The 42,978-nt window shown below is 66.2% G+C and carries 44 protein-coding genes; 26 read left to right on the plus strand and 18 right to left on the minus strand.

Going from position 1 to position 42,978, the window contains the following annotated elements; genetic code table 11:
• Positions 1-87 precede the first annotated feature (87 nt).
• The 3 genes from MJ956_RS15465 to MJ956_RS15475 are packed head-to-tail and all read right to left on the minus strand — an operon-like array spanning position 88 to position 2,617.
• Positions 88-735: a hypothetical protein gene (locus MJ956_RS15465; RefSeq protein WP_253965339.1), complete on the minus strand. Its 648-nt coding sequence runs from the start codon at positions 733-735 to the stop codon at positions 88-90.
• A complete protein-coding gene (locus MJ956_RS15470; protein ID WP_253965340.1) occupies positions 732-1,133 on the minus strand; it encodes a RusA family crossover junction endodeoxyribonuclease in 402 nt (133 codons plus the stop codon). Before MJ956_RS15470 ends, MJ956_RS15465 begins: the two co-directional genes overlap by 4 nt.
• Positions 1,133-2,617, minus strand: coding sequence for a cobyric acid synthase (locus tag MJ956_RS15475; RefSeq protein WP_253965341.1), 1,485 nt, complete (start codon positions 2,615-2,617; stop codon positions 1,133-1,135). Before MJ956_RS15475 ends, MJ956_RS15470 begins: the two co-directional genes overlap by 1 nt.
• Before the next feature lie 107 nt (positions 2,618-2,724).
• Between MJ956_RS15475 and MJ956_RS15480 the strand changes: the two genes are divergently transcribed.
• From MJ956_RS15480 to cobM, 10 genes are all read left to right on the plus strand, one after another.
• Complete coding sequence (locus MJ956_RS15480; protein ID WP_253965342.1) at positions 2,725-2,976, plus strand: type II toxin-antitoxin system Phd/YefM family antitoxin; 252 nt, start codon at positions 2,725-2,727, stop codon at positions 2,974-2,976.
• Positions 2,976-3,434: a type II toxin-antitoxin system VapC family toxin gene (locus tag MJ956_RS15485; protein WP_253965343.1), complete on the plus strand. Its 459-nt coding sequence runs from the start codon at positions 2,976-2,978 to the stop codon at positions 3,432-3,434. Before MJ956_RS15480 ends, MJ956_RS15485 begins: the two co-directional genes overlap by 1 nt.
• Before the next feature lie 255 nt (positions 3,435-3,689).
• Positions 3,690-4,847: a sirohydrochlorin chelatase gene (locus tag MJ956_RS15490; RefSeq protein ID WP_253965344.1), complete on the plus strand. Its 1,158-nt coding sequence runs from the start codon at positions 3,690-3,692 to the stop codon at positions 4,845-4,847.
• Positions 4,848-5,728: 881 nt separating this feature from the next.
• Positions 5,729-6,406: a precorrin-8X methylmutase gene (locus MJ956_RS15495; protein WP_253965380.1), complete on the plus strand. Its 678-nt coding sequence runs from the start codon at positions 5,729-5,731 to the stop codon at positions 6,404-6,406.
• A 2-nt stretch (positions 6,407-6,408) separates the two neighbouring features.
• Positions 6,409-7,632: a precorrin-6y C5,15-methyltransferase (decarboxylating) subunit CbiE gene (gene cbiE, locus MJ956_RS15500; protein ID WP_253965345.1), complete on the plus strand. Its 1,224-nt coding sequence runs from the start codon at positions 6,409-6,411 to the stop codon at positions 7,630-7,632.
• Positions 7,629-8,372: a precorrin-2 C(20)-methyltransferase gene (gene cobI, locus MJ956_RS15505; protein WP_253965346.1), complete on the plus strand. Its 744-nt coding sequence runs from the start codon at positions 7,629-7,631 to the stop codon at positions 8,370-8,372. Before cbiE ends, cobI begins: the two co-directional genes overlap by 4 nt.
• Positions 8,369-10,192, plus strand: a complete 1,824-nt coding sequence (cobJ, locus tag MJ956_RS15510) for a precorrin-3B C(17)-methyltransferase (RefSeq protein WP_253965347.1) — start codon at positions 8,369-8,371, stop codon at positions 10,190-10,192. The genes cobI and cobJ overlap by 4 nt, the downstream gene beginning before the upstream one ends.
• A 32-nt stretch (positions 10,193-10,224) precedes the next feature.
• Positions 10,225-10,512 (plus strand): toxin-antitoxin system TumE family protein, encoded by a 288-nt coding sequence (locus MJ956_RS15515; RefSeq protein ID WP_206454610.1) that lies wholly within the window; start codon positions 10,225-10,227, stop codon positions 10,510-10,512.
• Positions 10,505-10,870: an HVO_A0114 family putative DNA-binding protein gene (locus MJ956_RS15520; protein WP_253965348.1), complete on the plus strand. Its 366-nt coding sequence runs from the start codon at positions 10,505-10,507 to the stop codon at positions 10,868-10,870. The genes MJ956_RS15515 and MJ956_RS15520 overlap by 8 nt, the downstream gene beginning before the upstream one ends.
• Positions 10,867-11,646 carry a precorrin-4 C(11)-methyltransferase gene (cobM, locus tag MJ956_RS15525; protein WP_253965349.1) on the plus strand — a complete coding sequence of 260 codons (780 nt, stop codon included), beginning with the start codon at positions 10,867-10,869 and terminating at the stop codon, positions 11,644-11,646. The genes MJ956_RS15520 and cobM overlap by 4 nt, the downstream gene beginning before the upstream one ends.
• 1 nt (position 11,647) lies before the next feature.
• Here cobM and MJ956_RS15530 read toward each other — a convergent pair whose 3' ends face one another.
• Positions 11,648-12,406 carry a cobalt-precorrin-6A reductase gene (locus tag MJ956_RS15530; protein WP_253965350.1) on the minus strand — a complete coding sequence of 253 codons (759 nt, stop codon included), beginning with the start codon at positions 12,404-12,406 and terminating at the stop codon, positions 11,648-11,650.
• On the minus strand, positions 12,390-13,523 hold the full coding sequence (locus MJ956_RS15535) for a cobalt-precorrin-5B (C(1))-methyltransferase (RefSeq protein WP_253965381.1): 1,134 nt from the start codon (positions 13,521-13,523) through the stop codon (positions 12,390-12,392). The genes MJ956_RS15530 and MJ956_RS15535 overlap by 17 nt, the downstream gene beginning before the upstream one ends.
• Positions 13,524-13,573: 50 nt before the next feature.
• Here MJ956_RS15535 and MJ956_RS15540 point away from each other — a divergent pair, with 50 nt between their 5' ends.
• The 3 genes from MJ956_RS15540 to cbiB are packed head-to-tail and all read left to right on the plus strand — an operon-like array spanning position 13,574 to position 16,886.
• A complete protein-coding gene (locus MJ956_RS15540) occupies positions 13,574-14,881 on the plus strand; it encodes a cobyrinic acid a,c-diamide synthase CobB (protein ID WP_253965351.1) in 1,308 nt (435 codons plus the stop codon).
• Positions 14,881-15,912 (plus strand): threonine-phosphate decarboxylase CobD, encoded by a 1,032-nt coding sequence (gene cobD, locus MJ956_RS15545; protein WP_253965352.1) that lies wholly within the window; start codon positions 14,881-14,883, stop codon positions 15,910-15,912. The genes MJ956_RS15540 and cobD overlap by 1 nt, the downstream gene beginning before the upstream one ends.
• Positions 15,909-16,886: an adenosylcobinamide-phosphate synthase CbiB gene (cbiB, locus tag MJ956_RS15550; protein ID WP_253965353.1), complete on the plus strand. Its 978-nt coding sequence runs from the start codon at positions 15,909-15,911 to the stop codon at positions 16,884-16,886. The genes cobD and cbiB overlap by 4 nt, the downstream gene beginning before the upstream one ends.
• A gap of 27 nt (positions 16,887-16,913) precedes the next feature.
• Here the strand turns inward: cbiB and MJ956_RS15555 are convergent, their stop codons facing one another.
• Positions 16,914-17,687: an adenosylcobinamide-GDP ribazoletransferase gene (locus tag MJ956_RS15555; RefSeq protein WP_253965354.1), complete on the minus strand. Its 774-nt coding sequence runs from the start codon at positions 17,685-17,687 to the stop codon at positions 16,914-16,916.
• Positions 17,688-17,797: 110 nt separating this feature from the next.
• Here MJ956_RS15555 and MJ956_RS15560 point away from each other — a divergent pair, with 110 nt between their 5' ends.
• Positions 17,798-18,793, plus strand: a complete 996-nt coding sequence (locus MJ956_RS15560; RefSeq protein WP_253965355.1) for a nicotinate-nucleotide--dimethylbenzimidazole phosphoribosyltransferase — start codon at positions 17,798-17,800, stop codon at positions 18,791-18,793.
• 165 nt (positions 18,794-18,958) lie between these two features.
• Complete coding sequence (locus tag MJ956_RS15565) at positions 18,959-20,056, plus strand: YeeE/YedE family protein (protein WP_253965356.1); 1,098 nt, start codon at positions 18,959-18,961, stop codon at positions 20,054-20,056.
• A 17-nt stretch (positions 20,057-20,073) separates the two neighbouring features.
• Here the strand turns inward: MJ956_RS15565 and MJ956_RS15570 are convergent, their stop codons facing one another.
• Positions 20,074-20,490 carry a universal stress protein gene (locus MJ956_RS15570; protein WP_253965357.1) on the minus strand — a complete coding sequence of 139 codons (417 nt, stop codon included), beginning with the start codon at positions 20,488-20,490 and terminating at the stop codon, positions 20,074-20,076.
• A gap of 190 nt (positions 20,491-20,680) precedes the next feature.
• Here MJ956_RS15570 and MJ956_RS15575 point away from each other — a divergent pair, with 190 nt between their 5' ends.
• The 4 genes from MJ956_RS15575 to MJ956_RS15590 all read left to right on the plus strand — a co-directional run bounded on the left by MJ956_RS15575 (position 20,681) and on the right by MJ956_RS15590 (position 23,325).
• Positions 20,681-21,205, plus strand: coding sequence for a prolyl-tRNA synthetase associated domain-containing protein (locus MJ956_RS15575; RefSeq protein ID WP_253965358.1), 525 nt, complete (start codon positions 20,681-20,683; stop codon positions 21,203-21,205).
• Entirely contained in the window at positions 21,202-22,242 is a 1,041-nt protein-coding gene (trxA, locus tag MJ956_RS15580) for a thioredoxin (protein WP_253965359.1), read from the plus strand. Before MJ956_RS15575 ends, trxA begins: the two co-directional genes overlap by 4 nt.
• Positions 22,243-22,388: 146 nt before the next feature.
• Entirely contained in the window at positions 22,389-23,069 is a 681-nt protein-coding gene (locus tag MJ956_RS15585; RefSeq protein ID WP_253965360.1) for an LON peptidase substrate-binding domain-containing protein, read from the plus strand.
• Between the two features lie 61 nt (positions 23,070-23,130).
• Complete coding sequence (locus tag MJ956_RS15590; RefSeq protein ID WP_253965361.1) at positions 23,131-23,325, plus strand: Trm112 family protein; 195 nt, start codon at positions 23,131-23,133, stop codon at positions 23,323-23,325.
• A gap of 52 nt (positions 23,326-23,377) precedes the next feature.
• Here the strand turns inward: MJ956_RS15590 and MJ956_RS15595 are convergent, their stop codons facing one another.
• From MJ956_RS15595 to MJ956_RS15630, 8 genes are all read right to left on the minus strand, one after another.
• On the minus strand, positions 23,378-24,178 hold the full coding sequence (locus tag MJ956_RS15595; protein ID WP_253965362.1) for an SEC-C metal-binding domain-containing protein: 801 nt from the start codon (positions 24,176-24,178) through the stop codon (positions 23,378-23,380).
• A 233-nt stretch (positions 24,179-24,411) separates the two neighbouring features.
• A complete protein-coding gene (gene cysN, locus MJ956_RS15600; RefSeq protein ID WP_253965363.1) occupies positions 24,412-26,115 on the minus strand; it encodes a sulfate adenylyltransferase subunit CysN in 1,704 nt (567 codons plus the stop codon).
• Between the two features lies 1 nt (position 26,116).
• Positions 26,117-27,019 carry a sulfate adenylyltransferase subunit CysD gene (gene cysD, locus MJ956_RS15605; protein WP_253965364.1) on the minus strand — a complete coding sequence of 301 codons (903 nt, stop codon included), beginning with the start codon at positions 27,017-27,019 and terminating at the stop codon, positions 26,117-26,119.
• Positions 27,016-27,804, minus strand: a complete 789-nt coding sequence (locus tag MJ956_RS15610) for a phosphoadenylyl-sulfate reductase (protein WP_253965365.1) — start codon at positions 27,802-27,804, stop codon at positions 27,016-27,018. The genes cysD and MJ956_RS15610 overlap by 4 nt, the downstream gene beginning before the upstream one ends.
• 4 nt (positions 27,805-27,808) lie before the next feature.
• Positions 27,809-28,315 carry a DUF934 domain-containing protein gene (locus MJ956_RS15615; RefSeq protein WP_253965366.1) on the minus strand — a complete coding sequence of 169 codons (507 nt, stop codon included), beginning with the start codon at positions 28,313-28,315 and terminating at the stop codon, positions 27,809-27,811.
• Entirely contained in the window at positions 28,312-30,003 is a 1,692-nt protein-coding gene (locus MJ956_RS15620; protein ID WP_253965367.1) for a nitrite/sulfite reductase, read from the minus strand. Before MJ956_RS15620 ends, MJ956_RS15615 begins: the two co-directional genes overlap by 4 nt.
• Before the next feature lie 65 nt (positions 30,004-30,068).
• Positions 30,069-30,419, minus strand: coding sequence for a DUF2849 domain-containing protein (locus MJ956_RS15625; RefSeq protein ID WP_253965368.1), 351 nt, complete (start codon positions 30,417-30,419; stop codon positions 30,069-30,071).
• 195 nt (positions 30,420-30,614) lie between these two features.
• Positions 30,615-31,865 (minus strand): ubiquinone biosynthesis hydroxylase, encoded by a 1,251-nt coding sequence (locus MJ956_RS15630; protein ID WP_253965369.1) that lies wholly within the window; start codon positions 31,863-31,865, stop codon positions 30,615-30,617.
• Positions 31,866-32,005: 140 nt separating this feature from the next.
• Here MJ956_RS15630 and tesB point away from each other — a divergent pair, with 140 nt between their 5' ends.
• From tesB to MJ956_RS15645, 3 genes are all read left to right on the plus strand, one after another.
• Positions 32,006-32,878 (plus strand): acyl-CoA thioesterase II, encoded by an 873-nt coding sequence (gene tesB, locus MJ956_RS15635; RefSeq protein ID WP_253965370.1) that lies wholly within the window; start codon positions 32,006-32,008, stop codon positions 32,876-32,878.
• A gap of 241 nt (positions 32,879-33,119) precedes the next feature.
• Complete coding sequence (locus MJ956_RS15640; protein ID WP_253965371.1) at positions 33,120-33,458, plus strand: P-II family nitrogen regulator; 339 nt, start codon at positions 33,120-33,122, stop codon at positions 33,456-33,458.
• A 15-nt stretch (positions 33,459-33,473) separates the two neighbouring features.
• Positions 33,474-34,856 carry an ammonium transporter gene (locus MJ956_RS15645; protein ID WP_253965372.1) on the plus strand — a complete coding sequence of 461 codons (1,383 nt, stop codon included), beginning with the start codon at positions 33,474-33,476 and terminating at the stop codon, positions 34,854-34,856.
• Positions 34,857-35,782: 926 nt separating this feature from the next.
• Here the strand turns inward: MJ956_RS15645 and MJ956_RS15650 are convergent.
• Complete coding sequence (locus MJ956_RS15650; protein WP_253965373.1) at positions 35,783-36,058, minus strand: GNAT family N-acetyltransferase; 276 nt, start codon at positions 36,056-36,058, stop codon at positions 35,783-35,785.
• A 201-nt stretch (positions 36,059-36,259) separates the two neighbouring features.
• Between MJ956_RS15650 and MJ956_RS15655 the strand changes: the two genes are divergently transcribed.
• From MJ956_RS15655 to MJ956_RS15665, 3 genes are all read left to right on the plus strand, one after another.
• Positions 36,260-39,076 carry a DNA translocase FtsK gene (locus MJ956_RS15655; protein WP_253965374.1) on the plus strand — a complete coding sequence of 939 codons (2,817 nt, stop codon included), beginning with the start codon at positions 36,260-36,262 and terminating at the stop codon, positions 39,074-39,076.
• A 157-nt stretch (positions 39,077-39,233) separates the two neighbouring features.
• Positions 39,234-39,890 (plus strand): outer-membrane lipoprotein carrier protein LolA, encoded by a 657-nt coding sequence (locus MJ956_RS15660; RefSeq protein ID WP_253965375.1) that lies wholly within the window; start codon positions 39,234-39,236, stop codon positions 39,888-39,890.
• 139 nt (positions 39,891-40,029) lie between these two features.
• Entirely contained in the window at positions 40,030-40,833 is an 804-nt protein-coding gene (locus tag MJ956_RS15665) for an exodeoxyribonuclease III (protein ID WP_253965376.1), read from the plus strand.
• 51 nt (positions 40,834-40,884) lie between these two features.
• Here MJ956_RS15665 and MJ956_RS15670 read toward each other — a convergent pair whose 3' ends face one another.
• Together MJ956_RS15670 and MJ956_RS15675 are read right to left on the minus strand one after the other, a co-directional pair.
• On the minus strand, positions 40,885-41,340 hold the full coding sequence (locus tag MJ956_RS15670) for a cyclic nucleotide-binding domain-containing protein (protein ID WP_253965377.1): 456 nt from the start codon (positions 41,338-41,340) through the stop codon (positions 40,885-40,887).
• Positions 41,341-41,572: 232 nt separating this feature from the next.
• The gene (locus tag MJ956_RS15675; protein ID WP_253965378.1) at positions 41,573-42,256 is read right to left on the minus strand and encodes a response regulator transcription factor; all 684 of its coding nucleotides are present in this window, start codon (positions 42,254-42,256) and stop codon (positions 41,573-41,575) included.
• A 125-nt stretch (positions 42,257-42,381) separates the two neighbouring features.
• On the opposite strand from MJ956_RS15675, the gene MJ956_RS15680 reads away from it, so the two are divergent.
• Positions 42,382-42,915 carry a L,D-transpeptidase family protein gene (locus MJ956_RS15680; protein WP_253965379.1) on the plus strand — a complete coding sequence of 178 codons (534 nt, stop codon included), beginning with the start codon at positions 42,382-42,384 and terminating at the stop codon, positions 42,913-42,915.
• The last annotated feature ends 63 nt before the right edge of the window (positions 42,916-42,978 follow it).

Raw genomic sequence — 42,978 nt, forward strand, 5'->3', positions numbered from 1 at the left:
CTCGTCGAAAACCGCCCGCCGCTGTCGCGCTGGCACAAGGACTGGGCCGAGAAGTTCAAGGCCTGGGCGGGGGTGTGAGAGTGTCGTTCACGCGGGCTCCGTAGCCGCCTCTTCGATCAGGCGCTTCAAAATTTCGGCAAGTTTTGAAACGTCGGTCGGATCGATAACTAAGCCGAGACCTCCATGAACATATGTGTTTCGCGCCGCTGCTAGCCGGCGAAGATCATCCGCTTCATCCTGCTGAAGATAGCCTTGCGATGTGAGCGCCTCGATCACCGAGATCGGTCGCTGCGGGCGCGATATGTTGGTCGTGGACAACTTCCTCGCGATAGCTTCCAGACATGCAAAGCCCACGACGTTTGCCATGGCGACTTGTCCATCCGCCAAGAGTTCGTCGATCTGTTCAATCGTCGATCGTAAGGTCATTGTGCTTTCGGTTATGACGGGGTCGGGCACACTTACGGAGTTCGTATAGACAATCCTCAGGTCCCATTTCGGATCGCTCTGAAAGAGTTCTGAAATCGTCTTTAATTTTTGAGTGCGGTTTTGCTGATTGTCTACGATCTCAATCGCAAGATTTCGATCATCGCGGTACGCTACGGCATCAGGGATATATCCTTTCATGAAGCCTGGCAGAGTTGATGCCGATGGCTGACGATAGACGTCGTATCCTTGGGCTCGGAGGTTCTCCGAAAGGCTGTCTAAAATTTCTCTCTCGGTGGCAATCGAACTCATCGTAAATCCTCCAGAGGATCGTCGGATATCCTGATGTAGACGACGGGCCTTTGTCCTTCGATGGCCTCTGTCAAGACCGGTGTTGGCGACAAGAAATCGGCGGTTTTCCCCGGCTCGAATTTTTGAACCACAATCCGTTCAACCTGTTGGTCGTCGATATAGATATGCCGCGTCAGTGAATCGAGTATCCATTTGACGATGTTGTCGATGTCGCCTTGCATCGGCGCAGGCGGAAAATAGTAGATCGTCACTGCAACCGCACCATCGAAAGCGAAATGCGGTTCCGGGATCGCTGAAGTGCTCCCGTCGCGGACTCTGGCTTGCCAGGTGTCTTTCGCCCTACGATTTCTCGATGATAACGCCACTGGCGTACCGTAGACGAGAAACTCGATCTCCATCAGCTTCGCATCTTTATAATTTTCATCAGAGTGTCCACATCCACCACCCGCTCCAGCGCGTCGGCGATCTCGTCCAACGCGGCCTCGACGCCGGCGCGATAGCCGGGTCCGGCGGCGTCCAGTCCGAAGCGTGACAGATAGCGCCGGCGCCAGTCGTCGGCGCCGAACAACCCATGCAGATAAGTGCCGAAGACGCGGCCGTCGGGCGATGTCGCGCCGTCGGGCTGCCCATCGATGAGGCACACCGGCCGGGCGCAGTCCGGGCCGGTGGTGCGGCCGAGATGGATCTCATAGCCCTCCAGTGGCTCGCCGTCGGGGGTCGTGACGCCGGCCTCGCGCACGGTCTTTTCCGGCACCATCACGGTTTCGACGTCGAGGAGGCCAAGCCCTTGCGCTTCGCGCACCGGCCCCTCGATGCCGTCCGGATCGCGGACGAGGCGCCCCAGCATCTGGTAGCCGCCGCACAGGCCGACGACATGGCCGCCGCGCGCGTGATGTTCGGCCAGGTCCCGGTCCCAGCCATTCGCCCGGAAGGCGGCGAGATCGGCGATGGTCGATTTCGAGCCCGGAATCAGCACCAGCGCCGCGTCGCCCGGCAGGCTTTCGCCCGGTCGTATGAACGCGACCGCGATATCGGGCTCGGCCTTCACCGGATCGAGATCGTCGAAATTGGCGATCCAGCCGAGCAGGGGGACGGCGATCTTGAGCTTGCCGGACGCGCCACCCCGCGACAGCCGTTCCAGCGCGACGGAATCCTCGGCCGGCAGTCTTGCCGCGGCGCTCAGATGCGGCACGACGCCGAAGGACGGCCAGCCGGTAAACCGGGTGATGGCGGCAAGCCCGTCGTCGAACAGCGATACGTCGCCGCGGAATTTGTTGATCAAAAAGCCCGCCACCATCGCCCGGTCGTCTTCGCCAAGGATCGCGTGGGTGCCGACGAGCGAGGCGATGACGCCGCCGCGATCGATGTCGCCGACGAGGATCACCGGCACCTTCGCTGCGGTGGCGAATCCCATATTGGCGATGTCGCCGGCCCTGAGATTGATCTCGGCGGGCGAGCCGGCGCCCTCGACGATGACCAGATCGGCCTCGGCCGAAAGCGCCGCGAAGCTGTCCAGCACGTTCTGAAGCAGTGAGGGCTTCAGCCGCTGGTAGTCGCGGCCCTTGGCCTCGCCGGTGACGCGGCCGCAAACCACGATCTGGCTGCCGGTCTCCGATTGCGGTTTCAACAGCACCGGGTTCATATCGACGGTCGGCGGCGTTCCGCAGGCCAGCGCCTGCAACCACTGCGCCCGTCCGATCTCGCCGAAATCCGCCGTGCCGGGAATGGCGGCGACGGCGGCGTTGTTCGACATGTTCTGTGGCTTGAACGGGCGCACGGCGAGGCCGCGCCGGGCGAATAGCCGGCAGAGCCCGGCGACGAGCACCGTCTTGCCGACGTCGGAGCCGGTGCCCTGCAGCATGATGGCGGCGGTCTGGCGCATGTTCCCCTCCTCGCCCGACGCGCGGCGCAAGTCCAGTACCCAGCCGAAGCTTGATCGTCCGGGATGCCCGTATTACTTTTGAGGAAACGTAGTACAACGGGGCGCTCATGCAGGCCTTCGGCAGCCGCGAATTCAATCAGCAACATGGCCGCGTCAAGGATGCGGCGCGGAAGGCTCCCGTTCGCATCACCGAGCGCGGGGAGCCGGCCTTCGTCCTGATGTCGGAAGCCGAATTCCGGCGGCTGTCGCGCCAGCGGCCGACGCTTCTCGACCTCCTGGCCGATCCTCGTCCCGAAGCCGACTTCGAGTTCTCTCCCGAACGCGTGGACATCGCGACCCGGGACGTCGATCTCGACTGATGCACTATCTGTTCGACACCAATGTCATCTCGCACAGCCGACGGCCTGAGCGGACCAACGATCATTTCAGGCGTTTCATGGCGGCAATCGAGCCCGAGGATTTCTGTGTGTCGGTCGTGACGATCCTCGAAATCGAATTCGGCATCCTGCGCCAGGAGAGGCGGGACGCGAACTTCGCGCGACTACTACGCGAATGGCTCGAAGCGCTGGTTCTTCCGCTGCTGGGAAACCGTATCCTCAATGTGACGCTGCCGATTGCGCGGCGATGTGCGACACTTCCGACGCCCAACTGCGTGCCGACGCCCAACTGCGTGCCGACGAACGACGCGCTCATCGCTGCGACGGCGCTGGAACTGAAACTTGCTGTCGTCACCCGCAATATCGGCGATTTCGAACGATTCGGCGTCGAGATCATCGATCCCTGGCAGGCGGATCGCTCCGATCCGCGCCCGCGATAAGCGGCTTGCCGCGCGTGCCCGGATCGATTTGGCGGTTGCCGGACGACACCCGCTTTCACAGACTCCGTTTGACCATGTGGCTCTCCCGGTCTACCGGTTTTGACGAAACTGACGGTGCCCGGTTACGGGCTGAAACACATTCCGGTGCGGCCGACCCAAGCAGGGGGCCAAGACGGAGCTGTCGGACCGAACCGCGCTCCGAATTCGCTGGGCACGGCTCCTCCGGCGTCGAAACGGGATGAACGGAGGCCGATCATGAAGGCTCTGATGCTGTGCGGCCATGGCAGCCGCGACCAGGGCGCGATGACCGAGTTCGGCGGCCTGGCGGACAAGCTCCGCGCGCGCCTGCCGGACTGGCATGTCGAACACGGCTATCTGGAATTCGCCAAGCCGGTCATTCGCGACGGCCTCGACCGCCTGCGGGAAAGCGGTGCCGAAACGGTCCTCGCGCTGCCGGGGATGCTGTTCGCCGCCGGTCACGCCAAGAACGACATTCCCTCGGTCCTCAACACCTATGCCGCCGCCAACGGCCTTCGGATCGAATATGGCCGCGAACTCGGCATCGATCCGAAGATGATCCGGGCCGCCGGCGATCGGATCAAGGAATGCCTCGTCGCCGACGGCTGGCAGGATGGCGATCCGCTGCACGACACCATGCTGGTCGTGGTCGGGCGCGGCGCCTCGGACCCGGACGCCAACTCCAACGTTTCCAAGGTCATGCGGATGCTGTGGGAGGGCCTCGGCTTCGGCTGGGGCGAGACCGCCTATTCGGGCGTCACCTTCCCGCTGGTCGAGCCTGGCCTCGACCATGCGAGCCGGCTCGGCTACCGGCGCATCGTCGTCTTTCCCTATTTCCTGTTCACCGGCGTCCTGGTGCGGCGGATCTACGACCAGACCGACAATGTCGCGGCCCGCCATCCCGAGATTCGCTTTCTCAAGGCCGGCTATCTCGCCGCCCATGACCTGGTGGTGGAAACCTTCGTCGATCGCCTGAACGAGATCCTCGAAGGCACCAACAACATGAACTGCCAGATGTGCAAATATCGCGAGCAGGTGCTGGGCTTCGAGGCGGAGGTCGGGCTGGCGCAGGAGAGTCATCATCATCACGTGGAGGGCGTCGGCTCCTCCGCCGATTGCACGCTTTGCGACACCGTCTGCACCGGCGCCTGCCGCGCGGCGTCGCGGGAGCATGGCCACGGCCATCAAATCGCCCGCGGCACCGGGCATGTCCACCACGATCATGACCATACGCATGAAGGAGGGCAGGCCCATCATCACGATCATGACCACGGCCATTCGCATGGTGACGCCGGCCACCATCACCACCACCCCTATCCCCAGGCCGACCATCCGCTTGGTCCGCGGTCGATGAAGGCCGGGGCGATGCCGAACGCGGACGTGAGCAAGCCATGAAGCCCCTGTTCGACCGCTACGCGATCGTCGACTGGTCCGCGTCCAACACGCCGACCACCGGCAAGGATTCGATCTGGATCGCCTTTGCCGAGCGCGACGGGGCCGAGACGCGACTTCTCGAGACGGTCAATCCGCCGACCCGCACCGCCGCGATGGCCAAGCTGCGTCAGTTCTTCCGCGACGCGCTCGCCGAGGACAAGCGCGTTTTCGCCGGCTTCGACTTCCCCTTCGGCTATCCGGCTGGCGCGGCGGCTGCAATTGCCGGGCAGGCGGACTGGCGGGCGCTGTGGGGCTTTTTCGCCGACGCGCTCAAGGATCGCGACGACAATTTCTCCAACCGTTTCGAGGTCGCCGGCCGGCTGAACCGCGAAGCCTTGGCCACGGCGCCGATGTATTGGGGGCGGCCGATGCACCAGGAGATTCCGGGCCTGCCGGTCGCCAAGCCCGAGCCCTATCCGACCGGTCTCGCCGAGCGCCGTCTCGCCGAGCGCCGGGCGGTCAAGGCGCAGCCGGTGTGGAAGCTCGCCTTTGCCGGCAGCGTCGGCAGCCAGGTGATCACCGGCCTGGCCCGGCTGGAGCATCTGCGGCGCGATCCGGAATTCGCGGAGCATCTGGCGGTCTGGCCGTTCGAGACGGGCTTTGCGGACAATCTCGCCGCGCCGATCGTGCTGGCGGAGATCTATCCCGGCCTGGTGCCGGTCGAGCAGGGCGACAAATCCTGCCTCGACGAGGCGCAGGTCGAAACGCTCGCCGACATCTTTGCCCGCTTCGACGCGGAAGGGCGCCTTGGCGAAGTCTTGTCGGCGCCGGCCGATCTGTCCGAGGCCGAGTCCGCCGCCGTATTGTCCGAGGAAGGCTGGATTGCCGGGCTCGGACATCGGCTGGTCGAGACTGCTACCGAAGAGTCCGACCCCTATCTCGCCCCCGGCGCGCGCCTCTCCTACATCCGCAACCCGGCGGCGATCTACGCCGAGAGCTTTCGGCTGATCCGCCAGGAAGCGGATCTGTCGACCATTCCCGAGATCGGTCATGATCTGGCGATCCGCCTGGTCCACGCCTGCGGCATGCCCGACATTCTCGCCGATCTGGTTCTGTCCGACGGCGCGATCGAGGCAGGACGCGCGGCGCTCGAAAGCGGGGCGCCGATCTTGTGCGATTCCGAAATGGTGTCGCACGGCATCATCTCTGCCAAGCTGCCGCGCCAGAACAAGATCGTCTGCCGGCTCGGCGATCCGCGCACAAGGCGGATCGCCGAGCGCGAGGGCACCACGCGCTCGGCCGCGCAGGTCGATCTGTGGACCGATCTGATGGAAGGGGCAGTGGTCGCGATCGGCAACGCGCCGACCGCGCTCTATCGCCTCCTGGAAAAGCTGGATGAAGGCGCGCCCCGTCCGACCCTGATCATCGGCCTGCCGGTCGGCTTCGTCGGCGCGGCGGAATCGAAGGCCGAACTCGCGCGCGACGTCCACGGCGTGCCGTTCGTGACGCTGAGGGGACGACGCGGCGGCAGCGCCATGGCTGCGTCGGCGGTGAATGCGCTGGCAACCGGTCTCGACTGACGATGGCGGAGACGGCCCGGCCGTGGCTGACGGTGATCGGTATCGGGGATGGCGGCCTGACGACGCTCCCCGACCAAGCTCGCGCGGCCCTCGATGCCGCAAAAACCGTCTTCGGCGGCGAACGGCATCTGGCGATGCTCGGAGATACGCAAGCGCGGACCATCGCCTGGGACAAGCCCTTCGCGGATTCAATCGCGGCGCTGAAAGCCTCCGCAGGAACGCCGACCGTTGTGCTCGCCACCGGCGACCCGATGTGGTTCGGCGTCGGCGCGACCCTGACGCGGCATTTTTCGCCTGAGGAGCTGCTTGTCATTCCGGCGCCGTCGGCGTTTCAGCTCGCGGCGGCTCGCCTGGTCTGGCCGCTGGCCGACTGCCGCTGCCTGACGGTGCATGGCCGTCCGGTCGAGACCGTCAACCGCTATCTGGCGCCCTCGGTGCGGCTTTTGATCTATTCCGAGGATGCGGCGTCGCCGCAGGCTATCGCGCGGCTCCTGACCGGGCGCGGCTTCGGGCCGAGCCGGCTCGTCGTGCTGGAGCATCTCGGCGGCGACCGCGAACGAATCCGCGAGACCACCGCGGCTGGTTTCGATCTCGCCGACATCGCCGATCTGAACACGATCGCGGTCGAGTGCGTGGCCGGCCGGGCGGCGACGCCGCGGCCGCTGGTCGCGGGGCTTTCGGACGACGCCTTCGTCAATGACGGCAAGATGACCAAGCGCGTGCTGCGGGCGCTCGCCGTCGCCGCGCTCGAACCGCTGCCGGGCCAGCGCCTCTGGGATGTCGGGGCGGGGTCCGGCTCGATCTCGATCGAATGGCTGCGTTCCGGCGCCGGCATGGCCGCCGTCGCGATCGAGCCGGTGGCCGAACGCCGGGCGTTGATCGCCGAGAACGCCGCCGCGCTGGGCGTGCCCGAACTCGCGATCGTCGCGGGCGAGGCGCCAGCCGCCTTCGCCGAGCTGGCGCCGCCCGACGCGGTGTTCATCGGCGGCGGCCTCACCGACGGCGTATTCGACGCGGCCTGGGGCGCGCTGAAGCCGGGCGGCCGGATGGTCGCCCATGCGGTGACGCTGGAATCGGAAGCGATCCTGATCGCGTTGCATGCCAGGCTGGGCGGGGAATTGATGCGGATCGGGGTCGAGCGGGCCGAAAAGGTGGGACCCTATCGCGGCTTCAAGCCGGCGATGCCGGTCGTTCACTGGCACGTCACCAGGGGCGATGCTCCATGAGCGCGGCGACCGGAACACTCTATGGTCTCGGCGTCGGGCCGGGCGACCCTGAGCTCCTGACGCTGAAGGCTCTGCGCCTTCTCAAGGCGGCGCCGGTCGTCGCCTATCCAGCGCCCGATCACGGCACAAGCTTCGCCCGCGCCATCGTCGCGGAATATCTTTCGGCCGAACAGGAGGAAATCCCGATCGTCGTGCCGATGCGCGTCGAGCGGTTTCCCGCCGCCGCGATCTACGACGAGGCGGCCGAGCGGATCGGCGCACGTCTGGCGGAAGGCCGTGACGTCGCCGTCCTGTGCGAGGGCGACCCGTTCTTCTATGGCTCTTTCATGTATCTCTTCGAGCGCCTTGCCAGCCGTTTCCCCACCGAGATCGTGCCGGGAGTGTCCTCGGTGATGGCCGCGTCGGCGGCGCTGAAACGCCCGCTCGCCGCCCGCAACGATGTCCTGACCGTGATTCCCGGCCCGCTCGACGACGCCGCGCTCGGCGCCCGGATCGAAGCGGCGGAGGCCTTCGCGATCATGAAGCTTGGCCGGCATTTTCCCCGGGTCAAGGCGCTGATCGAGACGCTGGGGCTGCTCGACCGCTGCGCCTATGCCGAAAGGGTGTCGCTGCCCGAGGAACGGTTGCTGCCGCTCCGTGACGTCTCGGGCGACGTCCCCTATTTTTCGATGATCCTCGGCTATCGCGGCACGGAACCGGCGATCCGGGGCGCCGCCTTCGACCAGGAGCCGGCGCGATGAGTGAAAAGACCGCCGCGATCGTCATCCTTTCCGAAGCACCCCGGGCGCTGGCCGAGCGGGTAGCGGCCCTGATCGGCGGCGCGGTGCATGGCCCGGCCAGGCGCTGCCCGGATGCCGCGATCGTCTTCGATGAGGCGGGACCGCATCTGCGCGCCCTGTTCCGCGAAGGCCGGCCCGTTGTCGCGGTGATGGCGACAGGGGCATTGATCCGCATCCTTGCGCCGCTCATCGCCGACAAACAGGCGGAGCCACCCGTCGTCGCCCTCGCCGAGGACGGCTCGGTCGCAGTGCCGCTCTTGGGCGGCCATCACGGCGCCAACGATCTGGCCCGCAAGATCGCCGACGATCTGGGCGGCGTTGCCGCGATCACCACCGCCGGTGACTTGCGCTTCGGTGTCGCGCTCGACGCGCCGCCGCCCGGCTGGCGGCTGGAAAATCCCGAAGGCGCCAAACAGGCGATGGCCGATCTCGTCGCCGGCGCAACCGCGCGGCTCGACGGCGAGGCGGCGTGGCTGTCCGCCTCGCGCCTTCCTTTCGCGCCCGACGGCACGGTTCGGCTTTCGGTCACGGAAGAGGCGCGCGCGCCGGTCGCCGGCGAACTGCTTTATCGCCCACAAACCCACATCCTCGGGATTGGCAGCGAGCGCGGCGCGCCGGTCGCGGAGGCCATTGAACTGGCGGACCGCGTTCTCGCCGAGGCCGGCATCACCCCGCTGTCGCTGGCGGCCGTCGCCTCGATCGATCTGAAGGCCGACGAGGCGGCCATCCATTCCGTCGCCGAGAATTACGGCGTTCCCGCGCGCTTCTTCACTGCCTCCGAGCTGGAAACCGAAGCGGGGCGTCTGGAAAATCCATCCGACATCGTCTTCGCCGAGACCGGCTGCCACGGCGTCGCCGAGGGCGCGGCACTCGCCGCCGCTGGCGCTGAAGGCCGGCTCGTCGTCGCCAAGCGCAAGAGCCGGCGGGTGACGGCGGCGCTCGGCCGGGCGCCGCGGCCGCTCGACCCGGCGCGGATCGGCCGCGCGCGCGGCACCCTGTTCGTCGTCGGCATCGGCCCCGGCGGCGAGGAATGGCGCTCGCCGGAAGTCAGCCGCATGGTCGAGACGGCAAGCGATCTTGTCGGCTATTCGCTCTATCTCGACCTGCTCGGGCCGCTGACGAATGGCAAGATGCGGCACGATTTCGACCTCGGCAAGGAAGAGGCGCGGGTGCGCCACGCGATGGAACTGGCCGGCGAGGGCCGCACCGTCGGGCTCGTCTGCTCGGGCGACGCCGGCATCTATGCGATGGCTACGCTGGTCTTCGAACTCATCGACAAGGGCGGGGTGTCGGACGCCGCGCGGCGGACCGCCATCCAGTGCTCACCGGGCATTTCCGCCCTGCAAGGGGCGGCCGCCCGCGCCGGCGCCCCGCTCGGCCACGATTTCTGCACCATCTCGCTGTCCGACCTGTTGACGCCGTGGGACGACATCCAGCGGCGGGTGCGCTCGGCGGCCGAGGCCGATTTCGTCATCGCCTTCTACAATCCCGTGTCGAAGAAGCGCCGCACCCAGTTGGCCTTCGCCCGCGACGAACTGCTGAAGCATCGCCCCGCCGCGACGCCGGTGATCCTCGCGACCAATCTCGGTCGGGACGGCGAACGGGTTCGGTTCGTGCCGCTCGCCGAGCTCGACATCGACGATGTCGACATGCTGACCGTGGTGATCGTCGGCTCGTCTGAGACAAGGCTGGTCACCACCGGCGACGGGCGCCAATGGGCCTATACGCCGCGCGGCTATGCGGCAAAGGCGGGAACGGGGATGCAGATCGGTGCGGCTTGATGTAAATTAAAGCATATGGGATAAAGAACATCATGAAGGCGCAGTTGCTGGACCGCCGGAAGGAGAACTTGCGGAACGGCGCCATCGTCGAAATCACCATCTGGCGCCTGCCGGCGCCCACGTCCGAGCGGCCGCATGGGCTTAAATATTCGCTCTTCTATGGACGGCCGGGCAAACGGATCATCGGCTACGACAATGAAAGGGGCAAAGGCGATCACCGACACTATCGAGGCCGTGAGGAACCTTATGTCTTCGTCGATATCGCTACGCTCCTCGATGATTTTCAGCAGGACATCGAGAAGGAGCTGAAAGATGGATGAAGTCATCGTCAAGGTTTCGTCTCTCGATGAGTTCTTCGATGAGGCGAAGGTGGCCGCTCGCCGTTTCGATGCGGGGGATTTCACCCCGTCGCCGGCCGCTTGCCTTGGATTCGAGACCGCCGAGCTGTTGCTGAAGACCTTGACGCCCAACCGTTGGACCCTGCTCCGTTCGCTTCGAAAAGCCGGCCCCATGTCGATCCGGGCTCTTTCCCGGCTGCTTGGACGCGACTATCGGGGGGTCCACTCGGATGTTTCGGCGCTTCTGGAGCTTGGCTTGATCGATCGGGACGACAAGGGCCTGATCCGCGTCCCTTGGTCGAAAATCACCGCCGAACTGTCCATCGAAGAGGCCGCATGACCGTCCACTTTATCGGCGCCGGTCCCGGCGCGCCGGACCTGATCACCGTTCGCGGCCTGCGGCTGATCGAGGCCTGTCCGGTCTGTCTCTATGCCGGCTCGCTTGTGCCGGCGGAAATCGTCAAGGCCGCGCCCGAGGGGGCGCGCGTGCGCGATACCGCCCCGATGACGCTCGACGAGATCATCGCGGAGATGCAGGCGGCCCACGAGGCCGGCAAGGACGTCGCGCGGGTGCATTCGGGCGACCCGTCGCTCTACGGTGCCATCGCCGAGCAGATGCGCCGGCTGGATGCGCTCGCCATTCCCTACGACGTCACGCCGGGCGTGCCGGCCTTCGCGGCGGCGGCGGCGGCTCTGCAAAAGGAACTGACGGTCCCGGAAATCTGCCAGACGGTGATCCTCACCCGCACGGCGATGAAATCGTCGAAGATGCCGGAAGGCGAGGAGCTATCGACCCTCGGCCGGAGCGGCGCGACGCTGGCGATCCATCTGTCGGTGCGCAACATTCCGCACATCCAGCGCGAGCTCCTGCCGCTGCCGGCCTACGGCGAGAACTGCCCGGCGGTCATCGCCTACCGGGTCGGCTGGCCGGATGAGACCTTCATCCACGGCACGCTCGGCGACATCCACAAAAAGGCGCGCGCGGCCAAACTGACGCGCACCGCGCTGATCTTCGTCGGCCGGGCGCTGGGCGCCGAGGATTTCATCGATTCCAAGCTTTACGACGCCGGTCACGTCCATGTGCTGCGGCCGAAGCGCAAGACGCTCGCTTCGTGATCTAGACGGAAGGGTTCATGCCGATAAGGGTCAGCACCGCGTCGAGGGAACCGGCGACCGGCGGTGGAGCGCTGGGCGGCCGTTCGATCATGATCACCGGCAGGCCGAGCCGCCGCGCGGCTTCGACCTTGGCGTATGAGGCCGCGCCGCCGGAATTGCGGCAGACCAGATGGGTGATGGCGAGCCGCTGGAGCAATTCCGCCTCCTCGTCGGCGTCCGGCGACGGACGGCTTAGCACGATCTCGGCCGAAAACGGCAGCGGCGGGTCCGGTGGCTCGATCATCCGCACCACGAGGTCGAGATCGGGCCGGCGCGCGAAGGGCGTCAGATGCTGCCGGCCCAGCGCCAGAAGCGGCCGCGCCTTTGCCGGCAAAGCATCGCAGGCATCGCCGAGGCAAGCGACGCAAGTCCAGCGGTCGCCCGTTTGCGGCTCCCAGGCGGGACGGACCAGCGCGACGCGCGGCACGCCGGCGGTCTCAGCGGCTTTCACCGCATTGCGCGAGATGCCGGCGGCAAAGGGATGTGTCGCGTCGACGAGATGGGTGACGCCTTCCCGGGCGAGGAACGCCGCGAGACCATCGGCGCCGCCGAATCCTCCGACGCGAACCGCGCAATCCTCGGGGAGCACCGGCGTCGCCGTTCGGCCGGCGAGCGAAAGCAAGATCCTTGCATCCGGTCGCATGATGCGAATCCGGCTAACCAGCCGGTTGGCCTCCGCCGTCCCGCCGAGGACGAGGATGATCTCAGTCGGTGCGGGCAAGGATCGCGCCCTCCCGATCGACGACGACGATGTGCGGCGTCACCGGCGCGCCGCGCAGGATATCGGCCGCGCTTTGCCGCGCCCGCTCGGCGATGGCGGCGGACAGATCGATCCCCTCGCCGGCGCAAAGCTCCAGCACCGCCTTCGCGGTGTTGGCGGCAAGGATCGCTGGACGCAGCGCATCGGCCTGATCCGGCGAAAGGTCGCCGGCGATGTCGGCGAGAAAGGCAAAATCCACCTGGCTGCGGCCGGAGTGCAGGTCCATCGCGCCCTGCGCCAGCTTGGTGAGCTTGGCGAAGCCGCCGGCGATGGTGACGCGGTCGACGGGATGGACGCGCAGATATTTGAGCAGGCCGCCGGCAAAGTCGCCCATGTCCAGCCAGGCGCTCTCCGGCAATTCGGGATAGAGCGCCCGGGCGGCGTCCTCGCTGGCCGAGCCGGTGGCGCCGACCACATGGGTGAGCCCCGCCGCGCGCGCCACGTCGACGCCGCGATGGATCGAATGGATCCAGGCCGAGCAGGAGAAGGGGTGGACGATCCCCGTGGTGCCGAGGATCGACAGCCCGCCAACAATGCCGAGGCGCGGGTTCCAGGTTTGCCGCGCCAGCGCCTCGCCGTCGGTGACGGAGATCTCGATGGCGACGTCGGCCGCGCGGCCGGGATGAGCGCAGAGGTCGTCGATCACACCCCTGATCATGCGGCGCGGCACAGGGTTGATCGCTGGTTCGCCGGGCGGAATCGGCAGGCCGGCGCGGGTCACCGTGCCGACGCCGGGGCCGGCGGAAAAGACGATGCCGGAACCCGGCGCGCCGAAATGGACAGTCGCGACGATCTCGGCGAGATGCGTCACGTCCGGATCGTCGCCCGCGTCCTTGACGATGGCGGCCATCGCCCGGCCGCTTTCGAGCGCCGTCCGGTTGAGCGCGAAGGCGGGTGTCTCGCCCTTCGGCAGCACGATCTCCACCGGATCGGGAAAGTCCCCGGTCAAAAGCGCGGAAAGCGCCGCCTTGGTCGCGGCGGTGGCGCAGGCGCCCGTCGTCCAGCCGCGACGCAATGCGCCGGCCGGCTTGCCGTCGCCGCGCTGTTCCACCTTGCCGTCGCCGAGATTGAAACCCATGCCCGGCTTATAGGCGTCGCCCGCCGTCACGGAAAGCCGGAGGCCCGCCGATGACGGGGCTCTTGATCGCGGCGCCGCATTCGGGCGCCGGCAAGACGACGGTGACGCTGGGGCTCTTGCGCGCGCTGCGGAGCTCCGGCGTGACCGTCGGCTCGGCCAAGGCCGGTCCCGACTATATCGATCCGGCCTTTCACGCCGCGGCGAGCGGCGGCCCTTGCGTCAATCTCGATCCCTGGGCGATGCGTCCGGCACTGGTCGCCAGCCTTGCCGGTGAAGCACACCAGCAAGGCGAGGCCTTCGTCGTCGAAGCCATGATGGGTCTGTTCGACGGCGCGGCGGACGGCAGCGGTTCGGCCGCCGATCTGGCGTCGATGCTGGACCTCAACATCGTCCTCGTCGTCGACTGCGCCAGACAGTCCCATTCGGTCGCCGCGCTCGTCCGTGGTTTCGCCACCCATCGCGCCGACATCGCGATCGCCGGGCTGATTCTCAACCGCGTCGGTTCCGACCGGCATGAGAGCCTTTTGCGCGAGGCGCTGGCGCCGCTGGTCATTCCGGTGCTCGGCGTGCTTCCACGCCAGCCCGATCTCGCGCTGCCCGAGCGCCATCTGGGTCTGGTCCAGGCCGGCGAGCACGGTGATCTAGAGGCCTTTATCGAGCACGCAGCGGGCTGGATCGAAGAAGGCTGCGACCTGCCCGCGTTGACGGCGCTCGCGAGTGCAGGTCTGGAACCGATGGCTGCCGCCTCCCCCGGATCCGTCGCACCGCTCGCGCCGCTCGGCCGGACGATCGCCGTGGCCCGGGACGACGCCTTCGCCTTCGCCTATCCGCATCTTCTTGCCGGCTGGCGGGATGCCGGCGCCGCGCTGTCGTTCTTCTCGCCGCTGGCGGGCGAGCCGCCGGACCCGGCGGCTGACGCGATCTATCTGCCCGGCGGCTATCCGGAGCTCCATGCCGGACGGCTCGCGGCGGCGTCGGCTTTCCTGGCCGGGACGCGGGCGGCGGCGGAGCGCGGCGCCGCGATCTATGGCGAGTGCGGCGGCTACATGGTGCTAGGCGAGACGCTCACCGACGGCGACGGAAAGATTCATGCGATGCTCGGCCTGCTGCCGCTGGAAACGAGCTTTGCCCGACGCAAGCTGCATCTCGGCTATCGCCGGCTTGTCCCGCTCGGCGGCGGACCGTGGTCCGGTCCTTTGCGTGCGCATGAGTTCCACTATGCGTCGATCGTTGCCGAAGGGCCGGGAGAGGCGCTGTTCCAGGCGTCGGATGCGCGCGGCGCCGATTTAGGCCGTCATGGCCTTCGCCGGGGCCGTGTCAGCGGCTCGTTTCTCCATATCATCGACAGGGAATCCTGATGCAGCCGGATGCCTCCGCCCTTCGCCACGGCGGCGCCCTCGACGCCGCGATCGCCCGGCATGGCGGCCGCCGCGCGGACTGGCTGGATCTGTCCACCGGCATCAATCCGGTTCCGTCGGAACTGCCGGAATTTCCGCCCGAAGCGTTCTCACGCCTGCCGGAAGCCAGCCTGGAACGGGCGGCGCTCGACGCCGCGCGCCGCGCTTATGGCGCGCCGGCCGACGCCGGCATCGTCGCCGCGCCGGGTTCGCAGGCGCTGATTTCGCTGCTGCCGTTCCTCCTGCCGCCGGCCGAGGACGCCATCGTCGAGCCGACCTATGCGGAACACCGGCGGGCCTTCGCGGCGGCGGGGCATGCGGTGGCCGGGATCGAGCGGCCGGACGCCATCGCCGATACCGTGAAAGTCGCCGTCGTCGTCAATCCGAACAATCCGGACGGGCGGGTTTTCTCGCGAGCCGACTTGTTCGACCTTCACGAGCGCATGGCGGCGCGCGGCGGTCTCCTCGTGGTCGACGAAGCCTTCATGGACGTGACGCCCGACATGAGCCTGGCCTCGGAGGCCGGCCGGGGTGGCCTTTTGATCCATCGCTCCTTCGGCAAGTTCTTCGGCCTCGCCGGCCTTCGCCTCGGCTTCGCGCTGACCACGCCCGACCTCGCCGGGCGATTGTCTGAACGGCTCGGGCCGTGGGCGGTGTCGGGGCCGGCGCTGGTTTGCGCCGAGGCGCTTCTCGGTAACGTCGAAACAATCCAGATCACCCGCCAGCGCATCCGCCGTCAGGCCGAAATGCTGTTCGATGCAGTGCTCGACCGCCGGGCGCCATTGGTCGGACGCACCGCCCTGTTCGCGACCATTCGCTGCGAGCGGGCTGGCGCGCTGTCTAACGCGCTCTGTCGCCGGCGCATCCTGACGCGGCCCTTCGCCGAGCGGTCGGACTGGCTGCGGATCGGCAATCCGGCCGGTCCCGACGAGGCCGCGCGGCTGCGGGCGGCGCTGGGGGAAGCGCTTGATGAGATCGGCGACGGCGGATGATCGAGCGCGTCGCGATCCTGTTTCTGGGCACGGCCCTCGACCGTCTTGTCGGCGATCCGGATTGGCTCTGGCGTCGGGTGCCACATCCGGTGGTGCTCGTCGGATGGGTGATCGACCGGCTCGACCAGACTCTCAACCGACCAGACCTCGGCGAATCGTCCCGGTGGCGCAGCGGCATCATTGCCGCGGGTCTGCTTGTCGGCGGCGCTCTATTCGCGGGCCTTCTCTTGTCGACGATCTTCGCCAGCCTGGGTCTTTTGGGCGGGCTGTTCGAAGCCCTCGTGCTCGCGGTGTTTCTGGCCCAGAAGAGCCTGATCGATCATGTCCGCGCGGTGGAACGCGCGCTGGGCGAAGGCTTGGAAACCGCACGCCGCGCGGTCGCGATGATCGTCGGCCGCGATCCCGATGCGCTGGACGAGGCCGGTGTCTGCCGCGCGGCGATCGAAAGCCTTGCCGAGAACGCCTCTGACGGCGTCGTCGCGCCGTTTCTCTGGTATCTGGTCCTGGGGCTTCCGGGCCTCCTAGCCTACAAGGCGGTCAACACGGCCGATTCGATGATCGGCCACATGAACGAGCGCTATCACGCCTTCGGCTGGGCCTCGGCGAAGCTCGACGATCTTATGAACTGGCCGGCGGCGCGGCTGACGGCGCTGTTGATCGCGCTTTCCGTGGGGATTCATCATCGCAACCGCGCGGAAGTCGGCGCCGCCCTGTCCATCGCGCGGCGGGACGCGCCGCTGCATCGCTCGCCCAATGCCGGCTGGCCGGAAGCGGCGATGGCGGCGGCTCTTGGCCTCTCGCTCGGCGGTCCGCGCCGCTACGGCAATCTCGAAGTCGAGGCGCCGATGCTCAATGCGGCGGGCCGTCGCCGGGCGTGGCTAGCCGACATCGCCGCCGCGATCGGGCTGTTCAAGACCGCCGCGAATCTGCTTCTGGCGTTCGCCGCGCTGCTGTTCATCGCGGCGGCGCTATAGACCGGCGGCACTATAGGCCAGCACGGTTTATCCGCTGCCCAGGGCAAGACCGAGCAGCGCGGCGATTTCCACGAGCTGCTGCGACGCGCCCAGGCAGTCGCCGGTCTGGCCGCCGAGCCGGCGTTCGATGAAGCCGCGAAACCATAACAGCACCAGCCCGCCCAGCAGGAAGCCGGCGAGCGTCGGGCCGAAGCCGACCGCGAGAATGCCGGCGACGATATAAAGGCCATCGCCGATCAGCAGCGAGGCACGGCCGTTTCTACGGTCCGGCCGGCCCGCCCGGTCGGCCGTGCCGCCGACCGAGGCGGAGGGAAGCGATGCCCACAGCCAGGCCATCGCGCCACGGCTTGCCGCCGCGACCCCAAGCATGGCGAGCGCCGCGCCGGCGGGACCGGCTTCGACCAGTTCGGCGAGGATCGCGATCCGCAGCGCGACCGACAGGATCAGCGCGAGGGCGCCATAGCTGCCAACCCGGCTGTCCTTCATGATCGCCAGCGCGCGATCCCGCTCATGGTGGCCGCCGAGCCCGTCGGCGACATCGCCGAGCCCGTCCTCGTGCAGCACGCCTGTGACGAAAACCAGTGCCGCGACCGCCAGCGACGCGACGACGAGCGCCGACAGGCCGACCGCCGGCCCGAGAAACAGGATCAGCGCCGCCGGCAGCGCCGCGATTAGCCCCGCCAGCGGAAATGAATGGACGTCCTCGCCGAGCGGGTGCGTTCCGGTAAAGGCGCGGCGCGCCGGCGGAAGCCGGGTCAGAAAGGCCAGCGATCGCATCGTCGAAGCGGTGAATTCCCTCATTGCGGACTTGCTCCTTGCGCGTCGCTGCGCCATTCCCGCCACAGTCAGACCGTAACGGCGCCGCCGACTTTCCGTCGTTGTTCGCCGAAGCAAACCCCGAGGAGCGAGCGATGTCCACAACCGGGCTGCCTTTCGACGATATTCGTGATCTCGTCCGCCGGATGCCCGGGCCCGACGAGGCGGCGGTTAGGGTGAAGCGCGAGCGCGAGGGGCAACTGACCAAGCCGGCGGGCGCGCTCGGGCGCCTGGAAGACCTGTCCGAGTGGCTCGCTGCCTGGCAGGGCCGTCAGCCGGCGGTGCGCCGGCCGCTGGTCGCGGTCTTCGCCGGCAATCACGGTGTGACCCGGCAAGGAGTCTCGCCCTTTCCCGCCGAAGTGACCGCGCAGATGGTAGCGAATTTCGGGGCCGGGGGCGCTGCGATCAACCAGATTTGCGCCGCCTATGACCTCGCCCTCGAAATACCGACCGAGGACATCACGGAAGCCGCGGCGATGGACGAGCGGACGTGCGCCGCCACCATGGCCTTCGGCATGGAGGTGCTGGCCGGCGAGCCCGATCTCCTGTGCATCGGCGAAATGGGCATCGGCAACACCACCATCGCGGCGGCGATATTCGCGGCGCTGTTCGGCGGGGACCCGCGCGACTGGACCGGCCCCGGCGCCGGCCATGACGCGGCTGGCGTCGACAAGAAGGCGCGGGTCGTCGCCGCGGCGCTGGAGCATCACAAGGGGCATCTCGCCGACCCGCTGGAGGTGCTGCGGCGCCTCGGCGGCCGCGAGATTGCCGCGATGGCCGGCGCGATTCTTGCGGGGCGCATGCAGAAGGTGCCAGTCATCCTCGACGGTTTCGTCTCGACCGCTGCCGCGGCGATCCTTTACGCCATGGACCCGAGGGCTCTCGACCATTGCCTGTTCGGCCATGTCTCGGCCGAGCCGGGCCATATCCGTGCGGTGGAAGCGATGGGCAAGGTGCCGCTCCTGGCTCTCGGCATGCGGCTCGGCGAAGGCACAGGCGCGGCCATCGCGGCCGGTATCGTCAGGGCGGCGGCGGAGTGCCACTCCGGCATGGCGACCTTCGGCGAGGCGGCTGTCTCTAACCGGGCGTGATGCCGACTCCGCCGTGTTTTCGACGAGTCAGAAACGAGAATCCAAGATTCTCCATGTTCGGAGAAAAGGCATCCTTGTGAGGAGGTGCCGGCGCAATTCCCGTAGCCTGAATAGATCGCGGCTCCCGCATATGTTCTGGGCACACGCAATTCGGGAAACACCGCGATGGATTTCGTCCCCCTGATCGATCTGATCGGCGAGAATCAGACGGCGCTCGTCGGCGGCGCCGTGATCGGCGCCCTGTTCGGCTTCTTCATGCAGCGCAGCGCCTTCTGCACGCGCTCGGCGGTTCTCGATCTCACCCGCAAACGCGATCTCGCCGCGCTGGCGACCTGGGCGGCGGGCTTCGCGGCGGCCGTGCTCGGCGTCCAGATCCTGCTGACGTTGGACATGGTGAACGTCGCCGAAACCCGCTTCTTTGCCACCGCCCAAAGCCTGTCTGGCGCCATCATCGGCGGCGTCCTGTTCGGCATCGGCATGATCCTGGCGCGTGGCTGCGTGTCGCGACTGCTGGTCTTGTCTGCTACGGGCAATCTGCGCGCGCTGTATTCGTCGGTCGTTATCGCGATCGTCGGGCTGGCAACCTATAGCGGCGTTCTGGTGCCGCTGCGCGACAGCGCCGGTGGAATCTGGAGCACGGCGGCGATCGGCGGCAACGATGCTCTCGCCCATCTGGGCCTTGGTCAGGAAGCCGGCGTGATCATCGGCGCTGTCCTGGCGGCCGCCGCGGTCGGCCTCGCCGTAGCATCGAGGGCGTCCGTCTGGCGGCTGGCGGGCGGTGTCGGCGTCGGCGCCACGATCGTCGCCGGCTGGTATTTCACCTACACGCTTTCGCAGCAGGTGTTCGAGCCGATCCAGGCCGAAAGCCTTTCCTTCATCCGGCCGTTGGCCACCACGGCGGCACTCGTCACCGAAGCGGACGCCATTGCCGGTCTCGACCAGGGGGTGCTCGCCGGCGCGCTGCTCGGCGCCTTCGTCGCGGCGTTGCTGTTTCGGCAGTTTCGCATCCAGACCTTCGCCGAGCCGGGGACGCCTTCGCTCCTGCGCTATACGATCGGTGCGGTGCTGATGGGCTTCGGCGGCATCCTGGCCGTCGGCTGCACCATCGGCGCTGGTTTCACCGGCGGCGCGGTCCTGGCGGTGTCGGCGCTTCTGGCGCTACTCTCGATGGTCGGTGGCGCGGCGCTCGCCGACCGGTTTGTCGACCGTCCGCGCGAGGCTCGCGATCTTTCGCCGGAAACCGGTGTGGTTCCGGCGGAATAGCTGTCTTCATCCGGGTATCAGCGCACCACCATGACCGATATCTTGGCGTGGGCGGCGATATAGCCGGCGTGGGATGCGAAGATGTGCTCCGGCGGCCCCGGCACATGCGAGGCGACGACCACCAGATCGGCACCGCTCTCCTCCACGGCTCTCAGCAGCGTCCGATTCAGGTCGACAGACGGATCGTGGCTGACATAGGTCGCCGTCGTCTCCTGGGGGAGATTGTATTTCTCGGCCTGCGTTTTCCCAAAGGCTTCGAGCTTGCTTGTATACTCCTCGGGCGTGTGCGCGACCGAGCCTGGCCCTGACGTCGTCACGCCCACATACTGGACGGCGCAGCCATAAAGTTCCGCAAGATCGGCGGCGACGGTCAACGCCTTTTCAAGGCGGTCGGTATGACTCAGATCGACGGGGACCATGATTTTCCTGTACATGGCGGCGTCCTTTCGGTGGCGATTGTCGCTCATGTCTTTGTATCGGTCTTCCCGATCCGTATTGTTGATGTCGATCAACATCGCTGGGGTGCCGGTCGCATTTGCCGCTGAATGACACCATCAAGGACAAACCGCCGAAGCCCTGCTTCGGACGGAGGGCGAAAAAGCAGGGCTGAGATCTGCCACTTTCATGAAGACACGAACCGACCTCATCCGCCATCTCGATGACCTCGGCATCCGGACCGAGACGGTCGAGCATCCGCCGCTTCATTCCGTCGAAGAGAGCCGGGCGCTGCGCGGCACGATTCCCGGCGGCCATACCAAGAACCTGTTTCTCAAGGACAAGAAGGGGCGGATATTCCTCGTCGTGGCGGAGGAGACCCGCGCCGTCGACCTGAAGGGGTTGCACAAGCGGATCGGTGCATCCGGGCGGCTGTCCTTCGCCAGCGGCGACCAGATGCGCGCGCTGCTCGGCGTCGAGCCTGGCTCGGTCACCGCCTTCGGCGTCATCAACGATACGGAGCGCCAGGTTCGGGTCGTGCTTGATGAACAGCTTCTGGTACACGATATGGTGAACTGCCATCCGATGACGAATGCGGCGACGACGACCATCGCCACATCGGCGCTGATGGCGTTCTTCCAATCCACCGGGCACGAGCCGCTCATCATCGGCCTCGAAGCACCGGCAGGCGACGACGACGGGCAGACGGCATGAGCGACAATCCCTACGGCAATTCCTTCAGCGGTTACGGCGCGCAGACGACCGGGCCCGCGGGCCAGACGGTGGGCAGTGCCCAGCCGCAGGCGCCGGCTGCGCCGGGCCTGGAAGGCTTTGGGTTGGGGGCAGGCGGGTCAGCGGCACAAGCCGATCTCGTCAAGGACACGACGACGGCGAATTTCTCGGCCGATGTGATCCAGGAGTCCCGGCGCCAGCCTGTCCTGGTCGATTTCTGGGCGCCCTGGTGCGGCCCTTGCAAGCAGTTGACCCCGATCATCGAGCGGGCGGTGAGGGCGGCCGGCGGCAAGGTCAAACTGGTCAAGATGAACATCGACGACCATCCCGCCATCGCCGGTCAACTGGGGGTCCAGTCGATCCCGGCGGTGTTTGCCTTCGTCGACGGTCAGCCGGTCGACGGCTTCATGGGCGCGCTGCCGGAGAGCGAGGTCAAGGCCTTCATCGACCGCTTGCCGAGAGGCCGGAACGGCGGCGCGGACGATCCGGTCGCCCAGGCGCTCGAACAGGCCAGGCAACTGCTCGCCGACGGTGACGCGGGCGGCGCCGCGCAGCTCTTCGGAGCCGTCCTCCAGCACGAGCCCGGTCACGCCGCCGCGACCGCGGGCCTGGCCGAATGCTATCTGGCGGGCGGCGATGCGGCGCGGGCCAAGGCGCTGGTCGATGGATATGCGGCCGAGGATTCCGGCAAGCCTGAGGATCCGGCGCTCGCGGCCATCCGCACCAAGCTGAAGCTCGCCGAGGAGATTTCGCAACTGGGCGACCCGGTGGCGCTGCAGGCGCGGATCGAGGGCAATCCGGACGATCACCAAGCCCGCTACGATCTGGCCCTGATCGCTCAGGCGAAGGGCGACCGGGCGACGGCCGCCGGGCATCTCCTGGAGATCATCGGCCGCGATCGTACCTTCAAGGACGACGCCGCGCGCAAAAAACTTCTCGAATTCTTCGAGGCCTGGGGGCCGACCGATCCGGCGACGAAGGATGCCCGGCGCAAGCTGTCCTCGCTGCTCTTCACCTGATCGGACGGGCGGGCCCGGCACGGGCGGTCGGCCACGCCCGCCTTCGCCGCCTGCGCGGTCTGGCCGGTTTGCCCGCTGCTTCTTGCCGCATCCCTTGAGATCGCGCGTTCGCGTTCCAAATTCGGTGTCGGCAACGGAGACATGCTTTGGTTCACGCCGGCAATTTCAACTATCGGAAAGCATCGGACCTTCCGAGTGTCATCCCGCTTTTTCCTCTGGCGGGCGCGCTGCTTCTGCCGGGCGGGCAGCTGCCGCTCAATGTTTTTGAGCCGCGCTACCTGCAGATGGTCGACGATGCGATGGCCGGTGCGCGGATCGTCGGCATGATCCAGCCGGCGCTCGACGGGGCGCGCCGAAGCGATGGCGAGCCGGAGCTTTGCAAGGTGGGCTGCCTCGGCCGGATCACATCGCTCAGCGAATCGGGCGACGGGCGCTACATTATCAACCTGCACGGTGTGGTGCGCTTCCGGGTGCTGGAGGAGTTGTCCGACCGGGCGCCCTATCGCTCGTGCCGGGCGGCGGCCTTCCTCGGGGATCTCGATCTGGGACAGGGCGCCGGCGAGGTCGATCGCGACTCGCTGCTGGGCACCTTCAAGCAATATCTGGAGGCCAATCAGCTCGAGGCGGATTGGGAGAGCGTCACCCGAGCCTCCAACGAGACGCTGGTCAACGCGCTTTGCATGATGTCGCCCTACGGCGCGGCCGAGAAACAGGCGCTGCTCGAGGCACCGGACTTGAAGACGCGGGCCGAGACGCTGGTCGCCATCACCGAGATCGCCCTGGCGCGCGACGGCGGCGACGACGGTTCGTCGCGCACGCTGCAATAGAACGGGACGGCCGCCGCGCGTTTGCCGGTGCCGACGACCGCGAAGACGAAAGACGGATAAGATGACCCAACGGCGCGAAATGGGACGGCCCGATCCGAAGCTGCTCGAGCTTCTGGTCTGTCCCCTGACCAAGACGTCCCTGGTCTACGATCGCGAGAACAACGAACTTGTCTCGAAGGCGGCGAAGCTCGCCTATCCGGTTCGCGAAGGCATCCCGATCATGCTGCCGTCCGAGGCGAGAGAGCTCGATTGTTAACGGTGAGAGATTAGTTTACGCCGACTCGTATTTCCCCTCTAGTCGCCACCATCTAGAGGATTCTTGGGTGCCCGTGGCAATGCTTGTATCTTTTCCCTGATCCACATGGACAGAGGTGATTCCGCTTGGTAGCCGCCCAAGGAGAAACACCGGGATTCCCCAGCTGGATACCCACGCCGCAGTTTGTTATTCGGCTGCCGCGGAATACGTTATTGCCTGGAAGGGTCGTGTGGTCATGACGAAGGAGAGCCTGCTGACTCCCAAGCCAGAGCTTTCCCTCGATAGTGGCGTCCTGACCTCGGAAGTCGAGCTTGAGTGCCACATCACGCGCACCATAGCGCGCAGTAGCAAGATTGTGTCTATACTCGAAGTCCCATAAGTCGTTGATACGAAATATTATATTGTTGTCTTTGACTGATAGTATTATCCTTCCAGTGTCGTCCATAATATTAAGAGATATCTTCGCTTGTCCCTCTTCGAGGTGACAGGATATAATTGGAATATCATGGAACTGTAAGATGGTCGGTGTATTTTCGTACCAATTGCCACCAACTTTGAATACAAGGTTACGCTTGTCATATTCTAGAGCGCCGCGTGCAATCCCGGATTTTGCATTGTGAGGATTTTTCTTCACCTCGTATTGTCGATCACGACCCCATCCCGCTACTGCAGGATGGCAGTTGCCACACAATGCGACCATGTCAGCCGCGCGGAAGTGCTCTTCTTCACTAAACGGGACGATATGATGGTATTCGATGTACGGATGTCCACACTTGGCGCATCCAAATCCAGCTTCCTGCCGCAGCGTTCTTTCAACGTCAGCCGGCGTGCCGGGGCGGCGATATCCGCTCATGTGTGACCAACCTTTTATCGGTTGCGGCGAGACAACCGATGTTAGACTGGCCTTTCGATGATTCTCAACTCCTGATGGCTCAGCCAAGGAGGCTGGCGGTGAGTGTCGCGCAGACCGCCAGGGACCGATTCGAGTTTAATGAGATACATCACCGGCAGCCAAGTGGCGCGGCAGTTCCTCCCGGCGATCGCCATGCAAGCCCACGCGCTGCATGCGGCCCCCAAACGGCAGCCTCAAATGCCCGCGCCGTCTCTGACCGTTGCGGGCATGCCCTCGGGAGTGTGTCGGGTTTGATGCGCGCCGAAGGCAACCCGCAGCAATGGCCGCAGGGCAACGTCCAGGAACGCCAGAACCATCGCCAGCCCCGGATGAAGCCCGAACAGAAACCCGACAAAGCCGAAAAGCACGGCCGCCGCCATACGGTACCGCAAGATCGAGGCGCGGCGATCGGGATCCGCTGCCTCGCCGAGCCAGAGCGCCTTGAGTTCATTCAGCGTCGAGCCCGGCTCCGCCGAGGATCGCAACGGCTCATCGTCGTTGACCGTCCGCACGACGCCGAGAGCCAACGTCTCGTTGGTCAGCGGGTCGATCAGGATGAACGCGCCGAATTCGCGGCTTTCCTCGTAGGACGCCGCGACGATGGGCCGGTCGAAGCCGAGCGTCACCCGGCCGATCTCGTTCATCAAAAGGACGTTCGCGGGTTTCGGCGCGAAGGAATGGATGTCGACCGCGGCGTCGAGACCGCGTACGCTCGCCGGCGTCGAGGCGGTGCCGAGTTTGGCGACGAGGCGTCCGCCGGGCACCAGCGGCCGGTCGACCATCCACAGAATCTCGGCGGCGACGGATTTCACCGCCGCCAGCATATCGTCCGGCCTTGCCAGCACGTCGCCGCGCGAGACGTCGACTTCGTCGGCAAGCGTCAACGTCACCGCCTCGCCGGCGGCGGCCGACAGCACCTCGCCGTCGCGATCCCAGACAGCCTTCACGCGGGTTTCGCGCCGCCCCGGCAGGACGACGACCGGGTCGCCGGCCGCGATGCTGCCGCTGGCGATGGTGCCGGCAAAGCCCCGGAAATCGAGATCGGGTCGGTTGACCCATTGCACCGGCATCCGGAACGGCGCCGATCCGGCGTCGAAGGTCTCCGGCGTGACGGATTCCAGCCGCTCAAGCAGCGTCTCGCCCCGGTACCACGGCATGTTGGGCGAGCGCGCGGCGATGTTGTCGCCGTTCTTCGCCGACACGGGAACGAAGGAGACGTCGGTGAAGCCGAGCGCCGGCAGGATCGCCTCATAGTCGCGCTTGATCCCCTCGTACCGGTCCTCGGCGAAATCGACGAGATCCATCTTGTTGATGGCGATGACGACGCTCTTGATGCCGACCAGCGAGGTGATGAAGGAGTGCCGCCGCGTCTGCGGCAGGATGCCCTTGCGCGCGTCGACGAGGATCACCGCGAGTTCGGCCTGGCTGGCGCCGGTCGCCATGTTGCGCGTGTATTGCTCGTGGCCCGGCGTGTCGGCGATGATGAAGGCGCGGTGGCCGGTTGAGAAGTAGCGATAGGCGACATCGATGGTGATGCCCTGTTCGCGCTCGGCCGACAGCCCGTCGACCAGCAGCGCGAAATCGAGATCCTCGCCGGTCGTGCCGAATTTCTTCGAATCGCGCTTCAATGCGTCGAGCTGGTCGTCGAAGACGGCATTGGTCTCGTAGAGCAGCCGGCCGATCAGCGTCGACTTGCCGTCGTCGACGGAGCCGCAGGTGATGAAGCGCAGGAGCGAGGCGGCCGGCGCGACATGCGGCCGTGGTGCCGCAAGATCGGCTTCCAACGTCCGTTCCGACGCGGCCATGGGCTTTTCCCCGGCAATGATTGTGGGTTTGGCGAATGATGTTTCGGCGTCCGCTTCCTCGGCGGGGCGACGCTCTCGCAGGGCGCTGGTCATGTCAGAAATAGCCTTCCTGCTTCTTCTCTTCCATCGAGGCGCCGGAATCCTGGTCGATCACCCGGCCCTGGCGCTCCGAGGTGCGCGATCCGCGCATTTCGGCGATGATGTCGGCGAGCGTTGCAGCCTCCGACTCCACCGCGCCGGTCAGAGGGTAGCAGCCGAGCGTGCGGAAGCGGACCATCATGGTCTCGATCGTCTCGCCGGGCTGCAGCGCCATCCGGTCGTCGTCGCGCATGATCAGCGCCCCGTCCCGTCTGACGATGGGCCGGGGGGCGGCGAAATACAGCGGCACGACGGGGATGTCTTCCAGCGCGATGTAATCCCACACGTCCTGCTCGGTCCAGTTGGACAGCGGGAAGACGCGGAAGCTCTCGCCTTTCTTCTTGCGGGTGTTGAACAGCCGCCAGGGCTCCGGCCGCTGGTTCTTCGCATCCCAGCGATGCTCGGCCGAACGCAGCGAGAAGACGCGTTCCTTGGCCCGCGACTTTTCCTCGTCGCGGCGGGCCCCGCCGAAGGCGGCGTCGAATTTGTACTTGTCGAGCGCCTGCTTCAGGGCTTCCGTCTTCATCACGTCGGTGTGGACGCGGCTGCCCGACGAGAACGGGTTGATGCCGGCGCGCACGCCCTCGTGGTTGATATGGACGATGAGATCGAGGCCGAGTTCCCTGGCGCGGCGATCGCGGAACTCGATCATCTCCCGGAACTTCCAGGTCGTGTCGACATGCAAGAGCGGAAACGGTGGCTTGCCGGGCGCGAAGGCCTTCATGGCAAGATGCAGCATCACGGCCGAGTCCTTGCCGATGGAATACAGCATCACCGGATTTTCCGCCGTCGCCGCGACCTCGCGCAGAATGAAGATGGACTCGGCCTCGAGACGCTGGAGATGGGTCATGGGCTTCATTGCGGCAGTCTCTCGAAGGCTGCGCCCGCTCTGGCGGGACGGTTGGTGACGTCGCGGGCAGGGCGGTCGGCCCCGTCGACATGCAGGCCGCATTCGCGCTTGGTCTCTTCCTCCCACCACCAGCGGCCGGCCCGTTCCGGCTCGCCGGGGCGGGTCGCGCGGGTGCAGGGCGCGCAGCCGATGGACAGGAAATTCTTCGCGTGCAACGCGTTGACCGGGACGCCGTGCTCGGCGGTGAACGCGACGATGGCGTCGCGGCTCCAGTCGAAGATCGGGTTGGCCTTGATCAGACCACGGGCGCCGTCGAACGAGACGAAATCCATGTCCGAGCGGTTGGCCGACTGATCGCGGCGAAGGCCGGTGACCCAGCCGCCCGCGCCGGCAATCGCGCGTGCCAGCGGCTCGACCTTTCTGACGCCGCAGCAGTTCCTGCGAAACTCCGGCGCGTAGTAGAATCCGTCGATGCCCTGGTCGTTCACCAGCGCCTCGAGTGCGTCCGCTTGCGGGTACAGCGCCTTGATGCGGCGGCCGTATTTTTCCTCGGTTTCGCGCCAGAGCGTATAGGTTTCGGGAAACAGCCGGCCGGTATCGAGCGTCTTCACCTGGATCGGCAGATCATTGGCAAAGATCAGATGAGTGATCATCTGGTCCTCGATGCCGAGGCTGGTCGTGAACACCACAGGCCCGCCGGCGCGCTCGACCAGGGACCGCAGACGCTCAAGCGGGGTCAGCGCGGCGAAGCCGATATTCAGCTCGGCCGCGAGATGTCTGCGCTCATCGCTCATGGCGTCAGGCCCTCCGGGCGGCAAGCCGCTTCTGGAGGATGCTGCGCTCCCCGCCATAGCCGGTCTGGTAGTGCTGGGTGACGATGTCCTTGGCCGCCATCCATTGCTGGACTGGCTGCCGGTTCGCCATCGTTTCGGGCAGCTCGATCTCGTCGAAGCCGCAGGCCAGCGCCTCGGCGAACTGGTCGGCGATCAGCGGTCCCGACGCGCGCAGGGTGCCCTTAAAGCCGGCCCGGCGCAGCCGCTTGGCCAGCGACAGGCCACGGCCATCGGAAAACGCCGGGAACTCGACGGAGACGAGGTCCGCCGCGTCGAGATGCGGGGCGATCTCCTCGATCGTCGCATTGTTGGGCACCGAGAGACCGAAGCGAAGCTCCGGCAAGACGGCGCGTACGGCGTCGGCTACGACCAGCGGCATGATCACCGGGCCGTCGGTTTTCGTGGCGGCCTCGGCGGTGTCAACGCGATTGTAGGCGTCCGGCTTCGCGCCGGCAGCGGCGATCAGTGTCATGCCGCGTCCTTTCGAAGGCTTTCACGGCTGGCGACATACGCGGTGAAGCCCGCCTTGAACGGCTCCAACCCGACCCGGCGCACCGTCTCGATGAATTCCTCGCCGTCTTGCCGCTCGCCGAGATAGGTTTCGACGATCGATTCGATCGCGCCCGGCACGTCCTCGGCGTCGATGCCCGGGCCAAGCCGTTCGCCCAGCGCGGCGTTCTCGGTGGCGTCGCCGCCGACGGTGATCTGGTAATTTTCCTTGCCGGCCTTTTCGAGCCCGAGAATGCCGATCGCGCCGACATGGTGGTGGCCGCAGGCGTTGATGCAGCCAGAGATCTTGATCGGCAGCGGGCCGATCTCGCGCTGGCGCGCCTCGTCCGCGAAGGTCCTGGCGATATCCTGCGCGATCGGGATCGATTTCGCGGTGGCGAGGGCACAGTAATCGAGGCCGGGGCAGGCGATGATGTCGGTCACCAGCCCGGCATTGGCCGTATGCAGCCGTTCCGCCTTCAGCGCCGCGTAGACGGCCGGAACGTCGTCTTTCCTGACATGCGGCAGCACCAGGTTCTGGCCGTGGGTGACGCGCAACTCGCCGAAGGAATAGCGTTCGGCGATATCGGCAAAGGCGCGCATCTGATCGGCGCTCATATCGCCGGGCACCTCGCCGATCGCCTTGAGCGAAACGGTCAGGGCGATATAGCCGGGCTGGCGATGGGCAAAGCCGTTTTGCGCGACGAAGCGGTCGAGGCCGGGATCGCTTGCCCGCGCTGCCGCCAGAGCCGGGGAATCCTCCGGCAGGCCTTCGTAGGCCGGCGGCGCGAAATAGGCCGCGATCCGCGCCACCTCCTCCTCGGGCGCGTTGATGGTGGGCCCGTCGAGCTTGGCGTATTCCGCCTCGACGCGGCGGCGGAATTCCTCCTCGCCGGTCTCGTGGACGAGGATCTTCACGCGCGCCTTGAACTTGTTGTCGCGGCGGCCTTCCAAATTGTAGACGCGCATCACCGCTTCCAGATAGGCGAGCAGTTCGTCTTTGGGCAGGAACTCGCGGATCAGCTTGCCGATCATCGGCGTGCGGCCGAGGCCACCACCGACCACGACCTCGTAGCCGATCTCCCCGGTCTCGGGATGCCGCTTGATCTTCAGGCCGATGTCATGCGCCTTGATCGCCGCGCGATCGTGCTCGGCGCCGGTGACGGCGATCTTGAACTTCCTCGGCAGCCAGCCGAATTCGGGATGCAGGCTCGACCACTGGCGGATGAGTTCGCCGGTCGGGCGGGGATCTTCCACTTCGTCGGCGGCGACGCCGGCGAACTGGTCGGCGGTCACGTTGCGGATGCAGTTGCCGGAGGTCTGGATGCAGTGCATCTCGACGTCGGCGAGCAGATCCAGGATCTCCGGCACGTCCTTCAGCTTCGGCCAGTGGAACTGCAGATTCTGGCGGGTGGTGAAGTGGCCGTAGCCCTTGTCGTAGGTATCGGCGATATGGGCGAGCTGGCGCAACTGGCGGGAATTCAGCGTGCCGTAGGGCACGGCGATGCGCAGCATGTAGGCGTGGAGCTGCAGGTAGAGACCGTTCTTCAAACGCAGCGGCTTGAATTCGTCCTCGGAGAGCGAGCCGTTGAGGCGTCGTTCCACCTGGCTGCGGAACTGGGCGACCCGCTCGCGCACGAAACGCACGTCGAATTCGTCGTAGCGATACATAAACGTATCCTTCAAAGTTGATGCCCGGCGCCGGGCCCGCGGACCTGTCGCCTCTCGCAAAGCCTTCAGGCGGGCGTGCGGTAGTCGGCCTGTTTGCCCATGTCCGGGTGAATGGACGGACCCTTCTGGCGCATCGCGTCGCGGAAATGACGGGCGACTGGAAGGCCTGTGCCTTTGAGATCGACCGGCACGAGATAAGGATCGACCACGACATTCGCCGCGAAGGCCGCTTTGCCTTCGGCGTCCATCGCCTCGGCGGTTTCGGCGTCGAAGGCGACGCGGGCCTTCGACGGGTCGAGGGTCCAGCCCTTATCGGCCAGGAAGACCACATCGCCGTCGAGAAGGTGGTTCGCCATCAGGATCGCGGGGAGCTTGTCGCCCCGGACCTTCGATCCGGCGCGGTGGTCCTTCGCCATTGTCATCTCCCTTGTCGCTGGTCCACGCGGGCCATTCGGCCGGGCCAGTGTTCGGTCGATGATAGATAGGCCGAATCGCGCCGGTCAGCGGCGGCGTCGATTGCCTTGTCGCGGTGCGAGAAGAAAGAATTTCCTGTCCCGCACGGGCTCCGCGACAGGATCGTTCCAGAGGGGCGTCGATTCCGCTAGCGAAGGCTAGATCGGCTCGCCCTGCAAGAGGCGCGGCGACGGCCCGCGGGTCAGACCGGCAGCCTGGCCGATAAAGTAGTCCTTCAGCGGTGGCGCGCGATCGACCAGTGCGAGCCCGAAGCTGCGGGCCGCCCGCAAGAACGGGTTGTCGTTGGAAAACAGGCGGTTCAGGACATCGGTGGTGATGCCCATCTGGACTGTGTCGAAGCGCCGCCAGCGCTGATAGGTCTCCAGCACGTCGAGCGCGCCGATATCGAGGCCGAGGCGGTCGGCCTCGACGATCGTCTCCGCCAGCGCCGCGGCATCCTTGAAGCCGAGATTGAGGCCCTGGCCGGCGATCGGGTGGATGCCGTGGGCGGCATCGCCGGCGAGCGCGATGCGCGGCTTGACGAAATCGCGCGCCAGCGTGAGTCCCAATGGAAAGGCGCGACGGCCACCCTCCACGGTCAGCGCGCCAAGCTTGTGGCCGAAGCGCTGTTCGAGTTCGTGCTCGAACAGCATCTCGTCGGCATTGATCAGGCGCTCGGCCTCGCGGGTCGGCTCGGTCCAGACCAGCGAGGACCGGTTACCCTTGAGCGGCAGGATAGCGAAGGGGCCCGAGGGGAGGAAATGCTCCTCCGCCCGGCCCTCGTGCGGGCGCTCGTGGGCGACGGTCGTCACGATGCCGGACTGGCCGTAATCCCAGTGGACGGTGTGAATGCCGGCCATGTCGCGGATCGTCGAGCGGACGCCGTCGCAGGCGATCAGCAACCGCGCGTCGATGGTCGTGCCGCCGGTGAGCGCCACGCGGATCGTCGCCATTTGCCGGTCGATGCCCGAGACCGCCTTTCCCTGCCGGATGTCGATGCCGAGGGTTTTCGCGCGCTCGCGCAGGGCGCCGTTGAGGGCGGTGTTCGGCAGCATGTGCGCGAACGGCTCGCCGGACTTGGCCTCGCCGCCAAAGGTGAGAAACACCGGACGGACGGGGTCGGAGGTGCGTGAATCGGTGACGATCATCTCAGTGATCGGCTGCGCCTCGTCCTTGACCTTTTCCCAGATGCCGAGCCGCTCCAGCATTCGCACGGCGGCGGCCGCAACGGCGGAGGCGCGGCCGTCCTTCTTCCAGACGCCCTCGGGCGCGGCGTCGACCAGGACGATCTTGAGATGCGGCGCGGCGTCGGCGATCGCCACCGCCGTCGTCAGGCCGACATAGCCGGCTCCGGCGATGACGATATCGACATGCTCGGCGGCTGTCGTCGCGGCACTGGTGTCGGACATCGAAGTCTCCTTGCTCGCGCCCCTCGCGTGGGGCGCTCGGTACGGATCGCGAAAACCGGTTGACCACGCCCGGTATATTGGTGCAACGCCGCGAAAGGCGAAGGGGTGCGTGGCTCCCCGCGACTGGGGAGTAGATTAGGATGACCGAGGCCGTTGAAAAGCTCCTCCATATCCTCGATCTCGAACGCATCGAGGAAAATCTGTTTCGCGGCATCAGCCCGGATCAGAGCTGGCAGCGTGTGTTCGGCGGTCAGGTGATCGCCCAGGCGCTGGTCGCTACCCAGCGCACCGTGCCCGCCGACCGCCACTGCCATTCGCTGCATTCCTATTTCATGCGGCCGGGCGACCCCGCCGCGCCGATCATCTACGACGTCGACCGGATTCGCGATGGCGGCTCCTTCACCACCCGGCGCGTCGTCGCGATCCAGCACGGTCACGCGATCTTCTCCCTCTCGGCCTCCTTCCAGAAGGACGAGGACGGGCACGATCATCAGGTGTCGATGCCCGACGTGCCGGGCCCGGACGACCTGCCGCATGGCGACGGCCTCAAGGAGACGATCTTGAAGCGGGCGCCCGAGCCGGTCCGCCGCTACTGGCTGCGGCCGCGGCCGATCGAATTCCGTCCGGTCTCCTTCGATCATTATCTGACCCGCGACAAGCTGGAGCCGGTGCAACAGGTCTGGGTACGCTGTGCCAGTCCGATCGGCGACGACCGTGACCTGAACGCCGCCGTCCTCGCCTATCTCTCCGACATGACCCTGCTCGACACCTCGCTGTTCGCGCATGGGCTGTCGGTGTTCGACGAGCGTATCCAGGCGGCCAGCCTCGACCATGCCATGTGGTTTCACCGGCCGGTGAAGGTCTCGGACTGGATGCTCTATTCGCAGGATAGCCCGTCCTCGGCGGGCGCGCGAGGTCTCACCCGCGGCTCGCTGTTCGCGCGCGACGGCACGCTGGTCGCTTCGGTGGCACAGGAAGGGCTGATCCGTCCTCGGCGCGCGGCTTCTGCCTAAAATTCAGTCAAGTCCGCCTCTTATGGCGCACATTTAGGCCCCGCCCATCCTCGGGGATCGCCGAGCCTCGTCGGCAACCCCTGCGGTTTCGCACCGCAAAATATGACCGAACGGCGGCGCGACGTCCGTTTGGCACGATCCTTGATTCCTGAAGGTCAGTCATCGCCGCGGGCATGCAGCCCGGGCGAGTGATGGCTCAACACGGCGGCGCTCCCGCGGCTGCCCAAGGTTCGAGGTGAACATGAAAATCGTGATGGCGATCATCAAGCCATTCAAGCTCGACGAAGTGCGCGAGGCGTTGACCGGCATTGGCATTCAGGGCCTCACCGTCTCCGAGGTCAAGGGCTATGGCCGCCAGAAAGGCCATACCGAAATCTATCGCGGCACCGAATACGCGGTGAGCTTCCTGCCCAAGCTGAAGATCGAGATCGCCGTGGCGCTCGACATGGTCGAGCCGGCGGTCGAGGCGATCCAGACCGCCGCCAAGACCGGCCAGATCGGCGACGGCAAAATCTTCGTCTTCGGCATCGATCAGGCCGTCCGCATCCGGACGGGCGAAGTCGACGCGAACGCACTCTAAGGGGATCGACCACCGATGAATATCAAGCAACTCCTATTTGCCGGCTCCCTGATGGCCGGGTTCGCCGCGACGGCGGCCTTCGCCCAGGACGCCGCCGCGCCGGCCGTCGAGGCGGCGGTCGGGGTCACCGAGGCCGTGGCTCCGACGGTCGACAAGGGCGATGTCGCCTGGATGATGACCGCGACGCTGCTGGTCCTGTTCATGACCATGCCCGGTCTCGCCCTGTTTTACGGCGGTCTGGTGCGGGCCAAGAACATGCTGTCGGTGCTCATGCAGTGCACCGTCATCACCGGCATCGCCATCATCGTCTGGGTGGTGTGGGGTTATTCCTTCGCCTTCGGCGGCGGCACCAGCCCGTATTGGGGCGGCCTCGGCAAGCTGTTCCTCGCGGGCGTGACCGTCGATTCGACGGCCGCGACCTTCACCGACGGCGTGGCCTTGCCCGAATATCTGTTCATCGCCTTCCAGATGACCTTCGCGGTGATCACTCCGGCGCTGATCGTCGGCGCCTTCGCCGAGCGCATCAAGTTCTCGGCGGTGGTGCTGTTCACGGTGCTGTGGCTGACCTTCGCCTACTTCCCGATTGCGCACATGGTCTGGGACGGCGCCGGCCTGATCTTCAACGGGACCCTCTCTGGCGGCGTCGGCGCGCTCGACTTCGCCGGCGGCACCGTCGTGCATATCAACGCCGGTATCGCCGCGCTGGTCGGGTCCCTCTTCGTCGGCAAGCGCACCGGTCTCGGCAAGGACATGATGGCCCCGCATTCGATGACGCTGACCATGGTCGGCGCCGCGATCCTGTGGGTCGGCTGGTTCGGCTTCAACGCCGGTTCCAATCTGGAATCGACCGCGGGCGCGGTGCTGGCCATGATCAACACCTTTACCGCGACGGCGGGCGCGCTGGTCACCTGGTGCATCATCGAGACCATGATGCGCGGTAAGGCCTCGATGCTCGGCGGCGCTTCCGGCATCGTTGCCGGTCTCGTCGCCGTCACGCCGGCCTGCGGCACGATCGGGCCGGTCGGCGCGATCGTCCTCGGCGGACTCGCCAGCGCCGGCTGCTACTTCTTCGTCTCGGTGGTGAAGAACAAGTTCCAGTACGACGACAGCCTCGATGTCTTCGGCATCCACGGCATCGGCGGCATCATCGGCGCCGTCGGCACGGGCATCTTCACCGCCTCGTCGCTGGGCGGCGTCGGCCTCGCCGAGGGCGTCTCGATGGGCGCCCAGGTCTGGGCCCAGATCGTCGGCGTGCTGATCACGCTGGTCTGGGGCGGCGTGATCTCGGCGATCCTCTTCAAGATCGTCGATCTCATCGTCGGTCTGCGTCCGACGCTTGAACAGGAGCGCGAAGGCCTCGATCTCGCCTATCATGGCGAGGCGGCCTACCACTCCTGAGCGGTCGGCCAGGGCCGATACAGCCGGAAAAAGGGGTGGGCGAGCGATCGCCCGCCCCTTTTCGATTTGGCGGTGGCGCATATGGGTAAGAGACATAGCTGAGCGCCCGCACCGCTCTCGCGGCCGGCGGATGCATTCTTCGATGGTGGCTCCTCCTCCTTCCGCCGCGCCTGCCTTCTTCGATTCTCTGTCCCCTCCTTAAGCTTCGCCTTACGGCTCGCTGAGGGGTCAGCATTTTTTTCCCACCCTTAAGCCTCGCCTTGCGGCTCGCTGGTGGGCCGATTCTCTGTCCCGTCCTTAAGTTTCGCGGCTTCGCCGCTCACTGACGGGCCCCTGTTGCCGTCTCGTCTCGGACGAGACGAGCGGCGGGACGCCGGAGGCGAACCCTCCGACTGTTTTAAGTCAATACGGTCCGCCTCCGGCATCCCGCGCGGCGTTTGACCAACCCTTCGACACGCTAACCCCGCCTCTTCATGGGTTCGTGTGCGCTGCCGGCTCTTCACGCCCCTGGCGGGGGCGTTCAAGCGGACCGATCCGCAGACCCCTCATTAGTGGGGGACGGTCCGGCGGAGCAAAGGGTCGTCCGGGCCGGGCCTTCTCCGGAAGAAGCCCCGTCGCGGACACCGCACCGCCAGGGATTTCTCCCCCTTGGCCCAACGAACGATCCCGGTGATCATTCGCGCCCGTTCCGTGGGCCGGCGGTGAGGGCATTGTGCGGGAGGGGCGTGGGGGTGGGGAGAAAATTTTTCGAGGGGGCGGCTTCTTCAGAAGCTGCGCCGGCCCCCAATCCCCTGCAGAAACATGAGGCACCGGCATCCAAACCGCGTCGACAGCCACACAATGTCGCGGCGAATCCGGGGGTGACTTTGAAATCCCCGGCGGTCCCTGGATCCACGAGGTTCATCGCCGCCGCGGCTGAATGCCCATCATTCCTTCAGAACATCGCGATATTCCGGCTTGCGCTCGAATGCGGACCGGACGAATGGGCATTGCGGAATCACCTTCAACTTCTCCGACCGGGCCCAGTCCACCCCGGCGGCGACCAGCTTCCCCGCGATCCCCTGGCCGCGATACTGATCCGGAACGAGGGTATGATCGAAGATGACGGTGGTCTCGCCCACCCGGACATAGGTCATCTCGCTGTCGCCTTTGGCAGTGGTGAACCGGCCTTTCGATCCGTTGTCCTCGCGTTGGATATCCATCGTCGCTCCCTTTCCGTGTGAACCGTAAGACTGGCGGACGATCCTTCCGCGGCAAGAGCGAACCCGATCGGACGGCGAGATGCCCAGGATCGTAAGGTGGTCTTAAGCTTAAACGGCTCTTAACCTCGGCTGCTTAGTCTGGCCGCAAGCAGCGGGCCGGCTCGAAGGCACGATCCGCGTTGGACGAACAGGCAGGGTCAGATGGCAACCACGGCGTCAGGCGGCAGCGAAACGTCATTCCTCCGGCGGCAAGGCGAAATCGGCGTCGGCGCCGTGATGATCGCGATCGCGGGTTATCTCGGCGTCGCCTTCGCGACGTGGAGTGTGAGCGACCCCTCGCTCAGCCAGTCGAATCAGAACATGGTCGAGAACTGGGCGGGTCCCTCCGGCGCCATCGTCGCCGACCTCGCCATGCAGGTGTTCGGCCTGGGCGCCGCGCTGCTCGTGATGCTGCCGGCGATCTGGGGCCTGATCTTGCTGTCCGGCCATGCGATCGACCATATCTGGCGCCGCGCCTGGTATGCGGTTGCCGGGACCGTGCTGGCCGCCGCCGCGCTCGGCTGTCTGCCGGCGCCCTCGGGCTGGCCGCTTCCGATCGGCCTCGGCGGCGTTGCCGGCGATCTCGTACTGAAATTTCCGGCACTGGCGACCGGCGCCTATCCGCAAGGGCTGCTCGCAATCGTGCTCGCACTGATGATCGCCGCGCCGGCGGCCTGGCTCTTCCTCAATGGCGCCGGATTGATCGATCGCCCCCGCCCGATACCGGCCGCGGGCCGCCGCAGGGCCCCGGTGGTCGAGACGGACGACGAGGATGAGAGCGAGGGCCGCATGGCGCTGTTCTTCGGAGCACTGGCCCATACCGCCTATTCGGCAAAATCCGCCATTGGTCGAGGTCTCGCCGCCCGCCGCGAGGCACGGGCATCGAAGGAATTCGGCGACGGTTTCGCCAACTGGTCGGACGAGGAGGATTTACCTCACCACCCGGCGCAAGACCGCGGCGCCCGGCGCTCGATCCGCGTATCCGAACCCGAGCACATGGAAAACTACTACGGGGCGGATGCGGATGAAGAACGCGCCGAGTTTGACGCCAGCTCAACGATGCCTTGGGACGAAACGGAGGAAAGCGAGGCGCGCGATTTCGTCAGCGGCGACTTCGCCGATGACGATGCCATGATCGTCGGTCCGGGCGATCGGGTGTCGCCCAACGCGGCGCCGATCCCCGACGAGGGAGGCGGCTGGCGGGGGCTCCTGTCCGGCAACATCGTCGCCTTTCCCGGCCGCAGACCCGCCAGGCAGGAAGAGGCACGGAACGACGCTGCTCACGGTCAGACGCGGCAAGACCGATCCGGCGGCGCGACGTCACCGCGCCTGCCGGCCGATCCTGGCGTGCGGGTCGTCCCGCAGGCAACGGTTACCGCCGAGCAGCAGCGGCTTCGCAGTGGTTCCGGGCGCGCCGTCGCGCTGAAGCCGGCGACGACGGTGGCCGATCCCGTCCGCTTCGAATTGCCCTCGGTCGATTTCCTGACGCCGCCGAAGCCGCGCAGCCGCGACTCGACCCTGTCGCCGGAAGCGCTGCAGGAGAACGCGCGCCTGCTCGAGGGCGTGCTGGAGGACTTCGGCGTCAAGGGCGAGATCATCGAGGTGCGTCCCGGCCCGGTGGTGACGCTTTACGAATTGGAGCCGGCGCCGGGCATCAAGTCCTCGCGCGTCATCGGGCTCGCCGACGACATCGCCCGCTCGATGAGCGCCATCGCCGCGCGCGTCGCCGTCATTCCCGGCAAGAACGCCATCGGCATCGAACTGCCGAACCAGCGCCGCGAGACCGTCTATTTCCGCGAGATGATCGGCTCGGAGACCTTCACCCAGAACAAGAGCAAGCTGGCCCTTGCCCTCGGCAAGACCATCGGCGGGGAGCCGGTGATCGCCGACCACGCCAAGATGCCGCATCTTCTCGTCGCCGGCACCACCGGCTCCGGTAAGTCGGTGTCGATCAACACGATGATCCTGTCGTTGCTCTACCGGCTGACGCCGCAGGAATGCCGGATGATCATGATCGATCCGAAGATGCTGGAGCTGTCGGTCTATGACGGCATTCCGCACCTGCTTGCCCCGGTGGTGACCGACCCGAAAAAGGCGGTCGTCGCGCTGAAATGGACGGTCCGCGAGATGGAGGACCGCTACCGCAAGATGTCGAAGGTGGGCGTCAGGAACATCGACGGCTTCAACGCCCGCGTGAAAAGCGCGCTGGAGAAGAACGAGACGATCTCGCGCACGGTGCAGACCGGCTTCGACCGCGAGACCGGCGAGCCGATCTTCGAGACCGAGGAATTCGATCTCGAGCCGCTGCCCTACATCGTCGTGATCATCGACGAGATGGCCGACCTGATGATGGTCGCCGGCAAGGACATCGAAGGTACCGTCCAGCGTCTCGCGCAGATGGCCCGCGCCGCCGGCATCCATGTGGTGATGGCGACGCAGCGTCCGTCCGTCGACGTCATCACCGGGACGATCAAGGCGAATTTCCCGACCCGTATCTCCTTCCAGGTGACATCGAAGATCGACAGCCGCACCATCCTGCAGGAGCAGGGCGCCGAGCAGCTGCTGGGCATGGGCGACATGCTGTTCATGGCCGGCGGCGGCCGTATCCAGCGTGTCCACGGCCCGTTCGTCGACGACAGCGAGGTCGAGCAGATCGTCGCGCATCTCAAGAGCCAGGGCGTGCCCGACTATCTCGACTCGATTCTCGAGGACGAGGACGAGGATGGCGATGGCGGCTCGTCCGGGAGCGGCGGCGGCGGCGGGGAGGTCGACGAGGGCGCCGACCTCTACGATCAGGCGGTGGCGATCGTGCTGCGCGACGGCAAGGCCTCGACCTCCTATGTCCAGCGGCGCCTGTCGATCGGCTACAACCGTGCCGCCTCGATCATCGAGCGGATGGAGCGGGAAGGCATCGTCGGTGCCGCCAACCACGCCGGCAAGCGCGAAATTTTGGTGCCGACGGAAGATGACCGGATGTAGCCGATGACGAAATGGTTAGGTTTTCGCCATTGCCGCGCCCCATTGCGAGGGGAATGATGCGAACCGACATGATGGGGCGAGACGAAATCCGCGTCGCGCCCTATCTGCGTCGCTGAGACGAAGGGCAGACTTCGCAATAAGGGAAGCCTCCACCACCATGGCGAACAACGATACACTCAACCGATCCTTCCGCTCCGTGCTCGTTCGCGGCGCGGCATCGGCCCTGATCGCGGCCGCGGTCCTTGCGCCGCTCACGACGGGCCCGGCGGCGGCCCAGTCGAGCGCCGCGGCACAAAAGATCGCCGACCATTTCTCAGGCGTTCCGTCGATGCACGGGACCTTCATGCAGTTCGACCCGAACGGCCGTCAGACCGAGGGAAAATTCTATATCGAGCGGCCCGGCAAGGTGCGCTTCGACTATTCGGGGACGCCGCTCCGGGTGATTTCCGATGGCTCCAACGTCGCGGTCAACAACAAGAAGCTGAACACCTGGGACGTCTATCCCCTGTCGAAGACGCCGCTGAAGCTGTTGCTGAACCGGCGGATCGACCTTTCGGCGGCGAACATTCAAAGTGTCAAGGAAGAGCCCGATCTCACCACCATTGTCATGGGCGACAAGTCGGTGTTCGGCAATTCGCGCATCACCATGATGTTCGACCCGAAATCCAACGAGCTCAAGCAGTGGACCATCCGCGACCAGCAGGGCAAGGACACCACGGTGATGATCTACAACGTCAAGAATGGCGGCGATATTCAGGATTCGGCGTTCACGATTCCCTATACGGCGATTTCGCAGGGCCAGACCGGCAACTGACGCCGCCGTTTTCCTTCATTGATCGTCGCGGGCCGCCTTCCGAGGCGGCCCTTTTGTTTGCAGGCTGTCCCGCATGAGGGTTGCCGGTGGCGGGCCGCCCCCATATGCACGTGCCGTCCCCGCAGCCGGAAACCAAGCCATGTCCTTCAAGATCGCCACGTGGAACATCAACTCCGTGCGGCTGCGCATGCCGCTGGTGGAGCGCTTCTTGAAGCAGACCGCGCCGGACGTCCTGTGCCTGCAGGAGACCAAATGTCCGAACGACCAGTTTCCCGCAAAGGCCTTCCGAACGCTCGGCTACGAGCACATCGCGATCCATGGTCAGAAGGGTTATCACGGCGTCGCGACCGTCTCGAGACAGCCGTTTGACGACATCGTCCGGCAGGATTTCTGCGCCATCGGCGACGCGCGCCACCTGTCGACGCGGCTCAGGGTCGGGGAGCGCCGGGTACGGGTGCATAATCTCTACGTCCCGGCCGGCGGCGACGAGCCGGACCCGGCGATCAATCCGAAATTCCGCCACAAGCTCGATTTCATCGAGGAGATGCGGCTGATCGGCGCCGAGGCCGAGCCGGGCGTCTCGTCATTGCTTGTCGGCGATCTCAACATCGCGCCGTTCGAGACCGACGTGTGGTCCCATAAGCAGTTGTTGAAGGTGGTGTCGCACACGCCGATCGAATGCGAGGGGCTGCTGAGAGCGCGGGACGACGGCAACTGGGTCGACCTGATGCGCCATCACATTCCCATGGAAGAGACGGTGTTCACCTGGTGGAGCTACCGCGCCAAGGACTGGGCGGCGTCGAACCGCGGTCGTCGGCTCGACCATGTCTGGGGGTCGCCCGATCTCGCGCCGGCGCTTTCGGCCATCGATGTGCTCAGCGAGGCGCGAGGCTGGGAGCGCCCGTCGGACCACGTGCCGGTGACCGCGACCTTCACGTTCTGACGATCGATCCGCCATGGGGCGGCGGCGGCCGTCCGGCGTAGCCGGCGACCTTCATCCGGAGAACCGGTCCTCGAGCGCCAGGATCTGCCGGGTCATTTCGGCGAACTGAAGCTTTAGCCTTTCGTGCAGTCCGGCGGCGTATTCGGGATATTCCTCCAGCATACGGCGGAACATCGGCCGGGTGATCCGGAGCAGTTCGCAACTGGTCTCCGCCTTGGCGCTGGCGGGCCGGGTGGTCTCGGTGATCAATGCGAGTTCGCCGAGCAGCGTCCCCGGTCCAAAGGATCCGACGGCCTTCTGCCTGTCCCGGCCTTGGCTGACGAGCACGACCGTGCCGGAGGCGATGACGAAGCCGGCATCCGCCTGCGCATCCTGGCGAAAGACGATTTCCCCGGCGGAAAGGCGCCGGCGCTCGGCGCCGAAGGCGAGGAGACGCAACTGGTCGCTCGCCAAGCCTTCGAACAGCGGCACGTTTCTGAGGATCGCGATGTCGCTTTCGAGGCTCATCTCGTCGAAGTACCGTTTCCCTAAGCTGCGTCGCGGCCGCGACGGCCTTGATCCAGCGTCCGATGCGCGGTCCGGTCAGTCGCGATCTCTCGTCTGTTCCCGCGCCACCGTTAACGGAGCCTTTCAATGAAGGGTAGAGAGAAAGCGAACCGAATCCGCCAACCATCGCGCGAGGCAATGCCCCCGGCCCGGCACAAGACGGGTGAGGGCATTGCGGGACCGCGCTGAAGCGTCAGGGAACCAGCTTGTAGCCGCCGGACTCCGTGACCAGTATCCGCGCGTTCGACGGATCGGGCTCGATCTTCTGGCGTAGTCGATAGACGTGGGTTTCGAGCGTATGGGTCGTAACGCCCGAATTGTAGCCCCAGACCTCTTCCAGCAGGATATCGCGGGTGATGACCCGGCGGTCGGCGCGTAGGAGATAGCGGATGATCGCGGTCTCTTTCTCGGTCAGGCGGATCTTGCCGCCGTTCTCGTCGAGCAGCAATTTCTGGCTCGGCTTGAAGACGTAGGGGCCGACCTGGAAGGTGGCGTCTTCGCTCTGCTCGTGCTGGCGCAATTGCGCGCGGATGCGGGCGAGCAGCACGGCGAAGCGGAAGGGCTTGATGACATAGTCGTTGGCGCCGGCCTCAAGGCCGAGGATCGTGTCGGAATCGGTGTCCTGGCCGGTCAGGATGATGATCGGTGCCTTGAAGCCGCCCTTGCGCAGAACCTTGACGGCCTCGCGTCCGTCCATGTCGGGCAGGCCGACATCCATGACCACGAGATCGATCAGTCCGGCTCTGGCCGTATTGATGCCCTTCGTCGCCGTCGGCTCTTGCAGGACGGCGAACTCCTCGTGCAGTGAAAGCTGCTCGGCGAGGGTCTGGCGAAGGTCGTCGTCGTCGTCGACAATGAGAATGCTGCGTGCGGTCATGCGATCCAGCCGTTCGATTCTTGCCTGGGGAAGGACCGGAAGAAATCGCGACCCAAGCCTGGCACCCTGTAACAATTCGTGACCACAAATGGGCCGATTTCAAGAAAAGTCAGGAAAAAAGGCGAATGAAAGCCAAAAGCCGGACGATTGTCGTCCGCCGGGCGCCGGGGTCGGCAACGCGCGGGGTCCTGTCAGCCGGGGCTTTGCGCGTCCCGTGCGCGATCGGGCGGACCGGCACGACGATCTTCAAGCGTGAGGGTGACGGGGCAACCCCGGTGGCGTCGATGCGTCTCATGTCCGCCTGGCACCGCTCCGGGCGAATGGTCCGGCCCAGGGCGCGCTTGCCGATTCGCCGTGTGCGGCCCGGCGTCGATCTGTGGTGCGACGCACCGGCCCATCCCGCCTACAACCGCCATGTCCGCGCGCCGTTTTCCGCCAGCGCCGAAAGCCTCGCGAGGGCCGATCGTCTTTATGATTTCGTCGTGGTTCTCGACTGGAACATAACCGCCCGCGCCCGCCATCGCGGCAGCGCGATCTTTCTCCACATCGCCAGGGACGGCTACCCGCCGACCGAAGGCTGCGTCGCGGTGGCGCCCAGGGACATGCTGCGGCTCGCGCCGCTGCTGGCGCCGGGGACGCGATTGATCGTTCAGCGTTGAGTGGACGACGTCAGTCGCCGCGCCACCGCCAAACGGTGGTTCGCTTGACCTCTGCGTCTTCCA

This window comes from Aurantimonas marianensis, from assembly GCF_024195285.1.
GTDB classification, from domain to species: Bacteria; Pseudomonadota; Alphaproteobacteria; order Rhizobiales; family Rhizobiaceae; genus Aurantimonas; species Aurantimonas marianensis.

Excerpts from the sequence above, each read along its gene's own strand:
- MJ956_RS15645 (WP_253965372.1), top strand. The coding sequence starts at position 33,474 with ATGAATATCAAGCAACTCCTATTTGCCGGCTCCCTGATGGCCGGGTTC.
- MJ956_RS15540 (WP_253965351.1), top strand. The coding sequence starts at position 13,574 with ATGACGGGGCTCTTGATCGCGGCGCCGCATTCGGGCGCCGGCAAGACG.
- MJ956_RS15620 (WP_253965367.1), bottom strand. The coding sequence starts at position 30,003 with ATGTATCGCTACGACGAATTCGACGTGCGTTTCGTGCGCGAGCGGGTC.
- cbiE (WP_253965345.1), top strand. The coding sequence starts at position 6,409 with ATGGCGGAGACGGCCCGGCCGTGGCTGACGGTGATCGGTATCGGGGAT.
- MJ956_RS15640 (WP_253965371.1), top strand. The coding sequence starts at position 33,120 with ATGAAAATCGTGATGGCGATCATCAAGCCATTCAAGCTCGACGAAGTG.
- cobD (WP_253965352.1), top strand. The coding sequence starts at position 14,881 with ATGCAGCCGGATGCCTCCGCCCTTCGCCACGGCGGCGCCCTCGACGCC.
- MJ956_RS15630 (WP_253965369.1), bottom strand. The coding sequence starts at position 31,865 with ATGTCCGACACCAGTGCCGCGACGACAGCCGCCGAGCATGTCGATATC.
- MJ956_RS15675 (WP_253965378.1), bottom strand. The coding sequence starts at position 42,256 with ATGACCGCACGCAGCATTCTCATTGTCGACGACGACGACGACCTTCGC.
- cobM (WP_253965349.1), top strand. The coding sequence starts at position 10,867 with ATGACCGTCCACTTTATCGGCGCCGGTCCCGGCGCGCCGGACCTGATC.
- MJ956_RS15555 (WP_253965354.1), bottom strand. The coding sequence starts at position 17,687 with ATGAGGGAATTCACCGCTTCGACGATGCGATCGCTGGCCTTTCTGACC.
- MJ956_RS15485 (WP_253965343.1), top strand. The coding sequence starts at position 2,976 with ATGCACTATCTGTTCGACACCAATGTCATCTCGCACAGCCGACGGCCT.
- MJ956_RS15610 (WP_253965365.1), bottom strand. The coding sequence starts at position 27,804 with ATGAGCGATGAGCGCAGACATCTCGCGGCCGAGCTGAATATCGGCTTC.
- MJ956_RS15665 (WP_253965376.1), top strand. The coding sequence starts at position 40,030 with ATGTCCTTCAAGATCGCCACGTGGAACATCAACTCCGTGCGGCTGCGC.
- MJ956_RS15625 (WP_253965368.1), bottom strand. The coding sequence starts at position 30,419 with ATGGCGAAGGACCACCGCGCCGGATCGAAGGTCCGGGGCGACAAGCTC.
- MJ956_RS15470 (WP_253965340.1), bottom strand. The coding sequence starts at position 1,133 with ATGGAGATCGAGTTTCTCGTCTACGGTACGCCAGTGGCGTTATCATCG.
- MJ956_RS15565 (WP_253965356.1), top strand. The coding sequence starts at position 18,959 with ATGGATTTCGTCCCCCTGATCGATCTGATCGGCGAGAATCAGACGGCG.
- MJ956_RS15465 (WP_253965339.1), bottom strand. The coding sequence starts at position 735 with ATGAGTTCGATTGCCACCGAGAGAGAAATTTTAGACAGCCTTTCGGAG.
- MJ956_RS15520 (WP_253965348.1), top strand. The coding sequence starts at position 10,505 with ATGGATGAAGTCATCGTCAAGGTTTCGTCTCTCGATGAGTTCTTCGAT.
- MJ956_RS15670 (WP_253965377.1), bottom strand. The coding sequence starts at position 41,340 with ATGAGCCTCGAAAGCGACATCGCGATCCTCAGAAACGTGCCGCTGTTC.
- tesB (WP_253965370.1), top strand. The coding sequence starts at position 32,006 with ATGACCGAGGCCGTTGAAAAGCTCCTCCATATCCTCGATCTCGAACGC.
- MJ956_RS15570 (WP_253965357.1), bottom strand. The coding sequence starts at position 20,490 with ATGTACAGGAAAATCATGGTCCCCGTCGATCTGAGTCATACCGACCGC.
- MJ956_RS15515 (WP_206454610.1), top strand. The coding sequence starts at position 10,225 with ATGAAGGCGCAGTTGCTGGACCGCCGGAAGGAGAACTTGCGGAACGGC.
- MJ956_RS15535 (WP_253965381.1), bottom strand. The coding sequence starts at position 13,523 with ATGGGTTTCAATCTCGGCGACGGCAAGGTGGAACAGCGCGGCGACGGC.
- MJ956_RS15615 (WP_253965366.1), bottom strand. The coding sequence starts at position 28,315 with ATGACACTGATCGCCGCTGCCGGCGCGAAGCCGGACGCCTACAATCGC.
- cysN (WP_253965363.1), bottom strand. The coding sequence starts at position 26,115 with ATGACCAGCGCCCTGCGAGAGCGTCGCCCCGCCGAGGAAGCGGACGCC.
- MJ956_RS15595 (WP_253965362.1), bottom strand. The coding sequence starts at position 24,178 with ATGAGCGGATATCGCCGCCCCGGCACGCCGGCTGACGTTGAAAGAACG.
- MJ956_RS15650 (WP_253965373.1), bottom strand. The coding sequence starts at position 36,058 with ATGGATATCCAACGCGAGGACAACGGATCGAAAGGCCGGTTCACCACT.
- cbiB (WP_253965353.1), top strand. The coding sequence starts at position 15,909 with ATGATCGAGCGCGTCGCGATCCTGTTTCTGGGCACGGCCCTCGACCGT.
- MJ956_RS15490 (WP_253965344.1), top strand. The coding sequence starts at position 3,690 with ATGAAGGCTCTGATGCTGTGCGGCCATGGCAGCCGCGACCAGGGCGCG.
- MJ956_RS15655 (WP_253965374.1), top strand. The coding sequence starts at position 36,260 with ATGGCAACCACGGCGTCAGGCGGCAGCGAAACGTCATTCCTCCGGCGG.
- cobI (WP_253965346.1), top strand. The coding sequence starts at position 7,629 with ATGAGCGCGGCGACCGGAACACTCTATGGTCTCGGCGTCGGGCCGGGC.
- MJ956_RS15480 (WP_253965342.1), top strand. The coding sequence starts at position 2,725 with ATGCAGGCCTTCGGCAGCCGCGAATTCAATCAGCAACATGGCCGCGTC.
- MJ956_RS15575 (WP_253965358.1), top strand. The coding sequence starts at position 20,681 with ATGAAGACACGAACCGACCTCATCCGCCATCTCGATGACCTCGGCATC.
- MJ956_RS15590 (WP_253965361.1), top strand. The coding sequence starts at position 23,131 with ATGACCCAACGGCGCGAAATGGGACGGCCCGATCCGAAGCTGCTCGAG.
- MJ956_RS15660 (WP_253965375.1), top strand. The coding sequence starts at position 39,234 with ATGGCGAACAACGATACACTCAACCGATCCTTCCGCTCCGTGCTCGTT.
- cysD (WP_253965364.1), bottom strand. The coding sequence starts at position 27,019 with ATGAAGCCCATGACCCATCTCCAGCGTCTCGAGGCCGAGTCCATCTTC.
- trxA (WP_253965359.1), top strand. The coding sequence starts at position 21,202 with ATGAGCGACAATCCCTACGGCAATTCCTTCAGCGGTTACGGCGCGCAG.
- MJ956_RS15680 (WP_253965379.1), top strand. The coding sequence starts at position 42,382 with ATGAAAGCCAAAAGCCGGACGATTGTCGTCCGCCGGGCGCCGGGGTCG.
- MJ956_RS15475 (WP_253965341.1), bottom strand. The coding sequence starts at position 2,617 with ATGCGCCAGACCGCCGCCATCATGCTGCAGGGCACCGGCTCCGACGTC.
- MJ956_RS15560 (WP_253965355.1), top strand. The coding sequence starts at position 17,798 with ATGTCCACAACCGGGCTGCCTTTCGACGATATTCGTGATCTCGTCCGC.
- cobJ (WP_253965347.1), top strand. The coding sequence starts at position 8,369 with ATGAGTGAAAAGACCGCCGCGATCGTCATCCTTTCCGAAGCACCCCGG.